The following is a 57671-nucleotide window of genomic DNA, read 5'->3' as shown; positions in this document are numbered from 1 at the left end:
GATGTTCCGCAACGGCATCACCCACGTGGTGAGCGTCGTGCCCACCGCAGCGCCCTGAGCGGCGCTTCCCACTGCTGGAGACAATGATCATGCACGCCGGTCGCTCATACACCTTCACTGAATTCCTGGTCTGGACCCGTCGTCCGCTGTACCTGCTGGCCCTGTGGAACGTGGCACTGGTCGCGCTGTACCAGTGGGGCGGACTGCATTGGCTGACGGTGCCGTGGAACGTGATCTTCATGCTCGGTACCAGCGTGGCGCTGATCGCCGGGTTCAAGAACACCCAGACCTACAACCGGCTGTGGGAAGCGCAGCAGGTGTGGGCGTCGATCACCGCCGCCAGCCGGGTGTGGGGCACCCTGAGCCGCGACTACGTCGCCCATCCGGAACACACCCGTCGGCTGGTGTACCGGCACCTGGCCTGGCTGACCGCGCTGCGCTACCAGATGCGCGACAGCAAGCCATGGGAAACCCAGAAGCTGACGCCGAACGTGGAGTACCGCAAGCATTACGATGTGCCGGAAAAAGCGCGCACGCTGGATGCGGAATTGACCAAGTACGTGACCCCGGACGAGCGCTCGCGCATACTGGGCGCGACCAGCAGGGCCACCGAAGTGCTGTCGCTGCAGGGCGCCGCGCTGCGCCAGCTGCTGGACGACGGACAGATTCCGCAGGCCAGTTTCGCCGAGCTGCAGCGCGTGCTGCGCGACCTGCACGACCAGCAGTCACGCAGCGAGCGCATCAAGAACTACCCGTACCCGCGCCAGTACGCCGTGATCAACGTGATCTTCGTGCGCATCCTGTGCCTGCTGCTGCCACTGGGCATGATCGACCTGCTGGCACCGATGAACGCTACCGTGGGCGGCGCGATGGCCGGGCACATGGTATGGCTGGCGATCCCGCTGGGCGTGCTGGTGTCGTGGATGTACGCCGCGCTGGACCAGGTCGGTGAAAGCAGCGCCAACCCGTTCGAAGGCGGTGCCAACGACATTCCGATCTCGCAGCTGTGCGGCACGGTCGAGAGCGACCTGCGGCAGATGCTGGATGAGCGCGATGTGCCGATCCAGCAGGCGCCTGCCAGCCCCATCGTGATGTAACCACCACCTACCAGGACCGCACACATGAAGATCGTCGTCATCGGAGGCCACGGGCTGATCGGCAGCCGGGTGGTGGAGCATCTGGCCGCTCACGGACACGAGGCGGTGCCCGCATCACGGCGCACCGGCGTGGACGTGCTGACCGGGCAGGGCCTGGTCGCCGCACTACAGGACGCGCAGGTGGTGGTGGATGCCGCCAACGCGCCGATCTTCGATGACCCGCAGGTCGGCGACTTCTTCCAGCGGGCCACCACCCAGCTGCTGGCGGCCTGCGAGCGCGCCGGCGTGGCGCATCTGGTCGGCCTTTCCATCGTGGGTACGCCGTACCTGCAGGACAGCCCCTACTTCCGAGCCAAGGCGGTGCAGGAAGGCCTGATCCGGCAGTCCGGCCTACGCTCGACGCTGGTACGCGCGACCCAGTGCCACGAATTCATGGCCCAGCTGGTGGCGCCACTGGCCCAGCGCCAGCCGCTGCACCTGTCGCCGGCCAAGGTCCAGCCGGTGGCCGCCGATGATCTCGCCGCACTGGTGGCCCAGGTCGCGATGGCCGCACCGGCCCGGCGCATGGTGCAGATCGCCGGCCCCGAGTGCCACCGCCTGTTCGAGCTGGTGGAGCGGGTGATGTACTTCAACCAGGACGACCGCCCGGTCGTCGAAGACCCGGATGCGCGCTACTACGGCGCCCGGCTGAAGGACACCACCCTCACCCCCGAACCCGGCGCGCTGCTGGGCAACACCCGCTTCGGCGACTGGCTGGACAGCCACACGCGCGGACCGCTGCCACTGGTGCACCTGCCCTTGCCCTGATCCGCAGGGAGGGTTCGGTTCGTCATCATCCCGTCGTCTACGCACGCTACAACGTCTGCGTAGTTTGACGGCGCTCAAGGTTCTGCAGAAACACCCCTAAAGTTGCTCCAGCCCAGGCCGATACCGATGCGTCATTCCGCCTGGAGTACGCGATGTCGGCCTTCCCCCGCCGCCTGTGGTTGTCCCTCACCCGACGCGGTGAGTCCGTTCCCGTCCGGCATGCGCTGCGCGACGGGCTGGTTGCTCTGCGCCGGCTGAGCGTGGCGCGCAAGCTGAAGATCAGCGTCGTCGCCTGCGTATCGGGTCTGCTGCTGGTGGCCATGGTGTACGCATGGACACGGTACAACAGCGAGCGTGCCGCAGACACCTATGCCAGCCACCAGCAGGTGGCCGGGCTGGTGGCGGCAGTGGGCACCCAGGTCGCCGACGCACGTCGCCTGCAGACCCGCTATGCGACCAGCTTCGACGATGCCGACCGCCAGGCGCTGCAGCAGGCCCGGCAGCGCCTGCAGGACTCGCTCGCCGAGCTGCAGCGCGCCGCCGCAGGCAATGGCAGGGCGGACGCGCTGCAGGCACTGGCCGCACGCATCGCCGAGTTCGCCGACGGCATCACCGCGTTGAACGCACGCGTGGATGAAATGGGGCATGGCCAGGAAAACCTGCGCGCGCAGGTCGAGGCCGCCGCAACCGCGATGGAAGATGCCCTGGCCACGGTGCAGCGTCCGATGCTGGACGCGCAATGGCAGGCGATCCGCCGACAGGAGGCGTTGCTGCTGCTCACCGGCGATTCCGCCCACACCGACCGCGCCAGCGAGGGCAAGCTGCCGTTCGAGCTGGCGGTCGCAGCGCCGGGTCTGCCTTCCGACGCGCAGGACGCGCTGCGCGCGGCGATGGACGCGTACCAGGGCGCACTGCTGGGCTACACCGCCGCCCGGGTCGGCCTGGACATCGAGGCGCAGTCGCTGGCCGACACCGCTGCGCAGATCGCACCCAGTCTGGAACAGGTCCAGCAGGCGCAGGCCGCGTCGCTGGAAGCGGCGCGCGGTCGACTGCAGAGCCAGGCGCGAACCATGACGGCCGTGTTCGCGGTGACCCTGTTGCTGGTGGCGCTGCTGCTGGTCGCCACCCTCCTGCTGACCCTGCAGGCAGTGAAGCGCCCGATCGCCGACACCCTGCGCTTTGCCGAAGACATCGCCGAAGATCGGCTGGACACCATGCTGGTCGTACGCAACCCGCATGACGAGTTCGGACAGTTGGCGCAGCGGCTGCTGCACATGCAGGGCCGGCTGCGCAGCCGGATCGAGGCCGAGCGTGCGGCCGCGCGCGACAACACCCGCGCCCGCCAGGCGCTGGACAGCGCCCAGACCGGCTTGATGGTGCTCGAGCCGGACGGCAGCATCGGCTTCCTCAACCGCGCGCTCTGTGGCGCGCTGGAGTGCACGCCGGAACAGTGGCGCGGCCAGCCTGCGCATCGGCTGCATCCGGTATTCGCCAACGTGGCCGCACAACTGCAGCGTGGCCACGGCAGCGTCCATGAAGTCGAGCAGGGCGGTGTCCGCTACCAGCTGGTGCTCAATCTGATCCTGGACCAGGACCAGCTGCTCGGCGCGGCAGTGGAGTGGCGCAGCCGCGCACTGGAAACCACGGTAGAAACCGAGGTGGCCGCCCTGGTGGACGCGGCCGCGCACGGCGAGCTGGACGCGCGCATCGCCGTGCACGACAAGCAGGGCTTCGTACTGACCCTGGCGGTCAGCATCAACCGGTTGCTGGACACCTTCCAGGGCAACCTCGCCGGGCTGCAGGTGCTGCTGTCGGGTCTCGCACGGGGCGACCTTGGCCTGCGCATGCAGGGCGACTTCCAGGGGGTGTTCGCGCAGATGCGCGACGACGCCAACGCCAGCGTGCAGCAGCTTTCCGACATCGTGGTGCGCATCCAGCAGGCCACCGGCGCCATCCATGGTGCGGCCGACGAGATCGTTGCCGGCAATCGCGACCTGGCCGAGCGCACCGAGCGCCAGGCGGCACATCTGGAAGAAACCGCCTCGTCGATGGAAGAACTCACCGCGACGGTTCGCCAGAACGCGGACTCCGCGCTGCAGGCCAACCGGCTGGCGGTGGGTGCCGGGGACATCGCGGTGGAAGGCGGCAGCGCCGTCGCGCAGGTGGTGGCGACCATGCACGACATCGCCGCATCGTCGCGCCGGATCGGTGACATCACCGGGGTGATCGACGGCATTGCGTTCCAGACCAACATCCTGGCGCTCAATGCAGCGGTGGAAGCCGCGCGTGCCGGCGAGCAGGGCCGCAGCTTCGCGGTGGTGGCTGGCGAAGTGCGGCTGCTGGCCCAGCGCAGCGCCGACGCCGCGCGCCAGATCAAGACCCTGATCGAAGCATCGGTGGAGAAGGTGAATGCGGGTACCCGCCAGGTCGACCAGGCCGGCGCGACCATGACCCGCATTGTCAGCAGCGTGGAACAGGTCACTGCGATCACGGCCAGCATTTCCGCCGCGTCCCAGCAGCAGAGCGAAGGGATCGAACAGGTCGGCAAGACCCTGCTGCAGATGGATGGCAGCACCCAGCAGAATGCCGCGATGGTCGAGGAGGCCAGTGCATCGGCACAGGCCATGCAGCGACAAGCCGGCCAGTTGTCCGAAGCGGTGGCTGCCTTCGTGCTGGAACGACCGGCGGAGCCCGTCACCAGGCGCATGCGCGCGGTGGGTATGCTGGGTGCATGAGCACCCGCAAGAAGCCCGTTTCATCCCACGTTGCCGCTGACGCGTTCGTGCGTGTTCGCGGCGCCCGCGAACACAACCTCAAGAACGTCGACGTGGACATCCCACGCGACGCGCTGGTGGTGTTCTCCGGCATTTCCGGTTCCGGCAAGTCGTCGCTGGCCTTCGGCACGCTGTACGCCGAGGCGCAGCGGCGTTACCTGGAATCGCTGTCGCCGTACGCGCGGCGGCTGATCGACCAGGTCGGCGTTCCCGACGTGGAGGCCATCGAAGGCCTGCCTCCGGCGGTGGCGTTGCAGCAACAGCGCGGCACCGCCAGCGTGCGTTCCAGCGTGGGCAGCGTGACCACCCTGTCCAGCCTGCTGCGCATGCTGTACTCGCGCGCCGGTACGTATCCTGCGAAACAGCCGATGCTGTACGCCGAGGATTTCTCGCCGAACACGCCGCAGGGTGCCTGCCCGAACTGCCATGGGCTGGGTCACGTGTATGAAGTGACCGAACAGTCGATGGTGCCCGACCCGTCGCTGAGCATCCGCGAACGCGCCATCGCTGCGTGGCCACCGGCCTGGCACGGGCAGAACCAGCGCGACATCCTGGTCACACTCGGCTACGACGTCGACATCCCCTGGCGCGACCTGCCGAAGAAGCAGCGCGACTGGATCCTGTTCACCGAAGAGCAGCCGGTGGTGCCGGTGTATGCCGGCTTCACCCCGGCCGAAACCCGCGCGGCCGTGCGGCGCAAGGAAGAGCCCAGCTACATGGGCACCTTCAGCGGCGCACGACGCTATGTGCTGCACACCTTCGCCACCACCCAGAGCGCCATGATGAAAAAGCGCGTGGCGCGCTACATGGTCGGTACGGTGTGCCCGGTGTGCGACGGCAAGCGCCTGAAGCGCGCGTCGCTGTCGGTAACGTTCGCCGGGCTGGACATCGGGGCGCTGTCGCAGCTGTCATTGGCGGCCATGGCCGATGCGCTGCGACCGGCTGCCGAAGGCAGATTCGAAGCGCCTGCGGCACGCGCACCGCGCAGCCGTGCCGCCGGGCGCAAGGCCGAGCAGCAGCGCGTGGCCGCCGGCGGCCTGCAGCACGCGGGCAGCAGCGACGTGCGTCGTACGCCGGACCTCTCCGAGGAAAAGCGCATCGCCGCACAGCGCATCGCGCAGGATCTGGTGGAGCGCATCGCCACGCTGGAAGCGCTGGGGCTGGGCTACCTGTCGATGGACCGCGCAACGCCCACGTTGTCGCCGGGCGAGCTGCAGCGGCTGCGTCTGGCCACCCAGATCCGTTCCAGCCTGTTCGGCGTGGTGTACGTCCTCGACGAACCGACCGCCGGCCTGCATCCGGCCGATGGCGAGGCGCTGTATGACGCACTGGAGCAGCTCAAGGCCGGTGGCAACACGCTGTTCGTGGTCGAGCACGACCTGGAGATGCTGCGCCGCGCGGACTGGCTGGTGGACGTGGGCCCCGGTGCCGGCCAGCACGGCGGGCAGGTGCTGTACAGCGGTGTGCCGGAGGGGCTGCGCGCGGTGAAGGCGTCGGCGACCGCGCCGTACCTGTTCAACACCCACCCGGCCAGGCGACGCACACCGCGCGAACCGGCCGGCTGGCTGGAGCTGCGCGGTGTCCATCGCAACAACCTGCACGGGTTGGATGCACGCTTCCCGCTAAGCGCGTTCTGCGCGGTCACCGGCGTGTCCGGCTCCGGCAAGTCCAGCCTGGTCAGCCAGGCACTGGTGGAGCTGGTCGGCGACTACCTCGGCCATGAGCCGCCGGCGGCGGACACCGACGACGACCTGCCGCAGCCGAGCCGGATCGAACGTACGCGCGGTCGCCTGCACGCCGGGCAGGCTGCGATCAAGCGACTGGTCAACGTCGACCAGAAGCCTATCGGGCGCACCCCGCGTTCCAACCTGGCTACTTACACCGGCCTGTTCGACCACGTGCGAAAGCTGTTCGCTGCCACGCGTACGGCCAAGGCGCGGCGGTACAGTGCCAGCCGCTTCTCCTTCAACATGGCGCAGGGTCGCTGCGAAACCTGCGAAGGCGAAGGCTTCGTGCACGTGGAACTGCTGTTCATGCCCAGCGTGTACGCGCCATGCCCGACCTGCCACGGCCAGCGTTACAACGCCAAAACCCTGGAAGTGGAATGGAACGGCCGCAACATCGCGCAGGTACTCGCGATGACGGTAGAGGAAGCGCTGGCGTTCTTCGTCGACGAAGCCGTCGTGCAACGCCCGCTGCAGCTGCTTCGCGACATCGGCCTGGGCTACCTGCGGCTGGGCCAACCGGCCACCGAACTGTCCGGCGGCGAAGCGCAGCGCATCAAGCTGGCCACCGAACTGCAGCGCAGCCAGCACGGCAACACCCTCTACGTGCTGGACGAACCCACCACCGGCCTGCATCCGGCCGACGTGGACAAGCTGATGGCGCAGCTGCACGGCCTGGTCGATGCCGGCAACACGGTGGTGGTGGTCGAGCACGACCTGCGCGTGGTGGCCGACACCGACTGGGTGATCGATGTAGGTCCCGGCGCGGGGGAGCAGGGCGGCCAGGTGGTCGCTGCGGGTACGCCCGAGCAGGTGGGTCGTTCGAAACAGGGAAAGACCGCCCCCTACCTGCGCCGCTTCTTTACCTGAGGCTCGCCCATTCCTCTACTTCGCCTGCGGCGAACGGCCCGAGCTTCTGTTTGACGATCCTGCCCTCGGCATCCACCAGCACCGAATACGGCAGCAGGCCCTGCGCATTGCCGAGCCGCACGCTCGCGTCATCCGGCGCGGGCTGCTCGATCACGATGGGGTAGCTCACCGGCACCTGTTGCAGGTAATCGCGCACGCCGTCGGGCGTATCGATGGCCAGGCCGACCACCTGCACGCCGTCGCTGGGCTGTGCGGCAGCGAAGGCGGCCAGCATCGGCATTTCCTCGATGCAGGGGCCGCACCAGCTGGCCCAGACGTTGATCAGCAGCGGACGGCCGTGGAAACGGGCGAAATCCACCGTCGCACCGTCTACGTCGGGCAGGGCGATCGCCGGCATCGGATCGCCGGGCCGGGCCGGGACCGCGGCAGGACGTTCCACCGCAGCAGACCGGGGTTGCTGTGGTTCACGCGCGAACTGGTACAGGCCGGTGCCAAGCCCCAGCGCTGCCGCGATCAGCCCTACCACCAGCAGCGACCGGCGCGGCGGTGCGCTCATCGTGCAGTGCGAAGCAGCGCTTCTTCGACCAGCGCCTGGGTCAGCACGGTCGGCAGCACCGTCGGCGGCGCGCCGGGACCATAGACCACGTACAGCGGCACGCCGACCGCTTTGTGTTCATCCAGGAATGCGGTGATCTGTTCATCGACATTGGTGTAGTCGCCGCGCATGTACACGGCGTTGGTCCGGCGCAGGGTTTCTTCGAACGCGTGGGTGCCGAGCACCGCACGTTCGTTGGCCTTGCAGGTCACGCACCAGTCGGCGGTCATGTTGACGAACACCACGCGGTTGTCCTGGCGCAGGCGGTCGAGCATCTGCGGCGAGTAGGCCACCACGTTGTCGGCGGTGGGCGCCGCGGTCTTGCCCGGGGCATCGATGCGGGTCACCGCCCACACCGGCACCAGCGCGCCCAGCAGCAGCACCAGGGCCAGCACTGCACCCACCCGCTGGCTGCGCCAGCGGCTGCGCTCGAACCACCACAGCGCCAGGCCCAGCACCACCAGCCCGGCCAGCACCAGCGCCATCGCGTCCACGCCGCGCTGCTTGCCCAGCACCCACAGCAGCCACAGCGCGGTGCCGTACATCGGGAAGGCCAGCACCTGCTTCAGCGTTTCCATCCATGCGCCGGGGCGCGGCAGGCGCCTGGCCAGCGAGGGCACGAAGCCGATCAACAGGAACGGCAGCGCCAGGCCCAGGCCCAGCACCAGGAACACCAGCATGGCCGGCAGTGCCGGCGCGGTGAACGCGTAGGCCAGTGGCGCACCCATGAACGGCGCCACGCACGGGCTGGCGACCACGCAGGCGAGCACGCCGGTGAAGAAATCGCCGACCGGGCCGCTGCGCGAGGCCAGCGACTGGCCCACGCCACCGAGGCTGCCGCCGAGGGTGAACACGCCCGACAGGCTCAGGCCCACGGTGAACATCAGGTACACCAGCGCGGCGATGAACCACGGGTGCTGCAGCTGGAAGCCCCACCCTGCAGCCTGGCCGGCCGCACGCAGGGCCAGCACCAGCGCGCCGATCGCCGCGAACGCCACCAGCACGCCGGCGGTGTACCAGAGCGCATGGCTGCGCGCGCGCTGGCGGCTTTCACCGCTCTGCGCCACGCCCAGCACCTTCAGCGACAGGATCGGCAGCACGCACGGCATCAGGTTGAGGATCAGGCCACCGGCCAGCGCCAGCAGCAGCGCGGCGATCAGGGTGGTCGGGGTGGCGCCGCTGCTGCCCGGCGGGGGCGTGCGCTGCGCATTGTCGGCGCTGGCATCGGGCGTCTCGGCCTGCGTCGCATCCGCCACCGGCTCGTTCGGGCGGATCAGCATCGGCTGGGTGGCGACGCCGTTGGCCTCGCGCGCCTGCGGGCGCTTGTCACGGCTCACCAGTGGCGCAATCACGTCGTTGCGCCGCACGGCTTCATCGGCGCTGGCGTTGATCTTGCCGGCCGGCAGCGCCAGTTTCACGCGGCGCGTCATCGGCGGGTAGCAGATCCCGTCGGTCTGGCAGCCCTGGAAGGTGATCACCAGGGTCGCCTCGGCGGCGTCGGCGACGCTGCGACGCAGCGGCAGTGTCACCTCCGTCTGGTCGAAGTACACCGACACGTCGCCGAAGTGTTCATCGCGGTGCGACTTGGCCGCTGGCCAGCGCGGTGTGTCGGCGCGGATGCCGGGGGCGCCTTCCAGTTTCAGCGAGGTGCGGTCGCGGTACAGGTAATACCCCGGCGCCGGGCTGAAACGCAGCAGCACGGTGTTGCCATCGCCGACGATGGCTTCGAAGCCGAATGCGCGCTCGGAAGGCAGCGGCAGCGCCTGGGTGTTGGCCGTTCCGGGCAGACGCAGCCCACCGGCAGCATCGCCGCCCAGCGCGGTGTTGAACGGCGAGGCCGCCGCGCCGTTGAAGGCCGGGGTTATCGCAGTGTCGCCGCGACCGGTACCGCCCGGCAGCTTCACCTTCAGGCTGCGCTTCTGCGGCGGGTAGCACACGCCCGCATCGGCGCAGCCCTGGTAACGCACTTCCAGCGTGACCGTGCCGGCGTCATTGGTGGCCTTGCCCGGCAATACGGCGACAAGACGGTCGCGGTAGGTTTCCACTTCGCCGAAGAAATCGTCGTGGTGCTTCTTGCCGGCCGGCATCTGCAGCGCTTCGGCGCTGAAGGCCGCGTCGCTCTTGACCGTGGTGCGGTGGCGGTACAGGTAGTAGCCCGGGGCAATCTTCCAGCTGACCTCGATGTGCCCGCGGTCTCGCGCCTGCGCACTCAGCCCGAAGGCCTCGTCCACCGGCAGCAAGTCTTTCTCGCTGACGGCCAAGGCCGGCAGCGACACCACGAACAGCGCGCACAGCGCGGCAAAGCGACCAAACAGCGTCATCAATCGGTTTCCTCTCGGGTCTGGGCCCGAATCCAATCCAGGTAGGCCGGCAGGCCAGCGCGGGTTTCGACCGCGACGCACTCGGGGAGTTCATACGGGTGCAGCATCTGCACCCGGGCGATGGCCGCATCCAGGCGGCTGCCGGTGGTCTTGATCAGCAGTTGGACCTCATGGTCCTCGGTGACCTCGCCATGCCAGCGGTAGGTCGAGTGCGCCCCGTCCAGCCGCGTCACGCACGCGGCCAGGCGTTCTTCCACCAGCGCATGCGCCAGCCGGGCGGCGGTGGCCGCGTCGGGGCAGGTGGTCAGAAGAATGAATACGGAATCGGCGGTCGACATGACCGCCGATTATAGGGATGGAATTCCACCGCTGCCGGCCGGCCCCAGGGGGGGCCGGCCGACACGACCGTGCGACGCCGGCCGTTGGCCGGCTCCGCCAAATCCCTCAGTTCGCCAGCTGGCAGCTGGTCGGCTTCGCCGATGTGAACAGCGCCGGGGTGGCCCACTCAGGGTGGTCGATGAACGGATTGCGGTTGCCCTGGAAGCTGAAGACCACCTCATTGCGGGCCTTTTCAGCCGCGTTCGGCGGGTCGGCCAGGTGCCACTCAATGAGGGTCGAGAGCAGCCCCATGTAGGCCGGCGAGGACGAGGTCTTGACGATCTTGTTGCGGTCGTCGGTCAGCTCGAGGTCCGGTTCGGACTGCCCGGTGGCCGCGTCCTTGCCGCCCTCATAACGGATCGCCATGTACATCACCGCACGCGCCATGTCGCCCTTGCGCTGGCCCCACACTTCGAAAGTGCCGGCATTGCCGTCCGGGCTGCGGACCCAGTTGGAGTTGCCCGGATACCCGCCACTGCCACCGCCCTGGCCGTTGTTGTTCTCGGTGGCGCGCTCGCCGCAGTTGACGTCGCAGGTGGCGAACGGCTTGTTGCCGCGGTCCGCGTTCCACTGCGCGTCGGTCAGGTACAGCATGTGGGTATCGGTGTAGGGCGCATACGGCAGGCCCTTGTCGCCGGTGGTGCTGGCAAAGCCCAGCGAGTTCGGCCAGGTGTGCTCGCGGTTGTAGGTCAGGCCGCTGCCGGTGCCCGCGCGGTCGCTGACCTTGGCATAGCTGCGGTTGCGGTACGCATCCAGGATCCGGCCGCTGTTGTTGGGATCCTCATCGGCGATTTCCAGGATGGTCCAGGTGCTGGTTCCCGAGCCGCTGTACGGATACGAGGTGTGGCCCTTGATCGTCTCATGCAGCGAACAACGCAGCTGGCTCGGGCTGGAGGTGTTCACCTTCGAGTAGTAGCTGCCCGGGTCCGGGTCGGGACCGGGATCGGTGCCGCCCCCGGCGGCCACGTTGAAGGCGATGCGGGTGTCCGCGGCCGGGCGGGCGCCCTGCGCGTCCTTGATCCGGGCGGCCCGGATATCGAACCGGCAGGCTTCACCGGCGACCAGCGCGGTGTTGGTGGACAGGGTGAAGGTGGTGCCGCTGGTGGCATGGGTGAGCGGCACGCTGCCGGACTGGCCGCAGCTGAGCACGAACGCGCCGCTGCTGACCGTGACGCTCTCGCTGAAGGTCACGGCCAGGTCGGCGGCGGCGGGGAAGGTGGTGGCGCCCTGCTCCGGGGTGGTGGTGCGCACGGAGGGCGGGGTATTCGGACCGGTGCCGCCGCTGCCACTGAAGGTCTGGCCGTTGTTGCAGGCGCCGAAGGTCTGCGCCGCCGAGGCCGCCCAGGTGAAGTGGGCGTACTGGCTGCCGCTGCCGGTGAGCTGCAGCGAGGTACCCGGCGCGGTGCTGTTGGTCTCGCTGACCGGGATGTTCTGGCTGGTCAGCCCTGCCGCCGGACCGCTGGCCGCGGTGACCGTGCCTTCATAGCTGATGAACTGCACCACCTTGCCACTGCCATCGACCAGCGCGATGCCGTCGTTGGCGCCGTTCTGCAGGCCGTTGGTGGGGTAGGTGACGGTGGCGATGCTGGCCTTGCCACAGCCGGCGGCGGTGCCGGCCGGTACCGGGTTGCTGGCATAGACCGTGGCGGCGGAGGGAGTGCTGCCGTTGTACAGGTACAGCGTGTAGCTGCCGAGGTCCTCGCCGCCGGTGGCGACCACCTCGATGGCTTCGCCAACGTCCCCGGCCGGGGTGCTGTCGTCGTAGTGCAGTTCGTTTATGAATACGTCGGCCCAGGCGGGACTGGCGGCCAGCGCCAGCAGGCACCCCAGGGAAAGCGGTGTGAGCAACCTCATCTACGGCTCCTTGTGATTGGGTTTTGCCCGCCGAATCTAGCCAATCCATATGACACATCTATCGATATGTCGTAATCAGCACGCCGCACTGGGACGTGCGTCAAGAAATTGGCGGAACTTTGTCGGGTTGAGCCTCTCCGACGTTTCCCCATCCGCGAATAATTCGGGTCCGGCCCCTTGAAAGGCACCTGTGGGCCACCATCTCTGCCCTGTCCCGCACTGGCGGGTTTTTTCACGAGCGGTGCTGGCAGTCACCTGGGGTGAGTGCTAACATCGCCGGACTTTTTCAGCTCAATCAATCACTTAAGAGGTCCCACATGAACATCAAGCCGCTTCACGACCGCGTTGTGGTCAAGCCCATCGAAGCCGACGAAGTTTCCGCCGGCGGCATCGTGATCCCGGACTCGGCCAAGGAAAAGTCGACCAAGGGTGAAGTCGTGGCCGTGGGCACCGGCAAGGCGCTGGACAACGGCAGCGTGCGCGCCCCGGCGCTGAAGGTCGGCGACAAGGTCATCTACGGCCAGTACGCCGGCAGCAGCTACAAGAGCGAAGGCGTGGAATACAAGGTCCTGCGCGAAGACGACATCCTCGCCGTCATCGGCTGATTGATGCTGCCGGGCCCAGCGCCCGGCCACCTGCCCCCCAATTATTCAGAAGGTAATCGCAATGGCTGCCAAGGAAATTCGTTTCGGTGAAGACGCCCGTTCGCGCATGGTGCGCGGCGTCAACGTTCTCGCCAATGCCGTCAAGGCCACCCTGGGCCCGAAGGGCCGCAACGTCGTGCTGGAAAAGAGCTTCGGCGCGCCGACCATCACCAAGGACGGCGTCTCCGTCGCCAAGGAAATCGAACTGGCTGACAAGTTCGAGAACATGGGCGCGCAGATGGTGAAGGAAGTCGCTTCCCGCACCAACGACGACGCGGGCGACGGCACCACCACCGCCACCGTACTGGCCCAGGCCCTGATCCGCGAAGGCGCCAAGGCTGTGGCCGCCGGCATGAACCCGATGGACCTCAAGCGCGGTATCGACAAGGCCGTCGTGGCCGCCGTTGCCGAGCTGAAGACCATCTCCAAGCCGACCGCCGACGACAAGGCAATTGCCCAGGTCGGCACCATCTCGGCCAACTCGGACGAGTCGATCGGCCAGATCATCGCCGACGCGATGAAGGAAGTCGGCAAGGAAGGCGTGATCACCGTTGAAGAAGGCTCGGGCCTGGACAACGAGCTGGACGTGGTCAAGGGCATGCAGTTCGACCGCGGCTACCTGTCCCCGTACTTCATCAACAACCAGCAGTCGCAGACCGCTGACCTGGATGACCCGTTCATCCTGCTGCACGACAAGAAGATCTCCAACGTCCGTGACCTGCTGCCGGTGCTGGAAGGCGTCGCCAAGGCCGGCAAGCCGCTGCTGATCGTGGCCGAAGAAGTCGAAGGCGAAGCGCTGGCCACCCTGGTGGTCAACACCATCCGTGGCATCGTCAAGGTCGTGGCCGTCAAGGCTCCGGGCTTCGGCGACCGTCGCAAGGCGATGCTGGAAGACATGGCCGTGCTGACCGGCGGCACCGTGATCTCCGAAGAAGTTGGCCTGTCGCTGGAAAAGGCCACCATCAAGGACCTCGGCCGCGCCAAGAAGGTGCAGGTTTCCAAGGAAAACACCACCATCATCGATGGCGTGGGTGACAAGGCTGCCGTCGATGCACGCGTCGGCCAGATCAAGACCCAGATCCAGGACACCTCCTCCGATTACGATCGCGAGAAGCTGCAGGAACGCGTGGCCAAGCTGGCCGGCGGCGTTGCCGTGATCAAGGTCGGCGCTTCGACCGAAATCGAAATGAAGGAAAAGAAGGATCGCGTCGACGACGCCCTGCACGCGACCCGTGCAGCCGTTGAAGAAGGCGTGGTCCCGGGCGGCGGCGTTGCCCTGGTCCGTGCGGTCACCGCACTGGCCGGCCTGAAGGGTGCCAACGAAGACCAGAACCACGGCATCCAGATCGCCCTGCGCGCGATGGAAGCCCCGCTGCGTGAAATCGTCGCCAACGCCGGCGAAGAGCCGTCCGTGATCGTCAACAAGGTCAAGGAAGGCACCGGCAGCTACGGCTACAACGCCGCCAGCGGCGAGTTCGGCGACATGCTGGCCTTCGGCATCCTGGACCCGACCAAGGTGACCCGCTCGGCCCTGCAGAACGCAGCCTCCATCGCCGGCCTGATGATCACCACCGAAGCAATGGTGGCTGAGGCGCCGAAGAAGGACGAGCCGGCCATGGGCGGCGGCGGCATGGGCGGCATGGGTGGCATGGGCGGCATGGACTTCTAAGTCCACGCACCCGCGACACCCTGTCGTGATGCACACGAAGAACCCCGCCGCGAGGCGGGGTTTTTTGTGTGCGACACACGGCCGCAGTTGCGAATGAAACATTTTGCGTCGCACAAAAGCTGTGCTATCAATAGTCCCCAATGAACGCACGCCACGCCAATTCCTACTTTTGGTATTACTTTCCGAAGCCACCGGCGGAGGAAGGCATGCGCTCAACCTGAAGAAAGCTTCAGACGCATACCCGAAAGCCGCCAGCGCACCTGGCGGCTTTTTTGTTGCCGCCGCGCTGGGGACCCCCACCTTCCAGGAGACCCCCCATGCCCCCGCACACCGACGACCTGCGCATCCGAAAACTCGAACCGTTGACCCCGCCGGCGCAGCTGATCGCCATGCTGCCCTGCGACGACGAAGCCTCCGACACGGTCAGCGCCTCGCGCGCGGCGCTGCACGAGATCCTGCATGGCCGCGATGACCGCCTGGCGGTGGTGATCGGCCCGTGCTCGATCCACGATCCGGTGGCGGCCATCGAGTACGCCCATCGCCTCAAGCCGCTGCGCGACGCCTACGCCGGGGACCTGGAAATCGTCATGCGCGTCTACTTCGAGAAGCCGCGCACCACCGTCGGCTGGAAGGGCCTGATCAACGACCCGGACCTGGACGGCAGCTTCCAGATCAACAAGGGCCTGCGCATCGCCCGCGGCCTGCTGCGCGACATCAACAAGCTGGGCCTGCCGGCCGGCGTGGAATTCCTCGATGTGATCTCGCCGCAGTACATCGCCGACCTGGTGGCCTGGGGCGCTATCGGCGCGCGTACCACCGAAAGCCAGGTGCACCGCGAACTGGCCTCGGGGCTGTCCTGCCCGGTGGGCTTCAAGAACGGCACCGATGGCAACATCAAGATCGCCGCCGACGCGGTGGGTGCCGCGTCCAACCCGCATCACTTCCTGTCGGTGACCAAGCAGGGCGACACCGCCATCGTCGCCACTGCCGGCAACCCGGACTGCCACGTGATCCTGCGCGGTGGCAAACAGCCGAACTTCGATGCGGCCAGTGTTGACGCAGCCAGCCAGACGTTGGCCAAGGCGCACCTGCCGGCACGGCTGATGATCGACGCCAGCCATGCCAACAGCAGCAAGAATCCGGAGAACCAGCCCAAGGTGGTTGCAGACATCAACGCGCAGCTGGCCGGCGGTGAAGAGCGCATCGTCGGGGTGATGGTGGAAAGCCACCTGGTCGCGGGTCGCCAGGACCTGGTGGAAGGGCAGCCGCTCACTTACGGCCAGAGCATCACCGACGGTTGCATCGGCTGGGAGACCTCGCTGGAGGTGCTCGAATCGCTCGCCCAGGCGGTGCGCGCCCGGCGCGCACGTCGTCTGGCTGAAGCGGCTTGATGAACCTGTGGAGCCGGCCAAGGGCCGGCTCCGCGATTGACCGGTCCTAACGAATCACGAGGATTAGTCAGTAAAATCAATTGGATACCCACGGCCCCCACGGTGCAGCCTGCAGGCCTCACTTGAGGGCTTCACAGGGTGTATGTACAATGTATGCACAATCCAGCAACGTGCGAGTGCTCCCCATGGGAACCGCAAGCAAGGTCATCAACTTCCGGGCGCCGGCGGACAAGCAGGATCTGATCGATCGTGCGGTTGAGATCAGTGGTGTGAACCGCACCGAGTTCATCCTCGATGCGGCCTGCGAAAAGGCGCGCGACGTCCTGGCCGACCAGACGCAGTTCAACGCGAGCGCTGAACAGCTCCAGCGCTTCAATGCGCTGCTGGACGCACCGCTGGAAGACAATCCGGCGCTGCGCCGGTTGCTGAGCACGCCCGCGCCCTGGGAGCGGTAAGCCCTTGCGGCTCTCCGCTCCCGTACCGCTGCACGCGGAGCATCTGCTTGATGGCTTCCGCTGCAGCGCCCCTTCGCTGACCCGATGGCTGCTCGAACGCGCGCACCAGAACCAGGCATCGGGCGCTTCGCGATGCTTTGTCTGCATTGACGAGCAGCAACGCGTGGTCGGCTACTACGCACTCTCCGCCGGCGCGATATCGCACGACGCCGCCCCGGGCAGGATCCGTCGCAACATGCCTGATCCGATACCGGTCATCGTGCTGGGGCGGCTGGCAGTACATGCGGAATGTGCCGGGCAGGGGATCGGCCAGGGCCTGCTGAAAGATGCCGTGCTGCGCGCGCTGCAGGCCTGCGGTCAGGTCGGGGCACGTGCGTTGCTCTGCCATGCGGTCGACGACGCAGCAAAGGCGTTCTACCTGAAACACGGGTTCATCGTTTCACCCCTCCATCCGCTCACGATGATGCTGCCGCTCCCCAGGGTGGGGTGATGAGGGTGCGCTGCGCAGCCGCGACAGCGCCAGGTAGATGGCCGGGGTGGTGTACAGGGTCAGCCACTGGCTGACCAGCAACCCGCCCACGATGGCGATGCCCAGCGGCTGGCGCATTTCCCAGCCTTCGCCGGTGGCGAGCATCAGTGGCAGCGTGCCCAGCAGGGCAGCCACGCTGGTCATCAGGATCGGGCGGAAGCGCAGCCGGGCCGCTTCGATAATCGCGTCGTGCGCTGTGAGCAGTCGGACACGTTCGGCCGACAGTGCGAAGTCGATCATCAGGATGGTGTTTTTCATCACCACCCCCACCAGCAGGAACAGGCCCAGCAACGAGATCAGGTTCAACTCGTTGCCGAATGCCATCAGCGCCAGCAGCGCGCCCACCCCGGCCGAGGGCAGGGTGGAGAGGATGGCCAGCGGCAGCACCGCGCTCTCGTAAAGAATGCCCAGCACCAGGTACACCGCCAGCATCGCGCCCAGCACCAGCCATAGCTGGCGGCCGCGCAGCGCGTCCAGCCCACCGGCCTCGCCACTGAGCCTGGCCTGCACGTGGGAGGGCAGCATGATCCCGGCCATGGCGCGGTCAACCGCCTTTACTGCCTGGTCCAGGCTTACACCGGGGGCCAGCGCGAACTCGATCCAGATCGAAGCGAACTGCTGGCTGTGGTAGATCCGGTCCGGTGCCATGCCGTAGTCCCAGCGCGCCACTGCAGAGAGCGGAAGTCGCTGCCCGTCGCTGCCGATCACATGGATCTGATCGAGCGTGGAGGGATCCTGCGTGTAGCGGGGGTCCAGCTCCATCACCACCCGGTACTGGTTGAGCGCGTCATACAGCGTGGCTACCTGTCGCTGGCTGAAGGCGTTGTTGAGCACCGAGGCGATCATGCGCATGTCCACGCCCAGGCGGGCGGCGGCGTCGCGATCGATCTGCAGCACCACCTGGCGCATGCCCTGGTCGCCCTGCGATTCCACGTCCACCAGCTCCGGGAGCGCACGCAGTGCCTCGCTGACTTTGGGCGCCCACTCGCGCAGCGGTGCAAGGTCGGCGGCGAGCAGCTGGAACTCGTACTGGCCGCTGTCGCCACCGCCTTCCAGTTTGATGTCCTGGTCCACCCACAGGAACAGGCCGCCGCCGGGAATCTTCGGCAGGTTGGTGCGCAGCCGGTCGATGACCTGCTGGCTTGACACCCCGCGCTCGGACAGTGGCTTCATCTTGATCATGATGAAAGCGTTGTTCACCCCGTTGCGCCCGCCGATGTAGCCGATGATGTCGCTGATCGCCGGGTCGGCCAACAACAGCTTGCGGTAGGCGTCGATCTTGGGCTGCATCACCTGGAACGACAGCCCGTCGTCGCCGCGCGCGAAGCCGCGCAGCTGCGCGGTGTCCTGCTTGGGCACGATGCCCTTGGGCACCTGCTGGAACAGCAGCACATTGAGACCGATCACGGCAGCGAACAGCAGCAGCGGGACCGCTGGACGTCGCAGCACCTGCTGCAGCCCATGGACGTAGGCCGCGCGCAGCCGCTCGAACGCTGCCGTCCCCGCGCGCTGCAGCCTGGTGCCGCTACCAGGCACGCGCGGCGTGCCCAGCAGGCGCGCGCACAGCATCGGGGTCAAGCTGAGCGATACCAGCAGCGACACGGCCATCGCTGCGACCAAGGTGAGCGAGAACTCGCGGAACAGTCGTTCCACGAAGTCGTCCAGGAACAGGATCGAGACGAATACCACGGCCAGCGCGATGTTCATCGACAGCAACGTGGCGCCGACCTCGCCGGCACCGCGCAGCGCCGCCTGCAGCAGCGACGCGCCCAGCTCGCGGTGGCGGGCGACGTTCTCCAGCACCACGATGGCATCGTCCACCACCAGCACCGCCGCAACGATCAACGCCATCAACGACAGCGTGTTGAGCGAGAAGCCCAGCAGCGCGATCACCGCCAGCGCGCCCAGCAGCGACACTGGAATGGCCAGCGTCGGGACCAGCGCCGCGCGCCAGTGGCCGAGGAACCCGAGCACTACCAGGACCACCAGCGCAATCGCGAGCAGCAGGGTCAGTTCGGCCTCGCGCAACGTGGCGCGGATCACCGGCGAGCGGTCCATCACCAGGTGCATGTCGATGCTGGCCGGCAGCAACGCCTGCAGCGTTTCCATCTGCGCGTTGATCGCGTCCACGGTTTCGATGATGTTGGCGTCCGGCTGCCGGCTGACGATCAGCAGCACGGCCGCCCGGTCGTTGTGGAAACCGCTGGCGTAGCGGTCCTCGACGCCTTCGCTGACTGCAGCCACGTCTTCCAGGTAGACCGGTCGCCCATCGCGCGTCGCAACGATCAGGCGGCGGTACTCGGCGGCGGTACGCAGCTGCAGGCTGGCCTCCACCTGCCACTGCTGCGTGCTGCTGGCCACGTCGCCAAGCGGCTTTAGTGCATTCGCAGTACGGATTGCAGCCGCCACATCGTCCAGCGCGATGCCAAGATGGTTGAGCGCGGTCGGATCCAGCGACACCCGCACCGCAGGCAACGAACTACCGCCCACCTGCACTTCGCCCACGCCGGGAATCTGCGCCAGCTTCTGCGCGATCACGGTTGAAGCCACGTCGTAGATCTGCCCCGGCGACAGGCTGTCGGAACTGAGCGCCAGGGCGAGGATCGGCGCCTGCGACGGATTGACCTTGTTGTACTCGGGCATGCCCGGCATGCCGCTGGGCAACTGCGCGCGTGAGGCATTGAGGGCGGCCTGGACGTCGCGCGCGGCGCTGTCCACGTCCACCCCGAGTGCGAACTGCAGCTCGACCTGGGTCGAGCCCTGGGTGCTGGCCGAGTCGATCCGGGTCAGGCCGGGAATGCTGCCCAGCGCCCGCTCCAGCGGCGTGGCCACGTTGGCAGCCATCGACTCGGGGCTGGCACCGGGCAGGCTGGCGCGCACGTTGATGGCCGGGTAGTCCACCTGCGGCAGCGGCGCCACCGGCAACATGCGCAGCCCCAGCAGCCCGGCCAACACCACGGCCACCGACAGCAGCGTGGTCGCCACCGGGTGCCGCACGAACCAGCTGATCGCCTGCGACAGCGGGCTCACGCCTGTGCCCCGGCCACGCCATCGTCCACCGTGTGGGCGCGGCGGCGGAAGCGGTCGAAGAACAGGTAGATCACCGGCGTGGTGAACAGGGTCAGCACCTGGCTGACGATCAACCCGCCCACCATCACCCAGCCGAGTGGCTGGCGCAGTTCCGCGCCGGAACCACTGGCCAGCATCAATGGAACCGCGCCGAACAGGGCGGCCAGGGTGGTCATCAGGATCGGTCGGAAACGCAGCAGCGCAGCCTGGTGGATCGCCTCGCGCGGGGCCATGCCGTGCTCGCGCTCGGCCTCCAGCGCGAAGTCGATCATCATGATCGCGTTCTTCTTGACCAGCCCGATCAGCAGCACGATTCCGATCACCGCGATCAGGTCCAGGCTGCGTCCGCTCAGCAGCAGGGCGAGCAGCGCGCCTACCGTGGCCGACGGCAGGGTTGAAAGGATGGTGATCGGATGGATGAAGCTCTCGTACAGCACGCCCAGCACCAGATACATCACCACCACCGCAGCCAGGACCAGCCACAGCGTGCTCGACAGCGACGCGCGGAACGCATCGGCAGCGCCCTGAAGGCGCAGTTCCACCGCAGCAGGCAGGCCGATCACCGCGCGTGCGCCTTCGATGGCCGCCACCGCTTCGCCCAGCGACGCGCCGTCGGCCAGGTTGAACGACACCGTCACCGCCGGGAACTGGCCAACGTGGTTGATCAACAGGTGCGCCGGACGCTGTTCGATGCGCGCGATGCCGGCCAGCGGGACCTGCGCACCGTCGGCGCCGGCGACGTGCAGGCGGGCAATGGCGTCAGGACCCAGCGCGGCATCCGGCCGCGCCTCCAGCACCACCCGGTACTGGTTGGCCTGGGTGAAGATGGTGGAGATCTGGCGCTGCCCGAACGCGTCGTACAGCGCATCGGCCACCGCATCCACGCTCATCCCCAGGCGCGCGGCGGCCGCGCGGTCGATCACCACGTGCGCCTGCAGGCCCCGGTCCTGCAGGTCGCTGGCCACGTCGCGCAGCGCCGCCTGCCCCTGCAGGTGCTCCAGCAGCGTCGGCGTCCACCGCGCCAGCGCATCGCTGTCGGGACTGGTCAGGGTGAACTGGTACTGGGTGCGGCTGATCCGGTCTTCGATGCCCAGCTCCTGCACCGGCTGCAGGTACAGCGTGATCCCTGGAATCTGCGCCACCCGCTGCTGCATGCGCGCGATGATGGCCTGCGCGTCGGCGTTGCGCTGCGCGTGCGGCTTGAGTTCGATCAGCAGCCGCCCACTGTTGAGGGTGGCATTGCTGGCATCCACGCCGATGTAGGACGACAGGCTGGCCACGTCTTCGTCCTGCAGGAGCGCGTCGGCGAGGGCCTGCTGGCGTTGCGCCATTGCCTGGAACGAGATCGACTGCGGCGCCTCGCTGATGCCCTGGATCAGCCCGGCGTCCTGTACCGGGAAGAAGCCCTTGGGCACCCACACGTACAGCAGCGCGGTCAGCAGCAGGGTCGCGACGGTGGCGCCCAGCATCAACGGCTGGCGCTGCAGCACCCAGTGCAGCTGGCGGTCGTACATCGCCACCACGCGATCGAACGGGTCGCGGCGGTTCGGCGTGTCGTGCCCGTGCTTCAGGAAACGCGCGCACATCATCGGGGTGAGGGTGAGCGACACCACCAGCGAGATACCGATCGCCACCGCCAACGTGATGGCGAACTCGTGGAACAGCTTGCCGACCACGTCGGCCATGAACAGCAATGGGATCAACACCGCGATCAGCGACAGGGTCAACGAGATCAGCGTGAAGCCAACCTGGCGCGCGCCTTTCAGCGCCGCCTGCAGCGGGGTCTCGCCACGCTCCAGGTGGCGGGCGATGTTTTCCAGCATCACGATCGCATCGTCGACCACGAAGCCGGTGGCGATGGTCAGCGCCATCAGCGTGAGATTGTTGAGCGAGAACCTGGCCAGCAGCATCACCCCGAACGTGCCCACCAACGACAGCGGCACTGCAATGCTGGGGATGATCGTGGCCGGCACGTTGCGCAGGAACACGAACGTCACCATCACCACCAGCGCGATGGCGATCACCAGCTCGTGCTGCACCCCGCGGATGGAGGCGCGGATGGATTCGGTGCGATCGCTCAGCACGGCCACGTCCACGCCCTTGGGCAGCGAGGCCTGCAACTGTGGCAGCAGGGTGCGCACCTGGTCGACCACGGCGATCACGTTGGCACCGGGCTGGCGCTGGATGTTGACCAGTACCGCCGGGGTGCGCCCGGACCACGCCGCCAGCTGGCGGTTCTCGGCACCGTCTTCAATCCGGGCCACGTCGCCCAGGCGCAGCGGCGCGCCATCCCGGTAGGCCAGGATCAACGCGCGGTACTCCTCGACCGAACGCATCTGGTCGTTGGCATCGAGCATGATCGCGCGGGTCGGACCATCGAAGCTGCCCTTGGGCAGGTTGACGTTGGCCGCGCCGATCGCCTCGCGGATGCGCGCCATGCTCAGCCCGTTGGCGGCCAGCGCCGACGGATTGACCTGGATGCGCACCGCCGGGCGCTGCCCGCCGGCCAGGCTGACCAAGCCCACGCCGGGGAGCTGCGACAGCCGCTGGGCCATGCGCGTGTCCACCAGGTCGTGCACCTGCGGTAGCGACAGGCCCTGCGAGGTCACTGCCAGGGTCAGGATCGGCGTGTCGGCCGGATTCACCTTGCGATACACCGGCGGTACCGGCAGGTCGTCGGGCAGCAGGCTTCCGGCGGCGTTGATCGCGGCCTGCACTTCCTGTTCGGCCACGGCGAGCGCCACGTCCAGGGTGAACTGCAGGGTGATCACCGAAGCGCCACCGGAACTGGTCGAGGACATCTGCTTCAGCCCGGGAATCTGCCCGAGCTGGCGCTCCAGCGGCGCAGTGACCGCGCTGGTGGTCACGCCCGGGCTTGCGCCCGGGTACAACGTGGTGACCTGGATGATCGGATAGTCCACCTGCGGCAGCGCGGCCACCGGCAGCAGGCGGTAGGCCAGGATGCCGGACAGCAGCAGCGCCACCATCAACAGCGTGGTCGCGACCGGACGTTCGATGAAGGGACGCGAGAGGTTCAGGGGATGATCTCCACCGGCGCGTCCTCGCGCAGTCCGTCGATGCCTTCCACCACGACCCGCTCGCCGGCCTTGAGCCCTTCGCGCACCGCAACACGTTCGCCGTCGGCCGGGCCCAGCACCACGTTGCGCAGGTGTGAGGTGGATGTCGGACCGATCACGTACACGTAGGTGCCCTTGCTGCCGAACTGCACCGCCGCATTGGGAATCACCACCGCGTCGCTGCTGCTGACCTGCAGGCGCACGTTGACGAACTGGTTCGGGAACAGGGCTTCGTCGGCATTGTCGAACTGCGCGCGCAGCTTCAGCGTGCCCGTACTGGTATCGATGCGGTTGTCCAGGCTCGACAGCACGCCGTTGCCCAGCGCGTGGCGTTCGTCGCGGTCCCAGGCTTCCACGGTCAGCGCCGGGGTGGCCCGCACCGCGGCCACTACCGCCGGCAGGTCGGTTTCAGGCACCGTGAACAGCACGCTGATCGGCGTGGTCTGGGTGATGGTGGCCAGCGGCTCGGTGTCGCCGCTGCGCACGAGGTTGCCGACGTCCACGTTGCGCAGGCCCATGCGCCCGGACACCGGCGCGGTGATACGGGTGTACTGCAGCTGCAGGCGTGCTTCATCCACCGCGGCCTGGTCGGTCTGGCGACGGCCCAGCAGCTGGCGCACCTTGCTCTGCTGGTCGTTGAGCTCCTGCGCCGACACGTAGTTCTGGCGCTGCAGCTCCACGTATCGCTTGAGCTGGCTCTCGGCATTGTCCAGCTCGGCCAGGTTCTGCTGCTGCGTGCCCTGGGCGCGCGCCAGCTGTACCTGGAACGGGCGCGGATCGATCTCGGCGATCAGGTCGCCCGCGTTGACATGCTGGCCCTCGCGGAAGGCCAGCCGCAGCAGCTCACCGTCCACGCGGCTGCGCAGGCTGACCGTGTGCAGCGGGGTGACCGTACCCAGCGCCTTCAGGCGCACCACCAGGTCTTCGCGCATGGCCGGCGCGACCCGCACCGGGGTTGCCTGCGGGCCACGGCCGGCGCCGGCATCGGCGGCGGGCCGGAGGAGTTTCCAGCCGACCACCGCAAGCACGCCCAAGGTAGCGGTAACAAAAAGCGCCTTAAGCAGACGGCGGCGGTTCGACGGCGGGGGCAACGAAGCAAACATACGCATCCTGCGCACCCTCGCAAGGCGTGGTGCGTCCATGGGGCCGGCCCGATCAGTGGCCGGTCAGCGGGGGAGGAGGTGTCTGGCAGGGCGACGGTCGATGCCGTCGCTTGGCTGGATGCCGTTCGCGGAGAACGGGAGCGCCATGATACAGGTCCGCGCGGCCGCGCTTCGCATGACCTTGGTCATGCTCTCAATGCACTTCGTCCCGATAGACGAACTTCGGCATTTCCCATTTGTAGTGGATCGCCAGCAGTCGGAACGCGAAGCCGCCGCCAAGGCACCACAGCGTTGCGGCATTGAGCGACACGCCCAGTTCCAACAGGCCGAGCCAGGCTGCGCCGGTGAGCAGGGTGATCACCGCGTACAGTTCCTTCTGGAAAATCAGCGGCACTTCGTTGCACAGCACGTCGCGCAGCACGCCGCCGAACGCGCCGGTCAGCATGCCGGCGATCAGCACGATCGGCACGGAGTGGCCGCCATCGCGCGCCACCGCGCAGCCAATCAGGGTGAACGCGATCAGGCCCAGTCCGTCCAGCACCAGGAAGGTGCGACGGAAATGGTGCATCCAGCGCGCTACCCAGGTAGCGATCAGCGCGGCACAGATGGTGAAGCCGAGGTACTCGGGATGTTTCACCCACCCCAGCGGGTAATGGCCCAGCACGATGTCGCGCAACGAGCCGCCGCCCAGCGCAGTGACGCAGGCGATGATGACCACGCCGAACAGGTCCATGCGCCGTCGCCCTGCCGACAGGGCACCGGTCATGGCTTCGGCGGAAATGGCGATGAGGTAGATGATGGACAGCAGCATGCAGCGGCTCCGGAGGGGCAGGCGGGGACGGAAACGCGCACGCGCCAGCGCCGCAGCACTGTCGTGGGGTGGGATTCCGTTGCCGCTCCCGCTGTCCTTTTGCCTGAGAGTTCAGTGGCCAGGCCACGTGCCCCTTCGGCGGGTCATTGAAGACCTCTCTCCAGATCGGCGTGTTGGATGCATGGTTGGTGGCGTATCGAGCCACCGGCCTGAGCGATTATGGGAGCCTGCGCCTTCGGCGGGCGCCAGCGCGGCGCCACTCTCCTGCATCCGGGACGGATTCTAGCAGCCGGCGCAGCCGCGCCGGTGGATAATCCCGGTATGCCCGCTGAACCCACCCTCTGGTACGTGTACCTGCTCGAATGCCGCAACGGCAGTTATTACGCCGGCATCAGCAATGACGTGGAAGCGCGTTTCCAGGCCCACCTGTGCGGCAAGGGCGCGCGCTACACCCGCGCCAATCCGCCGCTGAAGGTGCTGGCCGTGCGCGCCTATCCTGACCGGGCGGCGGCGTCGAAGGCCGAGTGGGCACTCAAGAAACAACCACGCGAGCGCAAGCTGGCATGGCTGCAGTCCGGCCACGCCGAACAGCCCTGAGCGTGCGGCTCAAGGCCTGGGACGGCGATCTTCCTGGTCGTCGCCGAAGATGATCCGCGCGCTCCGCTGGTAGCTCCAGTACGCCACTGCCCAGTTGAGCAGCACGACGATCCGGTTGCGGAAACCGATCAGGAAGAACACGTGCGCGGCGAGCCAGAACCACCAGGCCAGCACGCCTGACAACTGCAGCCGGCCCAGGTGCACGATGGCGGCCATGCGCCCGATCGTGGCCAGGTTGCCGAAGTCCTGGTACTTGAACGGTCCGGGGGCCTGCCTGCCCTCAAGCCGCGCACGCACGGTGGCCGCCACATGCTTGCCCATCTGCTTGGCCGCCGGTGCCACGCCCGGTACCGGGCGTCCATCGGCCTGCTGCAGCGCGGCCAGATCGCCAGCGACGAAGATCTCGGGGTGTCCGGCCACGGTGAGGTCCGGTTGTACCGGCACGCGCCCGGCGCGATCCAGCGGCACCTCCAGCGTGCGTGCCAGCGGCGAGGCCGCCACACCTGCGGCCCAGACCACCGTCCGCGCGGCGATGAACTGTTCGCCGAGCTGGAAGCCGTCGCCATTTATGTTGCTCACCGGCGTGCCGGTCAGCACTTCCACACCGAGCTTTTCCAGCTGGCGGCGTGCCTTGAGCGAGAGCACCTCGGGGAAGCTGGACAGCACGCGCGGGCCTGCTTCCACCAGCCGCACCTTGGCGCTTGCCGGGTCGATGTGGCGGAATTCATTGCGCAGGGTATGCCGGGCAATTTCGGCCAAAGTGCCGGCGAGTTCGACGCCGGTCGGGCCGCCACCCACCACCGCGAAGCTGAGCCAGGCGGCCTTGCGTGCCGGGTCCGGCTCGGCCTCGGCACGCTCGAAGGCGAGCAGCAGCTTGCGGCGCAGCGCGATGGCATCGTCCAGGGTCTTCAGGCCGGGCGCATCGGCGGCCCACTCGTCGTGCCCGAAGTAGGCATGGGTGGCGCCGGTGCACAGCATCAACGTGTCGTACCCGAGCGTGCTGCCGTCGGCCAGGGTGATCTGGCGGGCGTGCTTGTCGATGGTGGTGACTTCGCCCAGTCGTACCTCCACGTTGCGCTGCTCGCCCAGGATATGGCGCAGCGGTGCGGCGATGTCGGGTGCGGACAGGCCGGCGGTGGCGACCTGGTACAGCAGCGGCTGGAACAGATGGTGGTTTCGACGGTCCACGAGGGTGATGCGGACGCGGGCGCTGGCGAGCGCACGGGTGGCCCAGAGGCCGGCGAAGCCACCACCAATGATGACCAGGTGGGGCAGGGGATCGCGTGTCATGCAGACGCTCCTGAAGGGTCGATTCCAATGCCCGCATCGTCGCATGCCGGGCTGCACCGCCACGTGGATGCCCGCACTCCGATTCAGCGGCCATCGCGGCGGTAAGGCCATCGGCGTATCGTAGCGGCGCACTTCAATGATCAGGAAACCAACATGCTGAAGATCTGGGGCCGGCAAAATTCCAGCAACGTGCGCAAGGTGTTGTGGTGCGCAGAGGAAATCGGCCTGCCGTACGAGGCCATCGAAGTCGGTGGCCCGTTCGGTGGTACGCAGTCGCCCGAGTACGTGGCGATGAATCCCAACGGACTGGTGCCGGTGATCGAAGACCAGGGCCTGCCGCTGTGGGAATCCAACACCATCGTGCGCTACCTGAGCGCGCGCTACGCGCTGGGCACGCTTTACGCGGAAGACGCGATGGCCCGCGCCCAGGCCGAGAAGTGGATGGACTGGAGCACCTCACGGATGGCGCCGCTGTACAGCGAACTGATCTGGGGGATCATGCGCACCGCACCGGCCAACCGCGACGAGGCCCGCATCGGTGCGGCCGTGGTGCGCGCCGGTGAACTGCTGGCCATGGCCGATGCCACGCTGGAGCGGCAGCCCTGGCTGTCGGGCGAGACGTTTGCGATGGGCGACATTCCGCTGGGCGCGCTGGTCTATGCGTGGTTCGAACTGCCGATCCAGCGCCCATCGCTGCCGAACCTGGAGGCGTGGTACCAGCGGCTCCAACAGCGCCCTGCGTACATCAAGGCGGTGATGACGCCCTTGACCTAATACAGATCCATCGGATCCACATCCAGCGACCAGCGCACCTTCCGCGCCTGGGGCAACGCGTAGACCTGCGGCATGATCTGGTCCAGCAGCGTATGCAACGGGCGCCGCGTCGGCGCCGACAACAGCAGCTGGGTGCGCTGGTAGCCGGCGCGGCGTGGCATCGGTGCCGGCATCGGACCAAACCGTTCCACCGGGCTGTCCGGCGCGATCAGATCACGCACGCCCGTGAGCATGGCGTTGGCGTGCTCCACCTGCTGCGCTTCAGCGCGCAGCAGCGCCAGGTGCGCGAAGGGCGGAAAGCCTGCGGCTTCGCGCTGCTGCAGCTCGGCCTCGGCGAACGCGTGGTAGCCGCCGTTCACCAGCGTTTCCAGCAAGGGATGGCCCGGATGGTGGGTCTGCAACCAGACCTCGCCGGGATCGGTGGCGCGCCCGGCGCGCCCTGCCACCTGGATCAGCTGCTGCGCCAGTTTTTCGCTGGCGCGGAAATCGGCCGAGAACAGGCCTTCGTCGATCCCTACTACGACCACCAGGGTCAGCCTGGGCAGGTCGTGGCCCTTGGCCAGGATCTGGGTACCGACCAGGATGCCGGCCTGGTCGCCCAACGTGGCCAGCTGCTTTTCCAATGCGTCGCGCCGGTTTGTCGTGCCACGGTCGATGCGGATCACCGGGTAGTCGGCGAACGCCTCGACCAGATGTTCTTCAAGTCGTTCGGTGCCGATCCCCTGCGGCTGCAGTGCCAGGCTGCCGCAGTCCGGGCAGGCAAGCGGTGCGGGTTGGCGTGCGCCGCAATGATGGCACTGCAGGCGGCGCCCGCCGGCGTGCACTGTCATCGGCGCATCGCAGCGCCTGCAGGGCGCGGTCCAGCCGCAGTCATGGCAGAGCAGTACCGGCGCGTAGCCACGACGGTTCTTGAATACCAGCACCTGGTGGCCGGCCTGCAGGTGCTGCTCGATACCCTGCATGACCTCCGGGGACAGGCCGTCCTTCAGCGGCCGCTTGCGCACGTCGAGCACCCGCACCGTGGGCGGGCGTGCCTCGCCGGCGCGCTGCTTCAGGCGCAGATGGGTGTAGCGGCCCGCCTGCGCGTTGTGCAGCGACTCCAGCGACGGCGTGGCACTGCCGAGGACTACGGGAATGTCGAGCGCCTTTGCCCGCACCAGTGCGAAATCGCGTGCGTGGTAACGGATGCCGTCCTGCTGCTTGTAGCTGCCGTCGTGCTCTTCGTCGACCACGATGAGGCCGGCTTTGGGCAGGGGGGTGAACACGGCCGAGCGCGTCCCCACCACCACCTGCGCTTCGCCGCGCGCGGCTGCTGCCCAGACCCGCGCACGCTCGTTGTCGTTCAAACCCGAGTGCAGCGCATGCACGGTGATGCCCAGGCGGCTGCGGAAGCGGGCCAGGGTCTGCGGGGTGAGCCCGATTTCGGGGACGAGCACCAGCGCCTGGCGGCCGCGCGCCAGGCAGGCCGCAATCGCCTGCAGGTACACCTCGGTCTTGCCACTGCCGGTCACGCCATCGAGCAGGAATGCACCGAAGCCCTTGCCCGCGGTGATCGCCGTGATCGCGTCGGCCTGCTCCGCGTTCGGGCAGGGACCGGGACGGAGACTGGGCAACGCGGCGCTGTGCGCGAGCGCGACGCGCTCGACCAGACCGCGCTTGGCGAGCGCGCGGGCGGCACTGCGCCAGTCATGCAGTGCTTCGTCCAGCAGGTCCTCGTCGACACTGCCGTTGCCGAGCAGCTCGGCCAGGCGGTGGGGTCGGGTACCCGCGCGCAGTTCCAGCTTCGGGTCCTGGCCGTCGGAGGTGAGCTGCCAGCCCCAGCGATGGGTGTCGGGGACGGGTTCGCCCTTGCGCAACGGTGCGGGCAGGGCAGTGCTGACCACCTCCCCCAACGGCGCATGGGTATAGCGCGACAACCACTGCAGCGACGACCAGAGTTCCCCGCCCAGCAGCGGGGCCGGATCAAGCCAGGCGACTGCGGTGCGAAGGGTGGTGCCCTCGGCCACTGTGCCGATTCCGGCCACCACGCCGACCAGCTCGCGGGACCCGAATGGGACCCGCAGCCGACGACCAACCATGCCCGGGTCCGGCAGCTCCCCCAGCGGGGGGGCATAGTCGAACCACTGCGGCAGTGGCACGGGCAGGACGACCTGCAGGATGGGCGTAGTGGCGGGGGAAAGCATCGGGCCAGTGTAACGGTCGTGGACCGGCCTGTTCAGTCAGAGAATCCCCTGCCGGAGCCGGCCGTGGAACCTAAATACCGGCTAAATATCCGTGGCTATTGGAGATTCGGTCTTATCCACATCTTCTGTGGATAAGTCTGTGCGCGAGTGCGTAACTCCGAGCTGATTGTCAGGGAGTTCCGCCATCACACCTGTGTTGGTGAAAAAATAGCCACACAACAAAATGCAATGAAATCAACAGCATGGCTGTGAAACAAAGCTGACACACGGGTGACGCGGGCTTCACCCCCCGGTTTTGTGCCGTTTTTGTTGGTGCTGTGCACAACCTGCGCGGCTGTCAAGCGTTCCCCAGCGTATGTCAGCCCGCCTGCGGCCTGCATCGGCATGCCCGACCGGGGACGCACTCGCTATCATTCCGGCACTTGATGGAGTTGCTATGACGGCTGTGAACGCCCCTGTTTCCTCTAACGCAGCGGGCGCACTGTCCGCGTTCCTGCGAGGCGTTGAACGCCGTGCCCTGGTCGTTGCCGAGCTGCAGTGCGGCGACCCGACCGTTGCCGAACAGGCCCTGGTCGCGGTCATGCGCGCGTTCGCCGGGATTGCCAGCGACGTGCCGATGGCCCAATGGCCCGACCGGTTCTGGATCCTGCTGGCGCACCGCACCCCGATCCGCGTTCCCGCCGCGGGTGGGCAGTGGTCACCGGAGCTGTCGCACCTGCCGCAGCTGGCCCCGCCGGCGCGCCTGGCCCTGCTGCTGCGGGTCGGTGGCGGGCTGGACGAGGCCGCCGCCGCACAGATCCTGGACATGCCGGTGGCCGACTACCAGCAGGCGCTGGCCGAGGCCTGCCCGCGCGACGCACACGGCCACCCGGACGCCGCCGGCTGGCGCGCGCTGGCCGAACAGGTACAGCAGCGCCTGCGCGAGTTGCCGGCCAGCCGCCTGCAGCAGCTGCATCAGCCTGCTGCGGTACCGGCACCGGGCAAGGACAAGGGCGCGGCCTCGTGGCGCGCGCCAGCGCCAGCCGAGGCGGCCCCCCGCAGCCCTGCGCGCCGTCGTCCGGGCAACCGCCGGCCGGTGTGGAAAGGCCTGTTGATCCTGCTGGTCACCACCGGTGTGCTGCTGGGCGGCGCGGCCTGGTGGAAGCATCGCCCGGCTGCTGTCCCGCCCGAGGCGAGCGTGCCCGACGGCGCGGTGTCCACCGCCGACCCGGTGGCCGTGGAACAGCTGTCGGCCGACGACCTGCCGGTGGCCGCGCCGGCCGACCCCGCGCATGCCGCCAGCGATGCGGCCATGCTCGCCGACCACGAATTGATGCTGGCCCGTGATGCCGATCTGTATGCCTGGTTCGCGGCCGGCGGTCCGGTGCCGGTGGACGAGTCCCAGCCGCAACCGAACCGACCCGAACCTGCCGCCGCCGGCCTGGAGACGTCTGCCGCCGATGAATAAGTCGATCCTGCTGCTCCTGATGGCCGTAGCTGCTGGCGCGAATGCCGCGCCACAGGCATTGCCGCTGCCCACCCCCGTTCCCACTCCGACCACCGCACCGGCGATTCCCGCAACGCCGGCCGCGCTGGATCCGGCCCAGCTGCGCGAGCTGCGCACCCGCTACGCGCAGTGGCAGGCGCTGCCGGAATCCGAGCGCACCCGCATCCGCGAGGCCGCGCGCCGCGTGGCCGCGCTGCCGGCGGCGCAGCAGCAGGCGCTGCGTGCGCGTTTCGACGAACAGGACCAGCGGTTCCGCGACGGCTGGCGGTTGGGCCCGCAGCTGGGCCAGCACTTCCCCAAACTGCAGGGCTTGTTCGGCTACCTGCCGGTGGAACAGCGCGAACCCGCCCTGGCCGCCCTTCGCCAGCTCAACGATGGCCAGCTGGCCCAGCTCACCCTGATCGCCCAGCGCACGCCGCCGCAGGAGCGCGACCGCGTGCGCGACCAGTTCCTGGGCCTGGCGCCGGCCGCCCGTGATGCGTGGCTGCGGGAAAATGTAGTGCGGTAAGCGTAAGATGGCCGCCCGCAACCCGGTGCCTGTGCCCTTCGCGCGCTGCCGTAGTCTGCGGTCTGTGATCCCATGTCTACCGTTACCTCCACGCCGCGCCTCTCCCGGGAAGTGCGTGCCACCGGCCTGCTTGCGCTGCCGCTGGTGCTCGGCCATATCTCCACTGGCCTGATTTCCTTCGTCGACAACGTCATCGCCGGGCATCACGGCACCCAGACCCTGGCCGCCGTCACCATCGGCACCGCCCTGCTGTGGCTGCCGATGCTGATTCCGATCGGCACCCTGATCTCGCTCACCGCCTCGGTCTCGCAGCTGCACGGCGCCGGCCGCGAGCGCGAGATCGGCCCGCTGTTCCGCCAGGCGCTGTGGCTGGCGCTGGGCCTGGGCCTGATCATGTTCACCTTCCTCACGGTGGTGCCGCCGCTGCTGCCGGCGTTCGGCATCGCGCCGGACATCGTGCCTGGCGCGACCGCGTTCCTGCATGCCGTGCGCTGGGGCGGGCCGGCGCTCACCCTGTACTTCTGCATGCGCTACCTCAGCGAAGGCATGCACTGGACGCTGCCGACCATGCTGCTCGGCTTCGGCGGCCTGCTGGTGCTGGCGCCGCTGGGGTACGTGCTGTGCTACGGCAAGCTGGGCTTCCCGGAAATGGGCGCCGAGGGTCTGGGCATCGCGTCGGCCACCATGATGTGGATCCAGGCCCTGTGCTTTGCCGGTTACCTGTGGAAAACCAAGCGGTTTGCCCACCTCGAACTGTTCTCGCACCTGGAACTGCCACGTTGGTCGGCGATCTGGGACCTGCTGCGCACCGGCCTGCCGATCGGCATCACGGTGCTGATGGAGGGCGGGCTGTTCATCGTCACCGCGCTGCTGATCGGCCGCCTGGGCGCGACCGAGGCGGCCTCGCACCAGATTGCGATCAACGTGGCGCAGCTGTGCTTCATGATTCCCATGGGCGTGGCCGAAGCCACCACCGTGCGCGTGGGCCATGCGGTGGGCAGCGGCAACGGGCTGGGCGTGCGGCGCGCGTCGATTGCCGGTCTGCTGATCATCCTGGGCACCCAGACACTGTCCGCGCTGGTGCTGCTGTTCGGGCACGACGCCATCGTCGGCGTGTACACCGCCGACATGGGCGTGGCCGCGCTGGCGTCGACCCTGCTGCTGTATGCGGCCGCCTTCCAGTTCCCGGACGGCATCCAGGTACTCTCGGCCGGCGCGTTGCGCGGCCTGAAAGACACCCGCGTGCCGATGTTCATCGCCATGTTCTCGTACTGGGGATTGGGCATGCCGCTCGGCGCCGGGCTCGGCCTGGGCCTGGGCATGGGGCCGCAGGGCATGTGGCTGGGGCTGATCCTGGGTCTGACTGCCGCTGCGATCCTGATGGGCTGGCGGCTGCGGGTCAGCAGTCGCCGTGTCGGGAATACCCTGGCCTGACGGCCCCCTTACTTGTGTCCGATGCCGGCCTGTCCGGCAGCGGCTATGCTGGTACCACGGCAAGAAGCCAACTGGAGTTTCCCCCATGAACCAACCCGTGCGTCGCAATCCTGTCGCCAGCTTCTTCATCGGGCTGTGGGATGTGATGAACTTTACCCGCAGGCTGATCCTCAACCTGCTGTTCTTCGGCCTGCTGCTGCTGATCCTCGTCCTGTTCGTGGTGGCGATGGGCAAGGGCGCCAGCAGCAACCGTGCCCTGCAGGACCGCACCTCGCTGGTGATCGCGCCGGAAGGCCGCCTGGTCGAGCAGTTCAGTGCGGACCCGGTCAGCCGTGCGCTCGCCAAGGCCATTGGCGACAACAGCGCCGAGGAAGTGCAGCTGCGCGATCTGATCCGCGCGCTGGATGCGGCACGAGACGACAAGAAGATCGAGCGGGTCGTCCTGCAGCTGGACAAGCTGCAGCCCAGCGGCTTCGCTTCGATGCGTGAAGTGGCGGCCTCGCTGCAGGCCGTGCGTGCGTCGGGCAAGCAGGTCGTGGCTTACGCCGACAACCTGAGCCAGTGGCAGTACCTGCTGGCCGCGCAGGCCGACGAGATTTATCTCGACCCGATGGGTGGGGTGGTACTGGAAGGCCTTGGCCGTTACCGCCAGTACTTCCGCACCGGGTTGCAGGACAAGCTGGGCGTGGACGTGCACCTGTTCAAAGTGGGCGAATACAAGTCCGCGGCCGAACCGTACGTGCTGGACGCCGCCTCGCCGCAGGCCAAGGAAGCCGACCTGTTCTGGATGAACGATGTGTGGCAGCGCTACCTGGCCGACATCGCCAAGGCACGCAAGCTGGACGCCGCGCAGCTTGCGGCCGGCATCGATACGATGCCCGAAGGGATCGCCGCCGCCGGTGGCGACCTGGCCAAGTTCGCGCTGCAGCAGAAGCTGGTGGACGGCCTGAAGACCCGTGAGGAAGTCGAAGACCTGCTGGCCGACCGTGGCGTGGCCGACGAAGACGCCGACGGCGGCTTCCGCAGCGTCAACCTGGACGGCTACCTGGCCCAGCTCGACATGCGCGGTTCGCCGGTGGATTCGCGTCCACAGGTGGCCGTGGTGGTGGCCTCGGGCGAAATCGCCGGCGGCGACCTGCCGGCTGGCCGCATCGGCGGCGAGTCGACCTCGGCGCTGCTGCGCGAAGCGCGCGACGACGACAACGTGAAGGCGGTCGTGCTGCGCGTGGATTCGCCGGGTGGCGAAGTGTTCGCCTCCGAGCAGATCCGTCGCGAAGTGGTGGCGCTGAAGGCCGCCGGCAAGCCGGTGGTGGTGTCGATGGGCGACCTGGCTGCTTCGGGCGGTTACTGGATCAGCATGAATGCCGACCGCATCTATGCCGACCCGTCGACCATCACCGGTTCGATCGGCATCTTCGGCATGATCCCGAACCTGTCGCGCTCGCTGGACAAGATCGGCGTGCATACCGACGGCGTGGGCACTACCCGTTTCGCCGGTGCGTTCGACATCACCCGCCCGATGGACCCGGCCGTGGGCCAGGTGATCCAGTCGGTGATCAACAAGGGCTATGCCGACTTCACTGGCAAGGTGGCCGATGCGCGCAACAAGCCGGTCGAGGCGGTGGATGAAGTCGCCCGTGGCCGTGTCTGGAGCGGTGCGCAGGCCAAGGAGCGCGGTCTGGTCGACGCCTTCGGTGGTTTGAAGGACGCCATTGCCGATGCCGCCAACCGCGCCAAGCTGGGCGGTCCGGACAAGGTGCGCGTGCGCTATATCGAGAAGGCGGCGACACCGTTCGCACAGTTCCTGAGCGGCTTCGCCGGCAGCCGCGCCGGTGCCTGGATGCTGGGTGAAACCGGCATGGCGCGGATCATGCTGGCCCGTTCGATGCCGGAAGTGGACACGCAGCTGCGCTTCGTTGAAGACGCCGCCCGCGACCCGCGCGGCAGTGCTCCGGTGAAAGCACTGGCCTACTGTTTCTGCGGTTTCTGATACATCAAAAAAACCCGGCGGAAGCCGGGTTTTTTTTTGTCTACGGTTGGATGGCGGGGTCATCCGCGGCGCGTGTATCCGGCGCCTTTTCCAGTGTTTCGCGCGCAGCCTTGGCCTTGTCCAGTGGTCCCTGCACGGCGTCGCGCAGCGCGGTGGCTTGGGGTTCGGGGCGCTTTTCGGGATCCGGCGGCACCGGGCGATTGCAGCCGCCCAGCACCAACAGGCCGATCAGCGGCAGGGCGATACGGATCAACATGGCAACCTCGCGGGGCGAGCCCAGGAACGCGCAGTGTCGCACCGCTCCAGCCGGGCGTGTGTGACGGGGTGCGCTGCACCGGCGTGCGGGCTATCCTGCCCGCTCGATCCGGGGCGTGGCCCCATGCAGGAGAAGCAGGTGAGCGCGCATCGTTGGCGACTGGATGGACAGACCGCATTGATCACCGGTGCCAGTGCCGGGATCGGCCTGGCGATCGCGCACGAACTGCTGGGATTCGGTGCCGACCTGCTGATCGTCGGGCGCGACGCCGATGCGCTGGAAATGGCTCGCGACGAGCTGGCCGATGCCTACCCCGACCGTGAGATCCATGGCCTCGCCGCGGATGTGTCCGACGACGAAGACCGCCGTGAGATCCTCGATTGGGTCGAAGACCACAGCGATGGCCTGCACCTGCTGATCAACAACGCAGGCGGCAACGTCACCAAGGCCGCCACCGAGTACACCGAAGACGAATGGCGCGGCATCTTCGAAACCAACCTGTTCTCCGCCTTCGAGCTGTCGCGTTATGCGCACCCGTTGCTCGCGCGCCATGCGGCCTCAGCGATCGTCAACGTGGGCAGCGTGTCCGGCCTCACCCACGTGCGCAGCGGCGCGGTGTACGGCATGACCAAGGCCGCCATGCACCAGATGACGCGCAACCTGGCGGTGGAGTGGGCTGAAGACGGCATCCGGGTCAACGCGGTGGCGCCCTGGTACATCCGTACCCGCCGCACCTCCGGTCCGCTGTCCGACCCGGACTATTACGAGCAGGTCATCGACCGTACCCCGATGCGCCGCATCGGCGAGCCGGAAGAGGTGGCCGCTGCGGTGGGCTTCCTGTGCCTGCCTGCGGCCAGCTATGTCACCGGCGAATGCATCGCGGTGGACGGCGGGTTCCTGCGTTACGGGTTCTGAGGCTACCCAGGGACCGCGCAGGCCGATTCAGCCAGCACCGCCTGCAGGCGGGCGCGTTCCGCCGCAGCAGCGGCTGCGTTGTCCGGCGAGGCGAACCGTTCGCGGCCGCGTGCGTCGCGGAAGCGCTGCTGCCACGCGTTGCAGCGCTGGTCTTCGGCGATCGGTTCGCAAGCGTCGCGGATCACTTCGCAGCTGGCGGCATTGACCGGCGTCACCCCGCCCAGGGCGGTGACCGACAGCAGCTGGCAGTGCGGCGGCGCGGGCTCGCGCTCATGCAGGTAGCGGCCACCGTCCTGTGCCTGGCACTGATAGATCTCCGGCAGCGGCGGCTTGTCCGTCGCCGCTGCAGTTGCATCGTCTCCGGGCTTGGGCAGGTTGGCAGTGTCGAGGATCGCGGTCCCGGTGGGCACTTCGTAGGCCTCTGAAATGATGCGCTCGACCGGCCGGGCCTTGCCGGGCACAAAGGAGGGCACCGCAGCGGGCGCGTCGCCCGCCGCCGTTGGCGCGCTTGCCACGGGTGCCACCGGCGGTGGAGCCGCTGCGGGCGGCGTAATGCTGCTGGACACCGACACTTCGGCACGCGACGGCGCCGCGTTCATGCGCTGCATGACCTGGTGGCTGCCGGCCGGGCACGGCGTGCCCTGCACGGTGCTGTTGCCATCGGCGTCGGTACAGCGGAACACGATTGCGTCGTCGGCCATTGCCGACGAGGCCACGCACAGCAACAGGAGCCACCAGGGTTTCATCCGCGCAGGATACAACGCACGCGGCCGGCCGCCCTATCGGCAGTCGCGGTCGAGCCGCGCGTCCACGCCGCGCTGTTCGCGGCTGATCGCGTCGCGTTCGCCCTGCAGCGCGCTGTTGTAACGGCGCACCAGCTCCCAGCGGCGGTCGCTGAGGATCGAACACACTTCGCTGGCCGGCAGGGGATGGCACTGGTCGCGCACCAGCACATTGCCGGCCGGGACCACCACGTCATGGTAGGTGCCCGGGTAGGCCGAACCTTCGGTGTGCCACTGGGTGCTGCCGCTGCCCACGGTGAAACTGCCGCCGCCGCGCGAACCACCGCCCTGCACGGTCAGCGAACCACCGCTGGAGGTGATCGAACCGCTGCCCATCGGTGCGACAGGCGGAAGCGGAAGCGGACGCGGATCGGGGCGGGGGCCTGGACCCGGGCCAGGTCCGGGACGAATGCCGCCCGGTCCGCGACCGGGCAACCAGGCGCTGGTCCACACCGGTACCCAGCGCGGATTGCCCTCGCTGGTTTCGCTGGTATAGCGGCTGCCGTCGTCGCGGATGCATTCGTACATCGGCTGCGGCGGCTGCACGTGCACGTAGCGCACTTCGCGTTCGCGCGCGGCAGGCGGCGTTGAGGGGGTGCGGTCGCTGCGCACCACCCGTGGCGCGGGGTCGCGCGGGCGCTGCATCTCGCGGACTTCCTGGCGGCCGTCACGGCAGGGCGCATCCTGCAGCGACACCGCGCCGTTGCTGCCCACGCAGCGGTACACCCGCACGCTGGTGTCCTGTGCCGCCAGCGGAGCGGCGACACCGGGCAGCAGGAGCAACAACCAGAGGGCAGGGGATGGGCGCATGGCCGCAGTGTGCAGCCTTGCCTGTGCACGCGTAAACAACGCCGCAGCTCACGTGCGCAGCACCTGCCCGGTGAGCGCGTCGCGGATCGGGGTGGGCTGGGCCAGGCCACCGGTGGCGCCGTCGACCAAGCCGTCCAGCAGGGCCAGCAGTGCGGGATCCAGCTCGGCGCGGGTGCGTGCCGGCGGGTGGCCGGTCAGGTTGGCGCTGGTAGATACCAGCGGTCCGTCCCAGGCACGGCACAGCGCGGCCACCAGGGGGTGTGCGCTGATGCGCACCGCAATGCCGGTGTGTTCTCCGGTGATCCAGCGCGGTGCACGCGGGCCTGCCGGCAGGATCCAGGTGTGCGCGCCGGGCCAGCTGGCCAGCACCTCGGCCCGGCGGTCGGCGGGCAGGGCTTCGACCCGGACCCAGCCGTCCAGCTGGGCCAGGTCGGCGGCGACCAGGATCATGCCCTTCTCGACCGGGCGCTGTTTGAGGTCCAGCAGCTTCAACACCGCGGCTTCATTGGCCGGATCGCAGCCCAGCCCCCACACGGCTTCGGTGGGGTAGGCGACCACCCCGCCAGCGTGCAGGGTGGGAAGAGCCGAATCGACGGTGAGCTCGTTCATGGGCGCGACCGGTCAGGCCTTCTTGCTGACAGCCTTCTTCGTTGCCGCCTTCTTCGTAGCGGCTTTCTTCGCCGTGGCCTTCTTGGCCGCCTTCTTGGCCGGGGCCTTCTTCGCGGCCGCCTTCTTCACCACTGCCTTCTTCGCAGCCGGCTCTTTCTTCACCGCGGCCTTCTTGGCCACGACCTTCTTGGCGGCCTTCTTGCCGAAGCCCTTGCGCACCGGCTTGCCGGTTTCTTCCATGAGCTGCTGCACTTCGGCCAGGGTCAGCGACGCCGGTTCGCGATCCTTGGGGATCTTGCCGTTCATCTTGCCGTCGCTCAGGTAAGGGCCGAAGCGACCGTTCAGGACCTGGATCTCGCTGCCGTCGAATTCCTTGATGATCCGGTTGCGCGCGATCTCTTCCTTCTCTTCGATCAGGAACACGGCGCGGGCCAGGTCGATGGTGTACGGGTCGTCTTCCTTCTTCAGCGAGGCATAGGTGCTGCCGCGCTTGGCAAACGGGCCGAAGCGGCCGATGCCGACGCTGACCGGCTCGCCCTTGTCCTCACCCAGCGCGCGCGGCATCAGGAACAGTTCCAGCGCGTCTTCCAGGGAGATGGTGTGCATCGACTGGCCGGGGCGCAGCGAGGCGAACTTGGGCTTCTCCTCGGCATCCTCGGCGGTGCTGCCGATGGCGGCGTACGGCCCGAAGCGACCCAGGCGCACGCTGACCGGCTTGCCGGTCTTCGGGTCGGTGCCGAGCTCGCGCGCGCCACTGGCCTCGGCACGGTCGACCGATTCCTTCTTGTCTTCCACCAGCTCCTTGAACGGCTCCCAGAAACGGGCCATCAGCGGGATCCACTCTTCTTCGCCACGCGAGACGGCATCGAGCTCATCTTCGAGCTTGGCGGTGAAGTCGTAGTCCACGTACCGGGTGAAGTGGCTGGACAGGAACTTGGACACTGCGCGGCCGACGTCGGACGGGCGGAAGCTGCGGCCTTCCATTTCCACGTACTTGCGGAACAGCAGGGTCTGGATGATCGAAGCGTAGGTCGAGGGACGGCCGATGCCGTACTCTTCCAGCGCCTTCACCAGCGCCGCTTCGGTGTAGCGCGGCGGCGGCTGGGTGAAATGCTGTTCGGCCTGGATGCGTTCCAGCGGCACGCGGTCGCCGGGCTTCATCGCCGGCAGCTTGCGGCCTTCGTCCTCGTCCTCGGCGCTCTTGTTGTCCTTGCCTTCTTCGTACACGGCCAGGAAGCCGGGCACCACCACGGTGGTGCCGCTGGCACGGAACACGTGCTCGCTGCCGGCCGAGAGGTCGACGCTGACGGTGTTGAGCGTGGCCGGGATCATCTGGCAGGCCACCGCACGCTTCCAGATCAGCTCGTACAGGCGGCGCTCGTCGTCGGTCAGGAAGCGCGCCACCTGGGACGGAGTGCGCAGGGCCGAGGTCGGGCGCACCGCTTCGTGCGCTTCCTGGGCGTTCTTGGACTTGGTCTGGTAGGTGTTCGGCTGGTCCGGCAGCGAGGCGATGCCGTAGTCGCGGGCGATCACGTCGCGGATTTCGGCCAGCGCGTCCTGCGACAGGTTCACCGAGTCGGTACGCATGTACGAGATCAGGCCGACGGTGCCTTCGTCGCCAATCGCCACGCCTTCATACAGCTTCTGCGCCACCTGCATGGTCTTGCGGGTGGTGAAGCCGAGCTTGCGCGAGGCTTCCTGCTGCAGGGTGGAGGTGGTGAACGGCGGCGCCGGGCGGCGCTTGCGCTCCTTGCTGGCCACATCGGTGACATGCAGCGAGCCCTGCGCGGCCTGCTGGATGCGCAGGCGTGCGGCTTCGGCGGTGTCACCGTCGGTGACGGTGAACTGTTCGAACTTCTGCCCGTCCAGCTTGATCAGCTTGGCATTGAAGTGCTGCGACGGGTGCGCGCACTCGGCGGCGATCGACCAGTATTCGCGGGCGATGAAGGCTTCGATCTCTTCCTCGCGCTCGACGATCATGCGCAGCGCGGGGCTCTGCACGCGGCCAGCGGACAGGCCGCGCTGGACCTTGCGCCACAGGACCGGGGACAGGTTGAAGCCGACCAGGTAGTCCAGCGCGCGGCGCGCCTGCTGGGCGTCAACCAGGTCGCTGGCGATGGCGCGGGGCTGGTTCATGGCCTCCTTGATCGCGCGCGGGGTGATCTCGGTGAAGACCACGCGCTGCATCGGCTTGTCCTTGACCAGGCCACGTTCTTTCAGGATCTCGGCAATGTGCCAGCTGATCGCCTCGCCCTCGCGGTCCGGGTCGGTGGCCAGGAAGATGTCGTCGGCGCCCTTGGCGGCCTTGGCGATGGCGTCGACATGCTTCTCGTTCTTGTCGATCAGGTCGTAGCGCATCGCGAAGTTGTTGTCGGGATCGACCGCGCCTTCCTTCGGGACCAGGTCGCGCACATGCCCATACGAGGCCAGGACGGTGAAGTCCTTGCCGAGGTATTTGTTGATCGTCTTGGCCTTGGCGGGCGATTCGACGATGAGCAGGTGCTTGGGCATGTCGTTGATTTCTGTGGGCAGCGGCCCGGGGGAGGGCGCTAGGGTGGAGCAAAAGGCCGCATTAGTGAAGGGCAGCCGTCGATTTCCATAAGCTGAACGCCCGGTTATGCGCCGGGCGTTCAGGTTCTGCGCCTGCTAGAGGAATCACGCCAGGCCTGCCTGTGTCAAGCGGCCCGGTGTGAGGGCCGGTCAGGACATGGACGAGGCAATCACCCCGAACATCGCGATCATCAGCCCGATCATGGCCACGGTCAGGATGCCGCTGATGACCAGGATCACGATGGTGACCGTGCCCAGGCCGCGCTCCTGGAACTCGGCGTTTTCAGTGAACGCCCACTTGTCCACCACCAGGGTGTCGCACAGCATGTCGTGCAGGGCCTGCTTGCGCTCGGTGAAGGCGGCCATGATGAAGCCGATGAACAGGGTCAGGCTGCTCAGGATGAATCCGAAGTACCGACCCACGCCGCGCATGAAGGTGATCCGTTCGCCGTCGCTGCGCACCACCTTGATACCCACCGCCATCTTGCCCAGGGTGGCGCCGCCCCGCGAGGCGTGGAAGCCGGCGTAATAGCCGATGCCGATCACGAAGCCGCCCAGCATCGCCACCATGCTCAGCGCCACCGCCAGCGTTTCATTGCCGCTGGCCGCGCCGATCAGGTTGAATATCAGGCTGACCGGGATGTTGATGATGCCGACCACGATCGAGTCCAGGAAGTACGCTGCGTAGCGCTTCCAGAACCCGGCATACACCACCTCGCCGCCACTGACCACGGCTGCTCCGTAGCTGCCGGTGGCGCTGGGCGCGGTGTACGGCGAGAAGGTGCCGCCACCGGTACCGGGAAGGGGAGCGGTGCCGTTGTCGATGGCCGTGTAGTCCCCGCGCAGGTCGAAACCGCTGCCCAGATTTTCGGCCGCGCTGGTCAGGTTCTGCAGTTGCAGCTCCTCCACCGCTTCGGACACCGGCTTCCACGCGGCATAGCCCTCGCGCCAGACCAGCGTGGTCAGGCTGATCTCCCCACGCTGGAAGCGTTGGCGAAGATCTTCGGCCATCAACGGACCCTGGCGCTCCTGGCCATCGGCGTAATACCACTCAGTCATTGCGTACTTCCCCTTCTGGATTCATCCGTAAACTTGACGTTGCCGCTCAGCCGCGGCACTGCGCCGGCGCGTACTTGGCGTCGAGATCGCTGCTGCAGGTCCACTCCTGGCTCTGCATGTCGTACTCGAACCAGAGCATCTTGCCATCCAGCGCGCGCTTGCCGGGCACTGAAAACTCCATTTCGATGCCACATTTGCCTTCGCCGAAGCGGCCGATCCGCACCGCGCCGACGTAATCGGCCGCGTAGGAGCTCGGGCTTTTGAAGCCCTCGTCGTCATTGACCGGGCAGCGGTCGGTGTTCAGAACGAACTCGTTCACCTGGTACTTCAACTGCGACACGATGCCGACGGCATTGGCCACTTTGGCGCGATGCAGGTAGTCGTTGTAGGCGGGAACCGCGATGGCGGCGAGGATGCCCATCACCACCAGGAACCCGACGCCCACCACCAGCCCGATAACCAGGCAGCCGGAGGTCTTCTTCGGCGGCGGCGCAGCGCGCACGTAGGACGGCGCCGGGCCCGGTACGGCGGTGTGGGGGGAAGGAGAATCGAATCCGGGAATGCGCGGCGGGCTGGGCACGACCTGCTCCAGTCGCGGACCACCCATGTCGGGTCCGGCCATCGGAGGCGGCGCAATCACCAGCCCTATTTCGTCAGCCACGCTGCGCAGGGGCTGCCACTGGGGCAACCCGTCGCGCCAGACGAGGGTGTCCAGCGCAACGTCGCCGGCGGTGTACTTCGCAACCAACTCTTCAGACGTCAGCGGACCACGCTGCTGACGATTCCCTTCTGCATAGAACCACTGGCTCACTTTCCATTCCCCTGAATGCGCGAAGCACCCAGTGTACGGTCAGTGAAGGGGTTCCGGTTCGTCCACGAACATCTGGGTTTCCATCCAGGCGTAGGCGGCTTCGGCGCCGGGCTGGTTGAACAGCACCATCAGCACCACCCACTTGAGGTCATCCAGGTCCAGATCGTCCTGGTCCAGGGCCATGGCACGGTCGAGCACCAGCTCGCGCTGGTTGGCGTCCAGGATGCCGTGCTGTTCCAGGAACATCAGGAAGCCGCGGCCTTCCACGTCGAGCTTGTCCAGCTCCGGGCCATGGAAAATGCGGACCGGGCCGTCGACCCGGGCCACGCTCACGGCGGGCCGCTGCTCGGCGAGGGCGTCGAGCCAGTCGAAGGCCTTGTTGATCTCGGCGGGGCTGAAACCGGCCTGTATCAGGCTGTTCTGGAGGGTATCGCGGTCGCGGACGATGTCCGCGTCTTCGCTGAAATAGTGTTCAAACAGGTACAGCAGGACGTCCAGAATGCTCTCTTTCATTGCCCCTCGGCCTGCGTCAACGACGCTGTGGAGGTGAAGAAACTAGGGTTTTCGACAGTAGCGGCCATGGGTGGCAACCACCTTTCCATCCAGTTCCATGATCAGCAGCATGGCCGACAGCTGGGTCGCCGTCAATCCGCTGCGCTGGATCAATGAATCCATACCCGTTGGGTTCTCATCCAGCACTTTCCACAAGCGCTGGTAGTCGGGTGGGAGAGCGGGGGAGGGGGTGGGCACCGTGGGCCGTGCCTGTTCAGTGGGGGCGTCCAGGCGCGAACGCAAGGCCTGGCCCAGCCGCGCCGCCGCCCCGCTGAGCCCGGCAACCACCTCGGCCGGGGTCTCGACCAGCTGGGCGCCGTCGCGGATCAGCCGATGGCAGCCCCGGGCCCGGGGGTTGCGCACCGAGCCGGGCAGGGCGAATACCTCACGCCCGGCCTCGGCGGCCAGCCGCGCCGTGATCAGCGCCCCGGAGCGCAGGGCCGCCTCGATGACCAGCGTGCCCAGCGACAGTGCGGCCACGATCCGGTTGCGGGCGGGAAACTGCCCGGCGCGAGCTGCAGTACCCGGCGGGTACTCGCTGACCACGGCGCCGCGCTCGGCAATGCGGGCCTGCAACGCGGTGTTGCGCGGCGGGAAGGCCAGGTCCAGGCCGGTTGCGACCACGGCCACGGTGCGTCCGTCGGCAACGTCCAGCGCGCCCAGGTGGGCGCGCGCGTCGACCCCGGCCGCCAATCCGCTGACCACCGTCAGGCCACTACGGGCCAGGGCGGTTGCAAACTCCGCAGCAAGCTCGCCGCCCGTGGGTGACGGGGTGCGGCTGCCCACCACGGCCACCCCCGGATGCCACAGCGCAGTCGGATCGCCGTGGATGAACAGCGCGAGCGGCGCGGTTTCCAGTTCCGCCAGAAGGGGTGGGTAGTCGGTGTCCCCGACCGGGAGCAGGTGTCGGCCGGATCGCTCCAGCCAGCGCAGGCCATGGGCGAGCGCATCGGGGTCCGGCAGGGCCAGCCTGGCCCGCTGCTCGGCGCTGCAGCCGGCCGCGCGCCACGCCGCCGGGCCGCTGCGCAGGGCATCGGCAGGGGTCTCGAAGCGGGCAAGCAGGATACGGCGCGGCGCGATGGCGCCGCCGGCCAGGACCAGGCGCAGCAGCGCCTCGGTGGATGAGAGGGGCGTCTGGGACATCCCGTCAGGCTAGCCCCGCAGACGACGACGGCGCCCTCGGGCGCCGTCGTGTTGATGCGTCAGGTTTTGCGGTTACTGCGCGTCGGGATGCTTGGCCGAATACCCGACCAGCACCGGCTTCACGCCCTGCATCACCAGCGCGTAGCTGACCTTGTCGAAGGTGCGGAACACCATCGCGTGGGCGGCGTACTCGTCCGGCAGCGAAACGCGGCCGGCGCCGTCGGTGAGCGAGTCGTCCATGCGCGAGGAGCCCGGGTACTTCATGCGGTGGGCCACATGCCGCCCCTGGCGCCACAGCGAGACCACGGTGCCGTTGTCGATGCCGTTGGCGCTGCCGGCCGAGATCGCGATGACATCGCGCGGACCGCCCGACAGGTACATGTCGGTCACCGCCAGCACGCGCATGTCCAGGCCTTCGGTCTGGGCAGCGGGGGCGTGCGGTACGAACTGCAGGTCGTACGGCGTGGCTTCCACCGGCACCAGACGGTCGCCGGCGCGGACTTCACGCCCGTCGACCCGACCCTGCAGCGCCAGCGTGGTCACATCCGACCTGTCGTCCGGCAGCTTGGTCACGGTGCCCACGTTCAGCTGGGACAGCTCGTAGCCCAGCATCTCGTTGCGCTTGCTGGGTTCTGCGACGAAGTTCGCCCACAGGTTGCCACTGCCGGGGGTGACCTTGCCATTGGCGGTCAGGTCCTCGGTCGGCTTGGGCAGCGAGAAGCGCACGGTCGGGCGGACCACGGCCCAGCGCTGGCCGACGGCCGCGCCGTCCAGGCCGCGCACGTAGGCGAGCTGGCCGGTGGTGGCGCGCAGGCGGTTGTCTTCCAGGGCCACCACGTAGGGCAGCGACGCGATCTCGTCGACCACGCTGAGCTGCTTCAGGAACGGCTCGACCTGGCTCAGCGGGATGGCGTTGATCGGCGCTTCCTGGCGCGGGCCGGGCTGGGCCACGACGCGGTCCAGGTAGGCCAGGCTCAGGACGTCGCCCGGGTAGATCAGGTGCGGGTTCTTGACCTGCGGGTTGGCCTGCCAGATTTCCGGCCACAGCCACGGCTTTTTAAGGAAGCGCGCGGAAATGTCCCACAAGGTATCGCCCTTCTGGACGACGTAGGTTTCCGGGTGCCCGCCATTCACTTCAACGGCGGTAGCATAGGTAGCGACGGTCAGCATCGCGACGGCGACGACCGTACGAGTCTTTTCAAACATAGGTGTGGTGCCTGATTCCCCAACAGGTTCGAGCACTATAGTCCAGAAACCGGGGCGCAAGGCAAGCGTTGGCGATAGAATTGCGACGTACGCCGCTTTAAGGGCGCCCCCAAACGGTATTTGCCATGGCTCTCCTGCCCATTCTTGAGTTCCCGGACCCGCGCCTGCGCACCAAAGCCGCGCAGATCGACGCCGCCGAGGTGACCACCCCGGCCTTCCAGGAACTGATCGACAACATGTTCCAGACCATGTACGAGGCGCCGGGCATCGGCCTTGCCGCGTCGCAGGTCGATGTCCACAAGCGCTTCATGGTGATCGACGTCAGCGAGGAGAAGAACACTCCGCTGGTGTTCATCAACCCGGAGATCGCCGCCAGCGAAGGCGGGAAGGTCTACCAGGAAGGGTGCCTGTCGGTCCCCGGGATCTTTGCCGACGTGACCCGTGCCGACAGCATCACCGTGCGCTTCCTTGACCGCCAGGGGGCGGCCCAGGAGCTGACCACCGATGGTCTGCTGGCGGTCTGCGTGCAGCATGAGATGGACCACCTGGACGGCAAGCTGTTCATCGACTACCTCTCGCCGCTCAAGCGCGAAATGGTCCGCAAGAAGCTGGCCAAGCAGCGCAAGCACGTTGCCTGACCTGGCCACGGACGTGGTGGCGCGGCCAGACCGCGCTCCGCGACCGGTTGTTCGGCGCCGGCCTCCGGCGCCGTTTTTCTTTCTGCAAGTGGGAGCGCCATGAAGATTGTCTTTGCCGGTACGCCTGAGTTCGCCGTGTCGTCGCTGCGCGCTGCCGCGCGCCACCACGAGGTGGTGGGCGTGTACACCCAGCCGGACCGGCCGGCCGGCCGCGGACGTGGGCTGATGCCCTCGCCGGTGAAGCTGGAGGCGATCGCCCGGGGCATTCCGGTGTTCCAGCCCGAGTCTTTGAAGACGCCGGAAGCCCAGCAGCAGCTGCGTGACCTGCAGCCGGACCTGATGGTGGTGGTGGCCTACGGGCTGATCCTGCCCAAGGCCGTGCTGGCCATCCCTACCCATGGCTGCTGGAACGTGCACGCCTCGCTGCTGCCGCGCTGGCGCGGCGCCGCGCCGATCCAGCGCGCGATCCAGGCCGGCGACGCCGAAACCGGCGTGTGCCTGATGCAGATGGAAGCCGGGCTGGACACCGGCCCGGTGCTGCTGCGCCAGCACACCCCGATCCAGGCCGGTGAGCTGGGCGGCTCGCTGCACGATCGCCTCGCCGAGCTGGGCGCGCAGGTCCTGTCCGATGGCCTGGGCCTGCTGCGCGCCGGGCTGAAGCCGATCGCACAGCCACAGCCGGCGCAGGGCGTGACCTACGCGCACAAGCTGGACAAGGCCGAGGCCCGGCTGGACTGGTCCGAGGATGCACAGGTGCTGGAACGGACCGTGCGTGCGTTCAATCCCTGGCCGATCGCCGAAGCGCAGCTGGCGGGCGAACGCGTGCGCATCCATGGTGCGCTGGCGCTGGCCGACAACCAGGGCAAGGCGCCGGGCACCCTGCTGGCGGCCGGCCGCGAGGGCATCGACATCGCCTGTGGCCAGGGCGCACTGCGCCTGCGCGTGCTGCAACGCGAGGGCGGCAAGGCGATCACCGCCGCCGACTACCTCAACGCGCGTCGCGACCTGGTCGCAGGGGGCTGAAATGGCGCATCCCCGCCAGAGCAAACCGTCCCCGCAGCTGTCGTCGATGGCCCCGGGCGTTCCAACCCGGGTGTTGGCCGCGCGCGTGCTGGCCCAGGTGATCGGCCGCGGTCGTTCGCTCAAGGCCGAACTCACCACCGCATTGCCCAGCCTGGACGACAGCCGCGACCGCGCGCTGCTCGAAGCGCTGTGCTTTGCGGTGCTGCGCCGGCGTACCGCCTATGACGCCGCACTGGCGCAGTGGATGCAGCGTCCGTTGGGTGCGCGCGATGAAGAGCTGCGCGCGCTGCTGCTGGTCGGCTTCGCGCAGCTGGACGCGCTGGACCTGCCGGCGCACGCCGCGTTGTCGGCCACGGTCGAGGCTGCGCGCGCGCTCGGCCGCGAGCGCCAAGCGGGCATGGTCAACGCCCTGCTGCGCCGGGCCCAGCGCGATGGCATTCCTGCCGTGCCGGCCCGAGAAGCCTTCCCCAAGTGGCTGGCCGAGCAGATCGAACAGGACTGGCCCGACCAGGCCGAGGCGATTTTCAGCGAAAGCCTGACCCCTGCGCCGTTGTGGCTGCGGGTGAACCGCCAGCAGGGCGACCGCGCAGCGATGCTGGAGCGCTTGGAAGCGGCCGGCATCGCGGCTGAAGCCACCGACCTGGGTGTTGATGCGATCCGCCTGCCGGTGCCGGTGGCGGTGACCGCGCTGCCCGGCTTCAGCGAAGGCGCGCTGTCGGTGCAGGACCTCTCTGCGCAGCAGGTGGCCGATGCACTCGCTCCGCGCCCCGGCGCCCGCGTGCTGGACGCCTGCGCAGCGCCGGGCGGCAAGTCCGCACACCTGCTCGAACGCGATCCCACCCTCCGCCTGCTGGCGCTGGATATCGATGCGCGCCGGCTCAAGCGCATCAGCGAGACCTTCGCCCGCACCGGCGTGGGCGAACACGCCCAGGTACGGGCGGCCGATGCCACCGACCCGGCGAGCTGGTGGGACGGCGAGCCGTTCGACGTGATCCTGCTCGATGCCCCATGCTCGGCCACCGGCATCATCCGCCGCCAACCGGACGTGCTGCTGCACCGCCGCGCCACCGACATCCCGACACTGGTCGCGCTGCAGGCCCGCCTGCTGGATGCCTGCTTCGGCATGCTCGCTCCCGGCGGCACCCTGTTGTACGCGACATGCTCGATCCTGCGCGAAGAAAACCAGTTCCAGGTCGAGTCCTTCCTGCAGCGCACGCCGCGCGCGGGATTCCTGCCACCGGGTGACGCTTTCGGCCATGACTCGTGGGCAGGGCGACAGCGTCTGCCCGGCGAACACGGTGCCGACGGCTTTTTCTATGCGCGCCTGCTGAAGAAGGGGTAACACGGCACGGGTAGAATCGCGGCCATGTTGAAGACACGCCAATCCCGCGATTTCTGGTTGCTTGCGCTGACGGCCCTGCTGGTTCTGGGGGCCGGACTGGGCATGCGCGACCCGTGGCCGTCGGACGAGCCGCGCTTTGCGCTGGTGGCCAAACAGATGGTGTTGAGCGGGGACTGGCTGTTCCCGCACCGCGGCACCGAGCTTTATTCGGACAAGCCGCCGATGCTGATGTGGCTGCAGGCCACCCTGTACACGCTGCTGCGCGACTGGCGGGTGGCGTTCCTGCTGCCCACCCTGCTGGCGTCGCTGGGGACCTTGGCCTGCGTGTACGACCTGGGTCGCCGGCTGTGGACCCGCAAGGTGGGCCTGTACGCGGCCTGGGCACTGCTGTTTGCGGTGCATTTCACCTTCCAGGCCAAGAAGGCGCAGATCGACCCGTTGGTGGTGTTCTTCATCACCGTTGCCAACTACGGGTTGCTGCGCCACCTGCTGTGCGGACCCGCCTGGCGCTGGTGGTGGCTGGGCTGGTTCGCAGCCGGGTTGGGCGTCATCACCAAGGGCGTCGGCGTGCTGGCCCTGTTCATGCTGGTGCCGGCGCTGGTCGCAGTGGCGTTGGGATGGCCGCGGGTACGGCTGGACCTGCGCGACTGGCGGTTCTGGCTGGGTCCGGTGGCCTTCGCGGCAGCCGTGGCGCTGTGGCTGGTGCCGATGGTGTTGGCCGCCACCGGCAGCGGTTCGGCCGAGTACCGCGCGTACATGAACGACATCCTGTTCCGGCAGACGGCCAAACGCTATGCACAGTCCTGGGACCACCACCAGCCGTGGTGGTACTTCCTGGCCACCATGCCGTCGATGTGGATCCCGGCATTCCTGCTGGTGCCCTGGGCGATTCCGGCCTGGTGGCGGCGGCTGCGCCGGCGCGATCCGCGCTACCTGCTGCTGCTGGGTTGGTGGCTGCTGATCGTGCTGTTCTTCTCGATTCCGCACGGCAAGCGCGACGTCTACATCCTGCCGGCGCTGCCGATCTTCTGCCTGGCGCTGGCGCCGCTGTTGCCGGGCCTGCTGCGCCGGCGTGACGTGCAGTGGGTGCTGGGCGGGTTTGCCGCGCTGCTGACCGTGGCGCTGCTGGGGGTGGGCGTGGCCATGCTGGGCGGTGAGCCGGGCTTCGAGCGCCGACTGATCCTGGAACGGGGCATCGATGCGTCGGTGACCGCTGCGCTGGGCTGGGTCGGCATCGCGCTGGGCAGCTGGGGCGTGGTCAGTCTGTTGTTCACCGGGCCGCGCCGCTTCCACCTGGCGGTGATGTCGATCCTGGCCATGGCCTGGGTCGCTTACGGCCTGGTGGGCTATCCGTTGTTCAACGATTCCAGCTCCGCACGCGGCCTGATGCGCGACGTAGGCGAACGGATCGGGCCGGACGCCGAGCTGGCGCTGGTTGGCTGGAAGGAGCAGAACCTGCTCATGTCCGACCGCCCGGTCCGCACCTTCGGCTTCAAGCGACGCTGGTACCTGCAGTTGCAGGACGGCAGGGAGTGGCAGGCCCAGGCCCCCGAGCGTCGCTGGTTGCTGGTGCAGCAGGCGGCACTGCTGGAATGCGTGGACCGCGACCAGGCCGAACGGGTGGGCGTGGCCAACCGGCGCGGTTGGTGGCTGGTGCCGGCACAGGCCTTCGCGGGACCCTGCCAACCCAGTGCGGTAGACCTGGCCCGGATCCGTCGGGAGCAGGGCAAGGAAGACGGCGAGGAATAGCCGCCCGCTCATGGATCATTCCCGACCGATCAGCCACAATGCCGACCGCTCAGCCCAACTCGCCCCGAACGTGAACCACGCGCTTTCCCGTCCTGCCGGCATGCACCCCGTAATGGCCTGGGTGTTCACGGTGGCACTTGGCCTTTCGCCGGTGCTGCTGATGTCGACCATGGACGGTGGCAGTGCGGGTTACTACGGACTGGTACTGCTCAGCTTCATCGTGCTGGCGTGGGTGCGCCGTCCGGCCCAAGGCGCCACGTGGTGCGACAACCGCCGCGAATACCTGTGGATGGTGTCCGGCATGGCGGTACTGCTGGTCGGAGTGCTGACCAGCCTGGTGATGCATGGCATCTGGAAGGGGTCGGAAGTCGAGAAGGCGGTGCGCTTCCTCACCGTCGGGCTGATCCTGGCCGCCGCGCTGCGGGTGCCACGCCACATCCTGGCGCACGCCACGCTCGGCCTGCTGGGTGGGATCTGGTACGCGGTGATCAACGTAACCTGGCTGGTGCTGAGTACCGGCGAGCGGCCGGCCACCCGGCAGTTCAATGCGGTGACCTACGGCGACCTGACCCTGCTGTTCTCGATGATCGCGTTCCTGCTGCTGGGCCTGCGCATCACCCGTTTCCGCCGCATCGAGTTCGCCCTGAAGCTGGTCAGCGGCATCGCCGGTGTCGGTGCGTTCCTGGCCACGCAGACCCGCGGTGGCCTGCTGGCGATCCCCTGTTTCCTGTTCATCGCCATGCTGGTGCAGGGCCGACGCATGAATCGCCTGAAGCTGCTGGCGGCGGCGCTGCTGCTGGGCACGGCGGGCCTCATCGTGGCCAGCGATGCGTCGATGCGCCAGCGCATCCACCTGGGCGTGAGCGAATTCGATCAGTGCCAGGTAGCGCATCTTTCCGATACCTCGGTGTGCATCCGCCTGCAGCTGTGGAGCGCGGCCGGGCACATGATCCGCAGCGAACCGGTGTTCGGCGTGGGTGGCGGCGACCGCTTCCGCGAAGAACTCGCCAAGCTGGCCGATGCCAAACAGGTGACGCCGACGGTGGCGCGTGATTTCGGCGAAACCCACAACGACCTGTTGTACTTCCTGGCGACCTACGGCGTGCTGGGTGGGCTGGGCCTGGTCCTGCTCTACATCGCGCCGGGCTGGCTGTTCGCGCGGCGCCTGCGGCTGGACATGACCGACCGCCCCACGCGGCTGTTCGCCGGCGCGGGGCTGATGATCTGCGTGGGCTTTGCCGTGTTCGGGATCACCGAAATGATGTTCCGCGACATGCGCACCGCGTCGTTCTATGCGACCTGGATTGCCTGCTTCCTGGCCCTTTCCGACCCGCTGCGGCTGCGCTCAGCGAACGGGTGAAGCCGGTTCGCCCAGCACTGCGGCATAGCTTGCTTCGGTCAGGCGGCTGAAGGTCTCCAGCCCGAAGGCCTGCTCCGCGTGCGCACGCGCTGCTTGGCCGACCGCTGGCAAGGTGCTGCGCATGGCGTACATCGCCTCCACCTGCGCGGCGATCGCCGCGACGTTCCGCACCGGGACGATCCAGCCATCCTGGCCGTGGTTGATGTTCTCCGGCAGGCCCGCGTAGTCGCTGACCATCACCGGTTTGCCCATCGCCATCATTTCGCGGCAGGCGAAAGAGATGGTTTCGATGTCCCAGGACAGTACGAATCCGGCGTCGCCGCTGGCCACGAACGGACGGATGTCGTCCAGCAGGCCAGCGAAATGCACCTGCGCGCCCAGCCCCAGCTGAGCCACTTCAGCTACCAGGCGCGGATCCGGATCGCGTCCGGCCACGGCCATGTGCACCTTGCCACGGATCGGCACGGGCAGGGTGGCGATGGCGCGGGCCAGGTCGATCCAACCCTTGTGGTCGTCGGTGCCGGCGTTGCTGACCAGCACCAACGCCTCGGGATCGTGCGTCCAGCGCGCGCGCAGCGCGGCGCCTTCACTGGGGCTGACCGGCGAAAAGCGCTGCAGGTCCACGCCGTTGCGGACCACGTCGATCGGGCAGTGGCGATAGGGGCTGTCGAGCAGCATCTGGCGGGTGTGCGCCGACACTGCGATGACCCGGTCGGTGCCCCATCGCGCTCGCACCGTGTTGCCCAGCGTGTTGCTGGGTTTGCTGTTGTGCTTGGTGAACACCAGCTTCGGCCGCCTGGACAGGCCCGCCACCGCTTCCATCGCCACGCGGTGGTCGCGCGCGCCGTTGGCGTGCACGATGTCGATGCCGTGGGTGGTGATCAACCCGCGCAGGGTGCGCAGGTCTGCCCACTGCCGCCCCAAGGCGGGCAGGCCGCTGCTGAAGGCGATCTCCACCGGCTCGGCAATGCGTTCCTGCCGGACAACGCGCAGCACCCGGCTGTCGGCCGGGGCCGCCATGAACAACTGGTGGCGGGGCGACAGCGCGCGTGCCAGCGACGCAAGGTAAGTGGTATGTCCGCCGCCGTCGCCGGCATGGAAGTTGGTGTACAGGATCTTCATGGGGGCCTTCGGTGATACGCCCGCAAAGTCTGACATACCCGTGTTCAGGTCGCGTCGCTGCCCCGTGGCGGGTCGGCCACCGGCTGACCGTTCTGCAGCATCCACAGCATGATGGTCTTCTGACGCACGTAATTGGCCCGCACGTAGGCGTAGACCAGCCCGTGCCAACCGTCGCGGAAGCCGCCGCGCAGCAGCAGCCCGCGCCAGAACCGCCAGGTGGGCGCCAGCACCAGTTTGGCCAGGGTGGCGCGCTTGCCGCGTGCGAACTCGTGTTCGGCCATCATCCGCGCATAGCGCTGGGTCTTGGCCAGCTGCTGTTCCAGCGAACGGTAGGGGTAGTGGATGAGGTCACCCCGCAGGGCGCCGACGCTGCCGTCGACGCTGGCTGCCTCGTGGATCTCGCGCTTGCCGCGCCAGCCACCGTGGCGGCGGTCGAACAGGCGCAGCACCCGGTCCGGGTAGGCATTGCCGTGGCGCAGGAATTTGCCGAAGTATTCGGACAGGCGCGCGAAGCGGTAACCGTGGTGGCCAGCGAAACCGATGGCCTGCGCCGCCTGTATCGCCTCGCGCAGGGTGTCGCTGACCCGCTCGTCGGCGTCCAGGCACAGCACCCAGTCGTGCGTGGCCTGCTCCACGCAGAACGCCTTCTGGCTGCGGAAACCGTCGAACGGTCGCTGCAGCACCCGCGCCCCGGCCGCGGTGGCAATGGCCACGGTGGCATCGGTGGAATACGAGTCCACGACGATCACCTCGTCGCAGAAGGCCAGCGAGGCCAGGCAGTCGCCGATGCGGTCGGCTTCATTGAACGCGATAATGCAGGCCGAAATGCGAGGCCGTTCAACGGGAGCGGTCGTGGAGGACATGATGGCCGAGTACCTGCTGTTTGCGACGGAGCGCTATGCGCTGCCTATTCTCGCCCCGTTGGCCCAGGCGTTGCACGCGTCGGGCCAATCGGTGTCGGCATGGTTCACCGACGGGGCGGCCGGGGCCAGCCTGCCAGGCGTGCCCGATGTCGGCCTGCAGCAGGCGCTGGCGCTGCGGCCGCGGGCGGTGTTCAGTGCGGCCAACTGGGTGCCGCCGTTCATCGCCGGGGCCAAGGTACAGGTCTTCCATGGCTTCAACGTACAGAAGCGCGACAGTGCGCGTGGCCACTTCCGGGTACGCGGGTTGTTTGACCTGTACTGCACGCAAGGCCCGGCGACCACCGCGCCGTTCCGTGAGCTGGCCGCGCGCGAAGGTCACTTCGCGGTGGCCGAGACCGGCTGGCCGAAGCTGGACCCACTCTTCCTGGACGATGCCGGTGCAAGCGCCGCGCTGCGCGCACCCGCGCAGGGCCGGCCGGTCATCCTGTTCGGGTCCACCTTCACCGAGCGCCTGAGCGCCGCCCCGCACCTGTTCGAGCAGATCGCCGCGGACATCGCCGGGGGCGCGCATTACTGGCTGCTCACCCTGCACCCCAAGTGCCCGCCGGAGCTGTTCGCCCGGTATCGCGCGCTGGCCGGCCCGAACGCGGCGTTCATCGAACCCGAGCAGGTCATGGCCGCGCAGCGTGCCGCCGACGTGCTGGTCTCGGACACTTCCTCGATCGTGTCCGAGTTCGTGGTCCAGCACAAACCGGTGGTGACCTTCCGCAACCGGGTGCCGCAGCCGCACATGATCGATTTCGATGACCCTTCGCAGCTGCAGGTGATGCTGGCGCGCGCGCTGCACCCGGAGCCGGCGTTGATGGCCGAGATCAGGCGCTACGCCGATGACATCCACCCGTGGCGTGACGGGCGCTCCAGCGAGCGGGTGATTGCCGCGACCGAGGATTTCCTGTCGGGCGAAATGGGGGTGTTGAAGCGCAAGCCGTTCGGCGCGTGGACGCGCGGGCTGCAGATCCGCAAGGATCTGGGCTATTGGGGCCCGTCGCGGCGGTGATTCAGCGGGGGGCCACGCGCCGCTTCACAAACGCCGCGTTCAACCGCTCAAACACCGCCCGCGCCTCATCCTCCGGCAGATACCGCAGGCACAAGCCCACGCTGCCGTGCGCCCCGGCCGTATCCAGCCACACGCTGCTGGTGCCCAGCCAACGGTCCAGCGGTGAGCGTTGCAGCCGCAGCGCCTGCAGCTTGTCCAGCTCGGCAAAGCGCCACCAGCGCTGCCACCAGCCACCGCGTACCGCCACGTAGCAGGCGTCCAGGTGGTACCCCATCCGCGCCATCGTGCGGTGCGCACGCAACGCCGACCACGGCAGCCAGGCCAGTATCAGCGCACCCCACGGACCCACTTCCCACACCGCGCCGGCCGCCAGCAGCGGCACGATCACCAGGGCCGGCAGGCACAACCGCCACCAGCCCCGCTGCGGTACCGGGTGCCATTGCGACGGCGGCCATTGCAGCTGCGGCAGCAGGTGCTGCACCAGCGCATCGCAGGCCTGCGGCGTGGCCAGCGGCGCCAGCTCGCGTAGGTCGCGGCGTTCGCCATTGGCCGCCACCCCTGCGGCGATATCGATGCGCAGGTGGCGGCGCTTGAACCAGCGCTGCAGCGCGCTTTCGCGCAGGGTCCAGGCCTGGATCCGGCGCCGCGCCACGCTGGTGCGCATGCGCGTGAGCAGGCCGCTGGCCACGGTCAGGCGGCGCTCGTGTTCGGTCAGCCGGAAGCCGTGGTAGCGCAGCAGCGCCATCGCCACCGACAACACCCGTAGCGTCACCCAGAAGCCCACCACCAGCACCACGGCCGCCACCACCCAGACCCAGGTGGCCGGATGCAGGTGGTTGGCATAGCCGAAGGCCTGGCGGCCGCCATACTCGATCGCGTCATTGACCGTGTCGCGCGGGAACAGCTGGTAAGACGCGCCGAACAGCGCCAGCACCACCACCCAGCCGCGGTCGGACAACAGCCCGATCCGGACCACGTCGGCGGTATCCAGCTGCAGCAGCACGTCATCGGCGGGCAGTGGGGTGGCCGCTTCGGCACCGGGCTCGGCGGCTGCCACCGGCTGCTGTCCACGCTGCCGCACCAGTTGCTCGAGCGCCAGGGCCTGGTCCAGCCGCAGCACGCGCATCTCTGCTTCGGGTCGATTGCCGCCGGCCGATTCCAGGCGCAGCTCGGCCACATTGAACATGCGGTGCAGCGGGTTCTGGTGCACCACCACGTTGTGGATGCGCGCGAACGGTATCTCGCGGCGGTTGCGCGAAATCACCCCGCTGCGCACGCTGATCGCATCGCGGCCGATCCGGTAGTGGTAGGTCAGGTACTGCAGGATCGAAACTGCCACCAGCACCACGATCACCACCAGCGCGGCCAGGTTCGACCACATCTCGTCGCGGTCGCCGCGGTTGCCGAACACCACCAGCGCCACCAATGGCAGCAGGAACTGGCGCAGCTGCATCAGCAGCACGAACAGCCACGACCACGGGTGCAGGCGCTGGTCGGTACTCACAGGGCGTCGTCATCCTGGTCCAGCTGCCGGCCCAGCGTGTCGCGCAGGCGCTCGGCATCGGCCTGGTCCAGCCCGCCCAGCGACACCGCGCTGAAGCGGCTGCCGGCGGTGTGCACCACCAGCGTGGCCAGCTGCGCGGTGCGCTCGATCGGCCCCCGGCGCAGGTCAAGGTGCTGCACGCGCGACAGCGGCACGCGGGTTTCCAGCTGCCACATCAGGTCGCGGCGCACGCCCAGCCCCTGCGCGTCCAGCCGCCACCAGGTGCGACGCTGCCGCCGGTAGCCGAAGAAGCCGCCGATCAGCGCGCCGGGGAGCAGCATCGCCACCGCTCCCAGCCAGCGCATCGGCATGTCCAGCACCACCCACAGCGTGCCCAGTGCACCGCCGATCACGATCGCGCCGGTGACCGCACCGGCAATGCCGGCCAAGGTGGCCGCGCGTCGAGGCAAGGGCTGCCAGTGGCCCTGCTCGGGCAAGGACTGGGGCAACGGCAACGGAGGCGGGGAAAGGTCGGACAAGGCGGGCGCTCGGCAGGAGGAAACATGCCGGGCGTCCGCATCAGGTCGGCTGCGCCCGTCGCGACGACGGTAGCAGGTTGGCGCGCGCTATTGCGCGGCCTGGATCAGCGCGTCCACATCGAGCATATGGCCGGCGCGTTCGGCCTTGGTGCGCAGGTAATGTTCGTTCTCGGCGGTGATGTCGCCGGTGACCGGCACGCAGTCCACCACCTCGATGCCGGCATGGCGCAGGCGCTGGGCCTTGGTCGGGTTGTTGCTGAGCAGCTGGATGCGCTGCACGCCCAGGCCCTGCAGCATCGCCACCGCGCTGCCGTAGCGGCGCTCGTCGGCACCGAAGCCCAGCTGCGCGTCGGCGTCGATCGTGTCGAGCCC

The 57671-nt window shown here is 68.1% G+C and carries 48 protein-coding genes and 2 riboswitches (2 of these 50 cut by a window edge); of the genes, 23 read left to right on the top strand and 25 right to left on the bottom strand.

Annotated features, from left to right (window positions below; translation table 11 throughout):
* The 5 genes from RYM47_RS11480 to RYM47_RS11460 form a co-directional block, all read left to right on the top strand.
* Positions 1-58: the end of an Ohr family peroxiredoxin gene (locus tag RYM47_RS11480; protein WP_102946017.1), read on the top strand. It extends 449 nt beyond the left edge of the window; only the last 58 of its 507 coding nucleotides appear in the window; the start codon falls outside the window, past its left edge; the stop codon is at positions 56-58.
* A gap of 25 nt (positions 59-83) precedes the next feature.
* The gene (locus tag RYM47_RS11475; RefSeq protein WP_315388013.1) at positions 84-1097 is read left to right on the top strand and encodes a bestrophin family ion channel; all 1014 of its coding nucleotides are present in this window, start codon (positions 84-86) and stop codon (positions 1095-1097) included.
* 24 nt (positions 1098-1121) lie between these two features.
* Positions 1122-1904, top strand: coding sequence for an NAD(P)H-binding protein (locus RYM47_RS11470; protein ID WP_315388012.1), 783 nt, complete (start codon positions 1122-1124; stop codon positions 1902-1904).
* Between the two features lie 152 nt (positions 1905-2056).
* The gene (locus RYM47_RS11465; RefSeq protein ID WP_315388011.1) at positions 2057-4639 is read left to right on the top strand and encodes a methyl-accepting chemotaxis protein; all 2583 of its coding nucleotides are present in this window, start codon (positions 2057-2059) and stop codon (positions 4637-4639) included.
* Entirely contained in the window at positions 4636-7272 is a 2637-nt protein-coding gene (locus tag RYM47_RS11460) for an excinuclease ABC subunit UvrA (protein ID WP_315388010.1), read from the top strand. The genes RYM47_RS11465 and RYM47_RS11460 overlap by 4 nt, the downstream gene beginning before the upstream one ends.
* On the opposite strand, the gene RYM47_RS11455 is transcribed toward RYM47_RS11460, so the two are convergent.
* From RYM47_RS11455 to RYM47_RS11440, 4 genes are all read right to left on the bottom strand, one after another.
* Positions 7265-7828 carry a TlpA disulfide reductase family protein gene (locus RYM47_RS11455; protein WP_315388008.1) on the bottom strand — a complete coding sequence of 188 codons (564 nt, stop codon included), beginning with the start codon at positions 7826-7828 and terminating at the stop codon, positions 7265-7267. The two genes, RYM47_RS11460 and RYM47_RS11455, sit on opposite strands and share 8 nt — an antisense overlap.
* The gene (locus RYM47_RS11450) at positions 7825-10188 is read right to left on the bottom strand and encodes a protein-disulfide reductase DsbD domain-containing protein (RefSeq protein WP_315388006.1); all 2364 of its coding nucleotides are present in this window, start codon (positions 10186-10188) and stop codon (positions 7825-7827) included. Before RYM47_RS11450 ends, RYM47_RS11455 begins: the two co-directional genes overlap by 4 nt.
* Entirely contained in the window at positions 10188-10526 is a 339-nt protein-coding gene (cutA, locus tag RYM47_RS11445) for a divalent cation tolerance protein CutA (RefSeq protein WP_315388003.1), read from the bottom strand. The genes RYM47_RS11450 and cutA overlap by 1 nt, the downstream gene beginning before the upstream one ends.
* A 106-nt stretch (positions 10527-10632) precedes the next feature.
* Positions 10633-12420 carry an endonuclease gene (locus RYM47_RS11440; protein WP_315388002.1) on the bottom strand — a complete coding sequence of 596 codons (1788 nt, stop codon included), beginning with the start codon at positions 12418-12420 and terminating at the stop codon, positions 10633-10635.
* A 317-nt stretch (positions 12421-12737) separates the two neighbouring features.
* On the opposite strand from RYM47_RS11440, the gene RYM47_RS11435 reads away from it, so the two are divergent.
* The 5 genes from RYM47_RS11435 to RYM47_RS11415 all read left to right on the top strand — a co-directional run bounded on the left by RYM47_RS11435 (position 12738) and on the right by RYM47_RS11415 (position 17069).
* Positions 12738-13025 (top strand): co-chaperone GroES, encoded by a 288-nt coding sequence (locus RYM47_RS11435; RefSeq protein ID WP_070207620.1) that lies wholly within the window; start codon positions 12738-12740, stop codon positions 13023-13025.
* 61 nt (positions 13026-13086) lie between these two features.
* On the top strand, positions 13087-14733 hold the full coding sequence (groL, locus tag RYM47_RS11430) for a chaperonin GroEL (protein ID WP_315388000.1): 1647 nt from the start codon (positions 13087-13089) through the stop codon (positions 14731-14733).
* A 317-nt stretch (positions 14734-15050) separates the two neighbouring features.
* Complete coding sequence (locus RYM47_RS11425) at positions 15051-16124, top strand: 3-deoxy-7-phosphoheptulonate synthase (protein ID WP_315387999.1); 1074 nt, start codon at positions 15051-15053, stop codon at positions 16122-16124.
* A 185-nt stretch (positions 16125-16309) separates the two neighbouring features.
* On the top strand, positions 16310-16579 hold the full coding sequence (locus RYM47_RS11420; RefSeq protein ID WP_315387998.1) for a DUF1778 domain-containing protein: 270 nt from the start codon (positions 16310-16312) through the stop codon (positions 16577-16579).
* A 4-nt stretch (positions 16580-16583) separates the two neighbouring features.
* Entirely contained in the window at positions 16584-17069 is a 486-nt protein-coding gene (locus tag RYM47_RS11415) for a GNAT family N-acetyltransferase (protein WP_315387997.1), read from the top strand.
* Here the strand turns inward: RYM47_RS11415 and RYM47_RS11410 are convergent.
* The 4 genes from RYM47_RS11410 to RYM47_RS11395 form a co-directional block, all read right to left on the bottom strand.
* Positions 17019-20138: an efflux RND transporter permease subunit gene (locus tag RYM47_RS11410; protein ID WP_315387995.1), complete on the bottom strand. Its 3120-nt coding sequence runs from the start codon at positions 20136-20138 to the stop codon at positions 17019-17021. The genes RYM47_RS11415 and RYM47_RS11410 overlap by 51 nt on opposite strands.
* A complete protein-coding gene (locus RYM47_RS11405; protein ID WP_315388075.1) occupies positions 20135-23215 on the bottom strand; it encodes an MdtB/MuxB family multidrug efflux RND transporter permease subunit in 3081 nt (1026 codons plus the stop codon). The genes RYM47_RS11410 and RYM47_RS11405 overlap by 4 nt, the downstream gene beginning before the upstream one ends.
* Positions 23212-24363 carry an MdtA/MuxA family multidrug efflux RND transporter periplasmic adaptor subunit gene (locus tag RYM47_RS11400; protein WP_315387993.1) on the bottom strand — a complete coding sequence of 384 codons (1152 nt, stop codon included), beginning with the start codon at positions 24361-24363 and terminating at the stop codon, positions 23212-23214. Before RYM47_RS11400 ends, RYM47_RS11405 begins: the two co-directional genes overlap by 4 nt.
* A 187-nt stretch (positions 24364-24550) precedes the next feature.
* Complete coding sequence (locus tag RYM47_RS11395; protein ID WP_315387991.1) at positions 24551-25168, bottom strand: trimeric intracellular cation channel family protein; 618 nt, start codon at positions 25166-25168, stop codon at positions 24551-24553.
* Between the two features lie 83 nt (positions 25169-25251).
* A riboswitch (glycine riboswitch) is annotated at positions 25252-25342 on the bottom strand.
* 8 nt (positions 25343-25350) lie between these two features.
* Positions 25351-25445: riboswitch (glycine riboswitch) on the bottom strand.
* 44 nt (positions 25446-25489) lie between these two features.
* Between RYM47_RS11395 and RYM47_RS11390 the strand changes: the two genes are divergently transcribed.
* The gene (locus RYM47_RS11390; RefSeq protein ID WP_315387989.1) at positions 25490-25765 is read left to right on the top strand and encodes a GIY-YIG nuclease family protein; all 276 of its coding nucleotides are present in this window, start codon (positions 25490-25492) and stop codon (positions 25763-25765) included.
* 9 nt (positions 25766-25774) lie between these two features.
* Here the strand turns inward: RYM47_RS11390 and RYM47_RS11385 are convergent, their stop codons facing one another.
* Positions 25775-27055 (bottom strand): NAD(P)/FAD-dependent oxidoreductase, encoded by a 1281-nt coding sequence (locus tag RYM47_RS11385; protein ID WP_315387987.1) that lies wholly within the window; start codon positions 27053-27055, stop codon positions 25775-25777.
* Positions 27056-27208: 153 nt separating this feature from the next.
* Between RYM47_RS11385 and RYM47_RS11380 the strand changes: the two genes are divergently transcribed.
* Positions 27209-27829 (top strand): glutathione S-transferase, encoded by a 621-nt coding sequence (locus RYM47_RS11380; protein WP_315387986.1) that lies wholly within the window; start codon positions 27209-27211, stop codon positions 27827-27829.
* Here RYM47_RS11380 and RYM47_RS11375 read toward each other — a convergent pair.
* Positions 27826-30012 carry a primosomal protein N' gene (locus tag RYM47_RS11375; RefSeq protein ID WP_315387984.1) on the bottom strand — a complete coding sequence of 729 codons (2187 nt, stop codon included), beginning with the start codon at positions 30010-30012 and terminating at the stop codon, positions 27826-27828. The two genes, RYM47_RS11380 and RYM47_RS11375, sit on opposite strands and share 4 nt — an antisense overlap.
* A gap of 436 nt (positions 30013-30448) precedes the next feature.
* Here RYM47_RS11375 and RYM47_RS11370 point away from each other — a divergent pair, with 436 nt between their 5' ends.
* From RYM47_RS11370 to sppA, 4 genes are all read left to right on the top strand, one after another.
* Entirely contained in the window at positions 30449-31459 is a 1011-nt protein-coding gene (locus RYM47_RS11370) for a hypothetical protein (protein WP_315387982.1), read from the top strand.
* Complete coding sequence (locus tag RYM47_RS11365; RefSeq protein ID WP_315387980.1) at positions 31452-32006, top strand: DUF3106 domain-containing protein; 555 nt, start codon at positions 31452-31454, stop codon at positions 32004-32006. The genes RYM47_RS11370 and RYM47_RS11365 overlap by 8 nt, the downstream gene beginning before the upstream one ends.
* Positions 32007-32078: 72 nt before the next feature.
* Complete coding sequence (locus RYM47_RS11360; protein WP_315387979.1) at positions 32079-33440, top strand: MATE family efflux transporter; 1362 nt, start codon at positions 32079-32081, stop codon at positions 33438-33440.
* 85 nt (positions 33441-33525) lie between these two features.
* Complete coding sequence (gene sppA, locus RYM47_RS11355; RefSeq protein WP_315387977.1) at positions 33526-35430, top strand: signal peptide peptidase SppA; 1905 nt, start codon at positions 33526-33528, stop codon at positions 35428-35430.
* Between the two features lie 40 nt (positions 35431-35470).
* Here the strand turns inward: sppA and RYM47_RS11350 are convergent, their stop codons facing one another.
* Positions 35471-35686 carry a hypothetical protein gene (locus RYM47_RS11350; protein ID WP_315387976.1) on the bottom strand — a complete coding sequence of 72 codons (216 nt, stop codon included), beginning with the start codon at positions 35684-35686 and terminating at the stop codon, positions 35471-35473.
* A 138-nt stretch (positions 35687-35824) separates the two neighbouring features.
* Between RYM47_RS11350 and RYM47_RS11345 the strand changes: the two genes are divergently transcribed.
* Positions 35825-36601, top strand: a complete 777-nt coding sequence (locus tag RYM47_RS11345; protein ID WP_070207606.1) for an SDR family oxidoreductase — start codon at positions 35825-35827, stop codon at positions 36599-36601.
* Between the two features lie 2 nt (positions 36602-36603).
* Here the strand turns inward: RYM47_RS11345 and RYM47_RS11340 are convergent, their stop codons facing one another.
* The 9 genes from RYM47_RS11340 to RYM47_RS11300 form a co-directional block, all read right to left on the bottom strand.
* Entirely contained in the window at positions 36604-37347 is a 744-nt protein-coding gene (locus tag RYM47_RS11340; RefSeq protein WP_315387975.1) for a DUF4124 domain-containing protein, read from the bottom strand.
* Between the two features lie 33 nt (positions 37348-37380).
* Positions 37381-38193, bottom strand: coding sequence for a DUF4124 domain-containing protein (locus RYM47_RS11335; protein ID WP_315387974.1), 813 nt, complete (start codon positions 38191-38193; stop codon positions 37381-37383).
* 48 nt (positions 38194-38241) lie between these two features.
* Complete coding sequence (locus tag RYM47_RS11330; RefSeq protein WP_315387973.1) at positions 38242-38802, bottom strand: Sua5/YciO/YrdC/YwlC family protein; 561 nt, start codon at positions 38800-38802, stop codon at positions 38242-38244.
* Between the two features lie 12 nt (positions 38803-38814).
* Positions 38815-41313: a DNA topoisomerase I gene (locus tag RYM47_RS11325; protein WP_315387972.1), complete on the bottom strand. Its 2499-nt coding sequence runs from the start codon at positions 41311-41313 to the stop codon at positions 38815-38817.
* A gap of 189 nt (positions 41314-41502) precedes the next feature.
* A complete protein-coding gene (locus tag RYM47_RS11320) occupies positions 41503-42411 on the bottom strand; it encodes an RDD family protein (protein WP_315387970.1) in 909 nt (302 codons plus the stop codon).
* Positions 42412-42457: 46 nt separating this feature from the next.
* Positions 42458-43222: a pilin gene (locus RYM47_RS11315; protein WP_315387968.1), complete on the bottom strand. Its 765-nt coding sequence runs from the start codon at positions 43220-43222 to the stop codon at positions 42458-42460.
* A 39-nt stretch (positions 43223-43261) separates the two neighbouring features.
* Positions 43262-43735, bottom strand: coding sequence for a DUF494 family protein (locus tag RYM47_RS11310; RefSeq protein WP_315387966.1), 474 nt, complete (start codon positions 43733-43735; stop codon positions 43262-43264).
* Positions 43736-43777: 42 nt separating this feature from the next.
* Complete coding sequence (gene dprA, locus RYM47_RS11305; RefSeq protein ID WP_315387965.1) at positions 43778-44917, bottom strand: DNA-processing protein DprA; 1140 nt, start codon at positions 44915-44917, stop codon at positions 43778-43780.
* Between the two features lie 72 nt (positions 44918-44989).
* Positions 44990-46123: a LysM peptidoglycan-binding domain-containing protein gene (locus tag RYM47_RS11300; RefSeq protein ID WP_315387963.1), complete on the bottom strand. Its 1134-nt coding sequence runs from the start codon at positions 46121-46123 to the stop codon at positions 44990-44992.
* Positions 46124-46248: 125 nt separating this feature from the next.
* On the opposite strand from RYM47_RS11300, the gene def reads away from it, so the two are divergent.
* From def to RYM47_RS11275, 5 genes are all read left to right on the top strand, one after another.
* Positions 46249-46761 carry a peptide deformylase gene (gene def / locus RYM47_RS11295; RefSeq protein ID WP_315387962.1) on the top strand — a complete coding sequence of 171 codons (513 nt, stop codon included), beginning with the start codon at positions 46249-46251 and terminating at the stop codon, positions 46759-46761.
* Positions 46762-46860: 99 nt separating this feature from the next.
* Positions 46861-47784: a methionyl-tRNA formyltransferase gene (gene fmt / locus RYM47_RS11290; RefSeq protein ID WP_315387960.1), complete on the top strand. Its 924-nt coding sequence runs from the start codon at positions 46861-46863 to the stop codon at positions 47782-47784.
* A gap of 1 nt (position 47785) precedes the next feature.
* Complete coding sequence (rsmB, locus tag RYM47_RS11285; RefSeq protein ID WP_315387959.1) at positions 47786-49126, top strand: 16S rRNA (cytosine(967)-C(5))-methyltransferase RsmB; 1341 nt, start codon at positions 47786-47788, stop codon at positions 49124-49126.
* A 24-nt stretch (positions 49127-49150) separates the two neighbouring features.
* The gene (locus tag RYM47_RS11280) at positions 49151-50875 is read left to right on the top strand and encodes a glycosyltransferase family 39 protein (protein WP_315387958.1); all 1725 of its coding nucleotides are present in this window, start codon (positions 49151-49153) and stop codon (positions 50873-50875) included.
* 112 nt (positions 50876-50987) lie between these two features.
* A complete protein-coding gene (locus RYM47_RS11275) occupies positions 50988-52235 on the top strand; it encodes an O-antigen ligase family protein (protein WP_315387956.1) in 1248 nt (415 codons plus the stop codon).
* Here RYM47_RS11275 and RYM47_RS11270 read toward each other — a convergent pair.
* Positions 52221-53357, bottom strand: coding sequence for a glycosyltransferase (locus RYM47_RS11270; protein ID WP_315387955.1), 1137 nt, complete (start codon positions 53355-53357; stop codon positions 52221-52223). The two genes, RYM47_RS11275 and RYM47_RS11270, sit on opposite strands and share 15 nt — an antisense overlap.
* 44 nt (positions 53358-53401) lie before the next feature.
* The gene (locus RYM47_RS11265; RefSeq protein WP_315387954.1) at positions 53402-54220 is read right to left on the bottom strand and encodes a glycosyltransferase family 2 protein; all 819 of its coding nucleotides are present in this window, start codon (positions 54218-54220) and stop codon (positions 53402-53404) included.
* Here RYM47_RS11265 and RYM47_RS11260 point away from each other — a divergent pair.
* Positions 54219-55277, top strand: a complete 1059-nt coding sequence (locus RYM47_RS11260) for a CDP-glycerol glycerophosphotransferase family protein (protein WP_315388073.1) — start codon at positions 54219-54221, stop codon at positions 55275-55277. The genes RYM47_RS11265 and RYM47_RS11260 overlap by 2 nt on opposite strands.
* Before the next feature lies 1 nt (position 55278).
* On the opposite strand, the gene RYM47_RS11255 is transcribed toward RYM47_RS11260, so the two are convergent.
* The 3 genes from RYM47_RS11255 to ribA form a co-directional block, all read right to left on the bottom strand.
* Positions 55279-56781, bottom strand: coding sequence for a PH domain-containing protein (locus RYM47_RS11255; RefSeq protein ID WP_315387952.1), 1503 nt, complete (start codon positions 56779-56781; stop codon positions 55279-55281).
* Entirely contained in the window at positions 56778-57299 is a 522-nt protein-coding gene (locus tag RYM47_RS11250; RefSeq protein WP_315387951.1) for a PH domain-containing protein, read from the bottom strand. The genes RYM47_RS11255 and RYM47_RS11250 overlap by 4 nt, the downstream gene beginning before the upstream one ends.
* Positions 57300-57386: 87 nt before the next feature.
* Positions 57387-57671: the 3' end of a GTP cyclohydrolase II RibA gene (ribA, locus tag RYM47_RS11245; RefSeq protein WP_315387950.1), read on the bottom strand. 831 nt of this gene lie beyond the right edge of the window; only the last 285 of its 1116 coding nucleotides appear in the window; its start codon lies beyond the right edge, outside the window; the stop codon is at positions 57387-57389.

Source organism: uncultured Stenotrophomonas sp., assembly GCF_963519125.1.
In the GTDB taxonomy this organism is placed as follows: Bacteria; Pseudomonadota; Gammaproteobacteria; order Xanthomonadales; family Xanthomonadaceae; genus Stenotrophomonas.
This window is presented reverse-complemented; position numbering and strand designations above follow the sequence as displayed.

Excerpts from the sequence above, each read along its gene's own strand:
- RYM47_RS11475 (WP_315388013.1), top strand. The coding sequence starts at position 84 with ATGATCATGCACGCCGGTCGCTCATACACCTTCACTGAATTCCTGGTC.
- RYM47_RS11260 (WP_315388073.1), top strand. The coding sequence starts at position 54,219 with ATGATGGCCGAGTACCTGCTGTTTGCGACGGAGCGCTATGCGCTGCCT.
- RYM47_RS11370 (WP_315387982.1), top strand. The coding sequence starts at position 30,449 with ATGACGGCTGTGAACGCCCCTGTTTCCTCTAACGCAGCGGGCGCACTG.
- RYM47_RS11385 (WP_315387987.1), bottom strand. The coding sequence starts at position 27,055 with ATGACACGCGATCCCCTGCCCCACCTGGTCATCATTGGTGGTGGCTTC.
- rsmB (WP_315387959.1), top strand. The coding sequence starts at position 47,786 with ATGGCGCATCCCCGCCAGAGCAAACCGTCCCCGCAGCTGTCGTCGATG.
- RYM47_RS11420 (WP_315387998.1), top strand. The coding sequence starts at position 16,310 with ATGGGAACCGCAAGCAAGGTCATCAACTTCCGGGCGCCGGCGGACAAG.
- RYM47_RS11395 (WP_315387991.1), bottom strand. The coding sequence starts at position 25,168 with ATGCTGCTGTCCATCATCTACCTCATCGCCATTTCCGCCGAAGCCATG.
- dprA (WP_315387965.1), bottom strand. The coding sequence starts at position 44,917 with ATGTCCCAGACGCCCCTCTCATCCACCGAGGCGCTGCTGCGCCTGGTC.
- cutA (WP_315388003.1), bottom strand. The coding sequence starts at position 10,526 with ATGTCGACCGCCGATTCCGTATTCATTCTTCTGACCACCTGCCCCGAC.
- RYM47_RS11280 (WP_315387958.1), top strand. The coding sequence starts at position 49,151 with ATGTTGAAGACACGCCAATCCCGCGATTTCTGGTTGCTTGCGCTGACG.
- RYM47_RS11340 (WP_315387975.1), bottom strand. The coding sequence starts at position 37,347 with ATGAAACCCTGGTGGCTCCTGTTGCTGTGCGTGGCCTCGTCGGCAATG.
- RYM47_RS11300 (WP_315387963.1), bottom strand. The coding sequence starts at position 46,123 with ATGTTTGAAAAGACTCGTACGGTCGTCGCCGTCGCGATGCTGACCGTC.
- RYM47_RS11455 (WP_315388008.1), bottom strand. The coding sequence starts at position 7,828 with ATGAGCGCACCGCCGCGCCGGTCGCTGCTGGTGGTAGGGCTGATCGCG.
- RYM47_RS11375 (WP_315387984.1), bottom strand. The coding sequence starts at position 30,012 with ATGCTTTCCCCCGCCACTACGCCCATCCTGCAGGTCGTCCTGCCCGTG.
- RYM47_RS11335 (WP_315387974.1), bottom strand. The coding sequence starts at position 38,193 with ATGCGCCCATCCCCTGCCCTCTGGTTGTTGCTCCTGCTGCCCGGTGTC.
- RYM47_RS11270 (WP_315387955.1), bottom strand. The coding sequence starts at position 53,357 with ATGAAGATCCTGTACACCAACTTCCATGCCGGCGACGGCGGCGGACAT.
- groL (WP_315388000.1), top strand. The coding sequence starts at position 13,087 with ATGGCTGCCAAGGAAATTCGTTTCGGTGAAGACGCCCGTTCGCGCATG.
- RYM47_RS11460 (WP_315388010.1), top strand. The coding sequence starts at position 4,636 with ATGAGCACCCGCAAGAAGCCCGTTTCATCCCACGTTGCCGCTGACGCG.
- fmt (WP_315387960.1), top strand. The coding sequence starts at position 46,861 with ATGAAGATTGTCTTTGCCGGTACGCCTGAGTTCGCCGTGTCGTCGCTG.
- RYM47_RS11400 (WP_315387993.1), bottom strand. The coding sequence starts at position 24,363 with ATGCGTATGTTTGCTTCGTTGCCCCCGCCGTCGAACCGCCGCCGTCTG.
- RYM47_RS11275 (WP_315387956.1), top strand. The coding sequence starts at position 50,988 with ATGGCCTGGGTGTTCACGGTGGCACTTGGCCTTTCGCCGGTGCTGCTG.
- RYM47_RS11320 (WP_315387970.1), bottom strand. The coding sequence starts at position 42,411 with ATGACTGAGTGGTATTACGCCGATGGCCAGGAGCGCCAGGGTCCGTTG.
- RYM47_RS11470 (WP_315388012.1), top strand. The coding sequence starts at position 1,122 with ATGAAGATCGTCGTCATCGGAGGCCACGGGCTGATCGGCAGCCGGGTG.
- RYM47_RS11380 (WP_315387986.1), top strand. The coding sequence starts at position 27,209 with ATGCTGAAGATCTGGGGCCGGCAAAATTCCAGCAACGTGCGCAAGGTG.
- RYM47_RS11390 (WP_315387989.1), top strand. The coding sequence starts at position 25,490 with ATGCCCGCTGAACCCACCCTCTGGTACGTGTACCTGCTCGAATGCCGC.
- RYM47_RS11325 (WP_315387972.1), bottom strand. The coding sequence starts at position 41,313 with ATGCCCAAGCACCTGCTCATCGTCGAATCGCCCGCCAAGGCCAAGACG.
- RYM47_RS11310 (WP_315387966.1), bottom strand. The coding sequence starts at position 43,735 with ATGAAAGAGAGCATTCTGGACGTCCTGCTGTACCTGTTTGAACACTAT.
- RYM47_RS11425 (WP_315387999.1), top strand. The coding sequence starts at position 15,051 with ATGCCCCCGCACACCGACGACCTGCGCATCCGAAAACTCGAACCGTTG.
- RYM47_RS11350 (WP_315387976.1), bottom strand. The coding sequence starts at position 35,686 with ATGTTGATCCGTATCGCCCTGCCGCTGATCGGCCTGTTGGTGCTGGGC.
- RYM47_RS11435 (WP_070207620.1), top strand. The coding sequence starts at position 12,738 with ATGAACATCAAGCCGCTTCACGACCGCGTTGTGGTCAAGCCCATCGAA.
- RYM47_RS11465 (WP_315388011.1), top strand. The coding sequence starts at position 2,057 with ATGTCGGCCTTCCCCCGCCGCCTGTGGTTGTCCCTCACCCGACGCGGT.
- sppA (WP_315387977.1), top strand. The coding sequence starts at position 33,526 with ATGAACCAACCCGTGCGTCGCAATCCTGTCGCCAGCTTCTTCATCGGG.
- def (WP_315387962.1), top strand. The coding sequence starts at position 46,249 with ATGGCTCTCCTGCCCATTCTTGAGTTCCCGGACCCGCGCCTGCGCACC.
- RYM47_RS11440 (WP_315388002.1), bottom strand. The coding sequence starts at position 12,420 with ATGAGGTTGCTCACACCGCTTTCCCTGGGGTGCCTGCTGGCGCTGGCC.
- RYM47_RS11360 (WP_315387979.1), top strand. The coding sequence starts at position 32,079 with ATGTCTACCGTTACCTCCACGCCGCGCCTCTCCCGGGAAGTGCGTGCC.
- RYM47_RS11365 (WP_315387980.1), top strand. The coding sequence starts at position 31,452 with ATGAATAAGTCGATCCTGCTGCTCCTGATGGCCGTAGCTGCTGGCGCG.
- RYM47_RS11450 (WP_315388006.1), bottom strand. The coding sequence starts at position 10,188 with ATGACGCTGTTTGGTCGCTTTGCCGCGCTGTGCGCGCTGTTCGTGGTG.
- RYM47_RS11330 (WP_315387973.1), bottom strand. The coding sequence starts at position 38,802 with ATGAACGAGCTCACCGTCGATTCGGCTCTTCCCACCCTGCACGCTGGC.
- RYM47_RS11265 (WP_315387954.1), bottom strand. The coding sequence starts at position 54,220 with ATGTCCTCCACGACCGCTCCCGTTGAACGGCCTCGCATTTCGGCCTGC.